The organism is Alloprevotella sp. OH1205_COT-284 (assembly GCF_003859795.1).
Classification (GTDB): domain Bacteria; phylum Bacteroidota; class Bacteroidia; order Bacteroidales; family Bacteroidaceae; genus Alloprevotella.
In genome coordinates this window covers 1-43135 of sequence record NZ_RQYI01000021.1, presented here as the reverse complement: position 1 = coordinate 43135, position 43135 = coordinate 1, and the positions used below count along the sequence as shown (strand labels likewise).

The following is a 43135-nucleotide window of genomic DNA, read 5'->3' as shown; positions in this document are numbered from 1 at the left end:
ATTACCTTTGTATTCCTCTCGTAGACACTTGTGGTGATACAATCCCCAAGCATGATATAGAAAACTGCTGTTCATAGCTGCATATTTGTTTGTGCTAATTCAAATATACAATTTGTTCAGCGGTTTTCTTCTTTTTAGAACCGCATCACTCCAAATGTCGGATGAACCACAAATCAGTATCTTTGTTCTGTGAGAAACAACTCGCCATATCGAAGAGTATCAGCCGTTCTTGTTGTGATTTGCCTACAAATCAGTATCTTTGTTCTGTGAGAAACAACTATCAAAATAAACGTTTATCTTTCATCTATGTTGTGATTTGCCTACAAATCAGTATCTTTGTTCTGTGAAAAACAACTACAGAGAAAGCGGCTATTTATCACTACACGTTGTGATTTGCCTACAAATCAGTATCTTTGTTCTGTGAAAAACAACCTGAACCTAAAGTAAAGAAAGGCCAAACTAGTTGTGATTTGCCTACAAATCAGTATCTTTGTTCTGTGAAAAACAACTCGCTACTTGGCCGAGAAAATTTGCGAAAAGTTGTGATTTGCCTACAAATCAGTATCTTTGTTCTGTGAAAAACAACATACTGACAAATTGGAAAATAAGAAACCTAGTTGTGATTTGCCTACAAATCAGTATCTTTGTTCTGAGACCTATTTGTTTTACCAAAGTAGTCTCAGTTGTGATTTGCCTACAAATCAGTATCTTTGTTCTGTGAAAAACAACCCAGTAGAGGAGGCCTATTGGCCTACCTCGGTTGTGATTTGCCTACAAATCAGTATCTTTGTTCTGTGAAAAACAACCCGCTTGCGCCCCCGCAGCCAATACGTTTGGTTGTGATTTGCCTACAAATCAGTATCTTTGTTCTGTGAAAAACAACGTCTTTTTCTTCGCCCTCGACTTCCCACGGGTTGTGATTTGCCTACAAATCAGTATCTTTGTTCTGTGAAAAACAACTTCATTGGGTGGTGGGTGAAAGCGGTTGCGGTTGTGATTTGCCTACAAATCAGTATCTTTGTTCTGTGAAAAACAACAGGGATTATGTTACCATTCAATGAAGAACTGTTGTGATTTGCCTACAAATCAGTATCTTTGTTCTGTGAAAAACAACGTCCGTCGGCTTGGTGCTTGTCTGAATCTGGTTGTGATTTGCCTACAAATCAGTATCTTTGTTCTGTGAAAAACAACCCGTAGTTGGCCTAAACTTGTAGGCTTCATGTTGTGATTTGCCTACAAATCAGTATCTTTGTTCTGTGAAAAACAACTCACCCTCACCTATTGCTATGTCAATGAGAGTTGTGATTTGCCTACAAATCAGTATCTTTGTTCTGTGAAAAACAACGGCAAGAACGCCGAAGAGTTGGCGGCTTTGGTTGTGATTTGCCTACAAATCAGTATCTTTGTTCTGTGAAAAACAACTATTTTTTGTTTATCCCTTTGGTTTTGTTAGTTGTGATTTGCCTACAAATCAGTATCTTTGTTCTGTGAAAAACAACGGAACAAAAACTCAATCATCTCTGGTAATAGTTGTGATTTGCCTACAAATCAGTATCTTTGTTCTGTGAAAAACAACCATTCAGGGCATTCAAGGATTGCAGGGGGGTTGTGATTTGCCTACAAATCAGTATCTTTGTTCTGTGAAAAACAACGACAATGAGCATCTGCGCAACCCATAACTAGTTGTGATTTGCCTACAAATCAGTATCTTTGTTCTGTGAAAAACAACCATGCAGGACACCCTCCTCGACGAATTCGAGTTGTGATTTGCCTACAAATCAGTATCTTTGTTCTGTAAAAAACAACTAACAATGAGCAAGCGTCGAGGATTGAGCTGTTGTGATTTGCCTACAAATCAGTATCTTTGTTCTGTGAAAAACAACCAACACACCCTATGGCAGTTTTAATCTTGCGTTGTGATTTGCCTACAAATCAGTATCTTTGTTCTGTGAAAAACAACGCCGTTTCGAGGCGCGAGAATTCAAGAATGGTTGTGATTTGCCTACAAATCAGTATCTTTGTTCTGTGAAAAACAACAGATTTCAGTGCTTATTTGACAGCAATTGTGTTGTGATTTGCCTACAAATCAGTATCTTTGTTCTGTGAAAAACAACTGTTGGTTTTCATAATAGTAATTTTGAGCAGTTGTGATTTGCCTACAAATCAGTATCTTTGTTCTGTGAAAAACAACTTTGTCTCTTTTCAAAAACAACACTTTTTGGTTGTGATTTGCCTACAAATCAGTATCTTTGTTCTGTGAAAAACAACGATTTGTCCTATCCATTTGAAAGCAATAGAGTTGTGATTTGCCTACAAATCAGTATCTTTGTTCTGTGAAAAACAACATCCGGAGTTCTGCCATAGATATATGGAGTGTTGTGATTTGCCTACAAATCAGTATCTTTGTTCTGTGAAAAACAACTTCGACTCCCGTCTCCTCCACCCCATAATAGTTGTGATTTGCCTACAAATCAGTATCTTTGTTCTGTGAAAAACAACTGAGAAAGTGGTTGGTGAAGTTCAAAAGCCGTTGTGATTTGCCTACAAATCAGTATCTTTGTTCTGTGAAAAACAACTCTATGGCAAGGGCAAATGGCGCACGGAGGGTTGTGATTTGCCTACAAATCAGTATCTTTGTTCTGTGAAAAACAACTGACGAGTATATCGCGTCTTACCTTCGTGAGTTGTGATTTGCCTACAAATCAGTATCTTTGTTCTGTGAAAAACAACGGGGGGCGTGCAAGACCTCACTCAGGCATTGTTGTGATTTGCCTACAAATCAGTATCTTTGTTCTGTGAAAAACAACAGTCGATTAATAAGCTCCTCCGGTAAATCTGTTGTGATTTGCCTACAAATCAGTATCTTTGTTCTGTGAAAAACAACAGAACTCAGAAAAACTTATTGGAGAATTACGTTGTGATTTGCCTACAAATCAGTATCTTTGTTCTGTGAAAAACAACAAAAATCCTTATAAAAGATAATTCAATCTGTTGTGATTTGCCTACAAATCAGTATCTTTGTTCTGTGAAAAACAACAATTAGATAGATTGACAAAACACTCTATTGTTGTGATTTGCCTACAAATCAGTATCTTTGTTCTGTGAAAAACAACCATCCGGATCTATGCCGTGAATGTTTTTCAGTTGTGATTTGCCTACAAATCAGTATCTTTGTTCTGTGAAAAACAACGTAATACTCGGTCATCAACTTCCAGATGTCGTTGTGATTTGCCTACAAATCAGTATCTTTGTTCTGTGAAAAACAACATGCGCAGACCTTGGGCGTGGATCGGGTCTGTTGTGATTTGCCTACAAATCAGTATCTTTGTTCTGTGAAAAACAACTGACACTCATGAGCTCTATAAAAGAAAGATGTTGTGATTTGCCTACAAATCAGTATCTTTGTTCTGTGAAAAACAACTCAAAAACTTAAAACGTAAGAATATGTACAGTTGTGATTTGCCTACAAATCAGTATCTTTGTTCTGTGAAAAACAACATTTTTTCGGTTAATCCGATAACGGCGTATGTTGTGATTTGCCTACAAATCAGTATCTTTGTTCTGTGAAAAACAACAGACGTTATCCAATGGCTTGTCGGCTTCATGTTGTGATTTGCCTACAAATCAGTATCTTTGTTCTGTGAAAAACAACGTAGATGAATATTAAAACGTTAGACATATGGTTGTGATTTGCCTACAAATCAGTATCTTTGTTCTGTGAAAAACAACAAGAAAAATATTTCTTACCTGCATAACTTAGTTGTGATTTGCCTACAAATCAGTATCTTTGTTCTGTGAAAAACAACTTATCATCTATTTCTTATTGATAATCTTTTATTTAGAAGTAATAGTTGAATTAAAAAAGAGCTTTATCTACTGACCCGGAAACGACCATTTAATCTAAAAAACGGCGAGAAAGCCCAGAAAACTCTTCGATGCGGCGGTCGCGTAGGAAAGGCCACCAACGACGCACGTTTTCGGATCGGCGGAGATCAATGTCTACGACTTTGACCGTTTCTTCGTCTTTCTCGGCGCGATAGAGAAGCTCGCCTTGAGGACCGGCAACGAAAGAACTGCCCCAGAAACGGATGCCGTTGGTCTGTCCGCTCGGATCGGGCTCGTGTCCAGTGCGATTGACCGCGATGACGGGCAGACCGTTGGTCACGGCATGGCCGCGTTGTACGGTGGTCCATGCTTCGCGTTGACGCTCTTGCTCTTCGACGGTGTCGCTGCTTTCGTAGCCGATGGCAGTGGGATATATGAGCAGTTCGGCACCGCGAAGTGCCATCAGACGTGCTCCTTCGGGATACCATTGATCCCAACACACTTGTACGCCGAGACGTCCCACAGAGGTATCAATGGGGTGAAAACCGAGGTCTCCGGGCGTGAAATAGAATTTTTCGTAATAGGCGGGATCGTCGGGGATGTGCATTTTGCGATATTTTCCGGCGATCGTGCCGTCTTTTTCAAATACGACGGCGGTGTTGTGGTAAAGGCCGGGGGCGCGTCGTTCGAAAAGCGAGGTGACGAGAACTACGGAGTGTTGACGGGCAATCCGACCGTAGAATTCGGAGGAAGGGCCGGGTATGGGTTCGGCAAGGTCGAAAAGATCGGTGTTTTCGGTTTGACAGAAGTAGAGCGAATTGTGCAACTCTTGCAGCACGACGAGTTCGGCTTGGTTGTTGGCGGCTTCCGCAATGCGTTCCGCGAGTTTGTTGCGGTTGTCTTCTACATCGGCCGTGCAGGCCATTTGGATGAGGGCTACTTTCATGAAAGGAGGGTTGAGGTAGGGTTAGAGAGAGAAAACGCCTCGCGGATATTGCATCGTGGCGCAGTGGAGAGAACCGTGCTGGCGAATGAGCGAAAGGCAGTCGATGAGCACGATTTCGTGTGAGGGAAATGCTTTTTGCAGGGCGAGTTTCGCGGTTTCGTCATTGTCCGGTTGGCCGTAAATCGGCATGAGTATGGCCTTGTTCATGATGAGGAAGTTGGCATAGGTGGCCGGGAGACGTTCTCCTTCTTCGTCGAAGCATGGGGCGGGCAAAGGCACGGGGATGAGGCGATAGGGATGTCCCCCCGCCGTGCGGAACACTTGCAGCTCGGCCTCCATGGCTCGGAGGGCGGTGAAGTGTTCGTCATTGGGATCTTCGCATTTGACGTAGACAATGGTGTTGTCGGGACAAAGGCGGGCGAGAGTGTCGATGTGGGAGTCGGTGTCGTCGCCGGCCAGATAGCCGTTGCGCAGCCAGAGTATTCGCTCTATGCCGAGGCGGTCTTGCAGCAACATTTCCACCTGCATGCGGTCGGGAATGGGAATGAGGTCGCCCTCTCGTCGTCGGTTGGGGTTGAGCAGGCAGGCTTCGGTGGTGAGCAGTGTGCCCATTCCGTCGCTTTCGATGGCTCCGCCTTCGAGTTCAAAACCGTTGCAGTCTTCGTAGCGGCCTTTGAAAAGGGCGGCGTCGAAAAGTCGGCGGTTGAGGGCATTGTCGAGCGAAGCTTCAAACTTTCCACCCCAACCGTTGAAACGGAAATCGAGCAGTTCGGCTCCCGCCGTGCCGACAACGGTAAGAAAGGCATGGTCACGTGTCCAAGTGTCGTTGGAGGGAGCTTGAACGAAACGGATATTTTCGATGGCCGATTGAGGCAGTTGCTGTCGGAGAAAGCTACCGATCGCTTCGGTGTCGGGATGAACGATAATCAGTGGCTGTCGCATGGCAATTTCGTAAGCCATGCGAACGTAGGTCGTCGTGACTTCGGGCAGCATGTCGCGCCAATCGGTTTGTTGGTGCGGCCAAGTGAGTTGTATGGCGCTTTGCGGTGCCCACTCGGCAGGAAGGGTGCGTTTGTACCGAAACTCCGGATGCTCGTTTTTGATTTGCTCCCGAACCGTTTCGAGGCTGATTTCGCCCGTGGTGTAAACGTTGGAATTGAGAAAATGAGAGAGAGGCATGATGTGAAGAGTTGGAAAAACGAAAAAGTTATTCTATGCGCAAAACTCCTTCGGGATGAAAACCACGTAGAAAGTCGATGACGTTCATGCGTTTTTTTCCTGCGAGTTGAAGAGTTTCCATGTGGAGATAGCCGTCGGAAAAGGCAATTTTGAACGAGCTTTTGCCATCGCACACCACTTGGCCGACGGGCTCGGAAACATGAGTTTGTTCCTGAGAGGCGGCATAGATTTTGAGAACGCTCCGTCTGCCTTTTTCATCCACTAATTCCGTCCAGGCAGCCGGATAGGGCGAGAGGCCGCGGATGAAGTCGAAGGCTTGCTTCACGTTTTTGTTTCGATCAATGCGGCAGTCCTCTTTGAAAATTTTGGGAGCGTGACGAATGGGGGCATCTGTGGCAAGTTCGCTTTGAGAGATGGGAGAAACGTTGTCGGCAATGATGTCGTCGACGGTTTGCAGCACCAGTTCTGCCCCTCTTTTCTTCAATTTGTCGTGTACGGAGCCGGCATTGTCGGTGGAGAGAATGGGAACTGTGGCGCGATGAATCACTTTTCCCGTGTCGATTTCGCGGTCAAGGAAAAATGTGGTGACCCCTGTTTCCGTTTCGCCATGAATGACTGCCCAGTTGATGGGAGCTGCTCCGCGATATTGAGGCAGGAGCGAGGCGTGGAGATTGAACGTGCCGAGGCGAGGCATGCTCCACACAGCTTCGGGCAGCATGCGAAAAGCCACCACGATTTGAAGATCGGCACGGAGCGCACGGAGCTGTTCGAGAAAATCCGGCGATTTGAGTTTCTCGGGCTGTAAGACGGGGAGGCTTTGGCTCACGGCATATTGCTTGACGGCGCTTTGCGAAAGTTCGGTTTGGTGTCTGCCCATAGGCTTGTCGGGCATGGTGACCACGGCCACAACATTATAGCCTCCTTCGACCAATGCACGAAGACTTGCTACGGCAAAGTCGGGAGTGCCCATATAAACGATTCTCAAATTTTGTTTTGTCATATAATTTTAAAAGCGGACAAAAGTAAAATGTATGATAAACATCTTCTCGCGAACGACGAACCGAACTTTCCGTGATACGGATGAGAAGAAATTTCTCATGGCGATTCCGGTAATATCTTGTTTTCCTTTTCGCAAACAAACATGGCGTGAAAAAGAGCCGGGATAGTAGAAGGGAAAATGTTGTGTATGTTCGGTCGAAGAATAATTTTTTGCGAAGATACGCTTTTTTCGCGAAAAAAGCACTATCTTTGCCTCGCTAAAATGTGGGCGCGTCACCTTCCTATTGGCTGAAAATGAGTGGACGTGCTTTTTATTTCTTTGTAAAAAAGAGAACAAAAGAAGGATCAACATAATATCAAAAATAACAAGACACACCATGAACATTACTCTCGAACAGTCCGGTGTAACTGCCCTCATTACCGTGAAAATGGAGAAGGCAGATTATCAGGATGCAGTGAAGAAGGAACTCAAAAATATCAGTGCCAAAGCAGAGATGCCCGGTTTCCGCCCCGGAAAGGTGCCTACCTCTGTGATTCAAAAGCGATTTGGTGCTCAGGTCAAAGCCGATCAAGTGAACCGTATGTTGGGTGAAAAGCTTATGGGCTACATCCAAGACAATAAAATGAACATCCTCGGCGAGCCCATGATGTCTGAAAAACAGCAACCACAAGATATTGAAAAACAGGACGACTTCGAGTTTTTGTTTGACATTGCACTTGCTCCCGAATTCAAAGTGGAACTCACGGCCGACGATATGGTGGATTTCTACGACATCGAAGTGACCGACGAACAAGTGGACGGACAGGTGAAAAACTTTGCACAGCAAGCCGGCCATCCCGAAAACGTGGAAAGCTACGAAGAACGCGACATTCTTCGCGGTGCTCTTGCCGAGCAGGATGCAGACGGCAATGTGCTCGAAGGGGGTATCAATATCGACAAAGCCAGTTTGATGCCTGCATACTTCAAAAATGATGAGCAAAAGGCAATCTTTGCCGGAGCAAAGGTGAACGATGTCATCACTTTCAATCCGTTTGAAGCACACAGCGAAAATGAATTTGCAGCTTTGATCAAAGTGAGCAAGGAAGAGGCCGGAAACCACAAAGGCAATTTTACGTTTCAAGTGGAGGAGATCAGCCGCTTCGTGCCCGCAGAGATGAACGAAGAGTTCTTTGACCGCATATTCGAACCCGGTACGGTGAAGACAGAAGAGGAATTCCGTGCCAAGGTGAAAGAGTTGATGCAAACGCAACACGTGGCCGACAGTGACTATAAGTTCCTGCTTGATGTCCGCAAATATGCGGAAGAGAAAGTAGGTGAACTCGAATTCCCTCTCGAACTTCTCAAACGCTTCATGAAAGAGCAAAATGCCGACAAGGGAGAGGAGTATGTGGAGAAAAATTTCGACAAGAGCATCGAAGAACTCAAATGGCACTTGATTAAAGAGCAACTTGTCGGCGCACAAAACATCAAAGTGGACAATGCCGACGTGAAGGCGCAAGCCATCAAAGCTACTCGTTTTCAGTTTATGCAATATGGCATGAATAATGTGCCTGAGGAATATCTCGAACAATATGCCGCAGAAATGCTCAAAAAAGGCGATCAAGTGAACGGTTTGGTAGAGCGTTGCATCGACGAGAAACTCGCTGCCGCTCTCAAAAATGTGGTGAAGCTCAACCGCAAGAGTGTAAGCGTAGAGGAGTTCCAAAAACTCTTTGAAAACTAATCACCGATCGAACCCTGCATAGCAAATGGGGCAATGGAACGACTCTTTTCCGTTTGCCCCATTTGCTTTACAGGGGAATATCAAAACTTTTCCGTCATGAATCAGGATTTCAGAAAGTATGCTACCCGCCACATGGGTATCAACTCGCTTGTGCTCGACGATGTCGTAGCCGCGCAAAATCAATATCTCAATCCCTATATCCTCGAAGAGCGGCAACTCAATGTGACTCAGATGGACGTGTTCAGTCGATTGATGATGGATCGCATCATCTTTCTCGGAACACCCATAGATGACTACACCGCCAATACGCTCCAAGCCCAATTATTGTACCTCGATTCGGCCGATCCGGGCAAGGATATTTCGATTTACATCAACTCGCCGGGCGGTAGTGTCTATGCCGGCCTGGGTATCTATGACACGATGCAATTCATTCAAAGTGATGTGACTACCATTTGTACCGGTATGGCTGCTTCTATGGCTGCCGTGCTTCTTGTGGCAGGTGCGGAAGGCAAGCGTTCGGCATTGCCCCATAGCCGTGTAATGATACACCAACCGCTGGGTGGTGCACAAGGGCAGGCTTCCGACATCGAAATCACGGCGCGCGAAATCATGAAACTCAAAAAAGAACTTTATACGATTGTGGCCAAACACAGTCATACGGAGTTCGACAAAGTGTGGGCAGATAGTGATCGCGACTACTGGATGACGGCCGAAGAGGCTCGCGAATACGGTATGATCGATCAAGTCCTCGTGCGCAAATAATGGAAACCGAGTCTTTGGGGCAAAAGGAGAAAACCAATGCCAAGTGACGAAAAAGATAAAAGAATAACCTCCGAATAGTAATGGCAAAAAAACACCAACACGAAGACCATTGTTCTTTTTGCGGGCGCAGTGCCGAAGAGGTGAGTATGCTCATCGCAGGCATAAGCGGGTTTATTTGTGACGATTGTGCCTATCAGGCCAAGCGTATCGCAGATGAGAGCCTAAGAAAAAGCCACCAAAAAGAATCGAGCGAAGATTTTGGAACATTGCCCACTCCGAGAGAGATTAAAACTTATCTCGATCAGTATATCATCGGGCAGGATGCTGCCAAGAAATATTTGTCTGTGGCTGTGTACAATCATTATAAACGTATTCGCAGCAATGGAAAAGCCGAAGACGACAGTGTGGAGATCGAAAAGAGCAACATTGTCATGGTCGGCTCGACCGGAACGGGGAAGACTCTCTTGGCACGCACGATAGCCAAACTCCTGAAAGTCCCTTTCACGATTGTCGATGCCACTGTGTTTACGGAAGCCGGATATGTGGGGGAAGATGTGGAGAGTATTCTTTCGCGTCTGCTCCAAGTGGCCGACTTTGATGTGGAAAAGGCCGAGCAGGGTATCGTTTTCATCGACGAAATAGACAAAATTGCTCGTAAAAGCGATAACCCTTCGATTACGCGTGATGTCAGTGGTGAAGGAGTACAGCAGGGAATGCTTAAACTCTTGGAAGGCAGTATCGTCAATGTTCCTCCCAAAGGTGGGCGAAAACACCCCGATCAAGACTATGTTCAAGTGGATACACGCAACATTCTCTTTATCTGTGGAGGAGCTTTCGACGGCATCGAAAAGAAAATAGCACAACGATTGAATACGCACACGGTGGGGTATAATTCTGTGCAGAATATGAAGAAAATCGATGCAAGCGATCTGATGCAATACGTAGAGCCTCAGGATCTTAAATCTTTTGGTCTGATACCCGAAATCATAGGGCGTTTGCCGGTGCTGACATATCTGAAACCCTTGGATAAAGAGGCTCTGAGGAATATATTGATAGAACCCAAAAACTCTATCGTAAAGCAATATATCAAACTCTTTGAATTAGATGGCGTGAAACTGACTTTTGCACCGGAGGTGTTGGATTATATTGTCGAACAAGCAGTGAATTATAAACTGGGGGCGCGTGGCTTACGTTCTATCGTGGAAACAATTATGATGGATGCAATGTTTGATGCTCCTTCAAATGTACATAAACAGCTAACCGTTGATTTGCCATACGCTCGTGCTCAATTTGAAAAAACGAATAGAGAGATAGAGGCTTGACAAAGAAATAATCGATTTAATCTACATAGAAGATCAAACACAATTCTTATAGGCATATACAAAACTTACTTGGTTTGGTAAATAAATAGGAAGATGAAAATCGAAATAGATCGGATTTTCATCTCAACGATATGTGAATACGGCAAAAAAGAGCTTGTCTTAGCTGCTTTGTATGAAAAAAAACTCCTCTAATGGTCGTAAATGTCGAAAGTTGTTTATAACTTTGCGAGAGCAAGTAACCTATATTCTTACTCTACGTAACTATGACAACCGACATCAATCTTCATGAACAACTCAAGAAGTTTTTTGGCTTCGATGCGTTCAAAGACAATCAGGAGGCCATCATTCGCACTTTGCTTACGGGCAAAGATGTGTTTGTTTTGATGCCTACGGGAGGTGGTAAGTCGCTTTGCTATCAGTTGCCCTCTTTGATAATGGATGGAGTTGCGATCGTTATTTCTCCACTCATTGCTTTGATGAAGAATCAGGTGGATGCCGTACGTCAAACGAGTGAAGACGACGGAATTGCTCACTTCATCAATTCTTCGCTGACAAAATCAGCGATAGATAAGGTGAAGAACGATATTATGATCGGGCGTACAAAACTTTTGTATGTCGCCCCCGAACAATTGACAAAAGAAGAGAATATTGATTTCTTGCAATCGGTGAAAATCTCTTTTTACGCCATCGATGAGGCGCATTGCATCTCGGAGTGGGGACATGATTTCAGACCCGAATATCGGAAAATACGTCCTATCATTAGTAAAATAGGAAATGCTCCTGTCATCGCTTTGACGGCAACAGCCACAGAAAAGGTGAGAGCCGACATCAAGAAAAATTTGGGAATGCAGGATGCTGCAGAATTTAAAAGTTCGTTCAATAGACCAAATCTTTTCTATGAAGTAAAACAAAAAACGCAAGCAACTGAGCGATACTTGATAAAGTTCATTAAGGCTCATCACGGAGTGAGTGGCATCATCTATTGTTTGTCTCGTAAACGTGTGGAGGAGCTGACAGAAGTATTGCGTACAAACGACATAAAAGCGGCAGCATATCATGCCGGTTTGGATTCACAAACGCGTTCTGATACACAAGATGCTTTTATAAAAGAGGATATAGATGTAATTGTGGCAACAATCGCTTTCGGAATGGGAATAGATAAACCGGACGTGCGATTTGTCATTCATTATGATATACCCAAGAGTTTGGAAGGTTACTATCAAGAAACCGGTCGTGCCGGTCGTGATGGTGGCGAAGGTCATTGTTTGGCTTTTTATTCTTACAAGGATTTGCAGAAACTCGAAAAGTTTATGGAAGGAAAGCCTGTAAGCGAACAAGATATAGGAAGACAACTTCTTAAAGAAACAGCGGCTTATGCCGAGTCTGCCGTATGCCGTCGTAAGCTCTTGCTCCACTATTTCGGAGAGACGTATGAACCTGAGAGTTGTGGGAATTGTGATAATTGTAAAAATCCCAAGAAACAAGTGGAAGGAAAAGAACATTTATGTAAAGTCATCGAAGTGATTTTGGATACAAAAGAACATTTTCGTGATGACTATATCAAAGATATATTGATGGGTAACTCAACCGAAGAGGTTATGGCACACCATCATGATGAATTAGAGAATTTCGGTTGTGCAGGAGATGATGAGGATGAACACTTATGGAATGCGGTGATTCGTCAAGCATTGATTGCAGACTATCTGCAAAAAGATGTTGATAATTACGGCGTACTTAAAGTTACTCCGGCAGGAAAGAAATTCTTGAAGAAACCGACAAGCTTCAAAATCGTGGAAGATAATGATTTTGAGGAAGATGAAGAAAATACCCCCATGCAGAATGGGGCAGCCGGCGCTCTTGATCCCATTTTGTATCAGATGATAAAAGATTTGCGGAAAAAGATGTCGAAAGAGCTTGATATTCCGCCTTATGTCATTTTCCAAGATGCTTCTCTCGAAGCCATGGCGACGATTTATCCTCAAACTGTGGACGAATTGCAGAACATACCCGGTGTCGGAGCGGGAAAAGCGAAACGTTATGGGTTGAAATTCTGCGAATTGATTCGTCGACACTGCGAAGACAACGAAATCGAACGTCCCGAAGATATTCGAATTCGAACCGTGGCCAAAAAGTCGCAAATCAAAGTCGACATCATTCAGAGCATTGACCGAAAAATGCCTCTCGACGAAATCACTAAGGCCAAAGGCATAGAGTTTGGTGATTTACTCAATGAGATAGAAGCCATCGTTTACAGCGGAACGAAAATCAATATCGACTATTTCATCGACGAGGTTATGGATGAAGATAGTGTGTTGGACATCTATGATTACTTCAGAGAATCCGATACGGATAATCTTGGCGAAGCCATTGAAGAATTGGGAAATGATTACAGCGAAGAGGAAATCCGCATGGTGCGTATCAAATTCTTCTCCGAAATGGCCAATTGAATCGATCAATGCTCCATGCGATTTGAGGTATTTAATACTCAGCAACAGTAAAGCAAAGCAATATGTGCACTACTCCCGAAGAAGTAACAGAAAAAAAAGAAACGCTCAACTTCATTGAGCAAATTGTGAAAGATGATTTGGCAGCCGGAAAGAACGGCGGCCGGTTGCAAACTCGCTTTCCGCCCGAGCCCAACGGCTACCTCCATATCGGACATGCAAAAGCCATAGCCTTGGATTTCGGCATTGCCGAAAAATTCGGAGGGGTGTGCAATCTCCGCATGGACGATACCAATCCTCAGAAAGAGGATCATGAATTTGTCGAAGCCATTGAGCGCGACATCGAATGGTTGGGCTATCATTGGGGAAAAGTACTTTATGCTTCGGACTATTTTGAAGATCTTTGGGAGTTTGCCGTGGCTTTGATCAAACAAGGTCGGGCGTATGTTGATGAGCAGACAAGCGAACAGATTGCACAACAGAAAGGAACCCCCACACGTCCCGGACAGGAAAGTCCCTATCGTAATCGTCCCATTGAGGAATCTCTCCGACTTTTCGAAGAGATGAACAGTGGTCGCATTGAGCCGGGAAAGATGGTGTTGCGTGCCAAGATAGATATGGCCAGCGACAATATGCACTTCCGCGATCCAATCATGTATCGTGTACTCAACATGCCTCACATCCGCACCGGTAATAGGTGGAATGCTTATCCGATGTACGACTTCACGCATGGGCAGTGCGACTATTTGGAAGGAGTGACACATTCTATCTGCACTTTGGAGTTTGTGCCTCATCGTCCGCTTTACGATCTTTTTGTGGACTGGTATAAAGAAACTCGTGGAGAAGATCTCTCCGACAATCGTCCGCGTCAATTTGAGTTCAACAAACTCAACCTCAACTACACGTTGATGTCGAAGCGCAATCTCCTTATTTTGACCCAAGAAGGAGTTGTAGACGGTTGGGACGACCCCCGAATGCCGACGCTTTGCGGAATTCGTCGTCGTGGTTATAGTCCCGAGAGTATCCGTAAGTTCATTGATAAAATCGGCTATACCGTTTTCGATGCTCTCAATGACATGAAACTTCTCGAAAGTGCGGCTCGTGCCGATCTCAACGAGCGAGCCACTCGTGTTTCGGCTGTGTTGAACCCCGTCAAACTCATCATCACCAATTATCCGGAAGGACAGGTTGAAGAGCTCGAAGTTGTCAACAACCCCGAACGTCCCGAAGAAGGAACACATATCATCGAATTCAGCCGCGAATTGTGGATTGAACGCGAGGATTTCAAGGAAGAAGCCGACAAGAAATTCTTTCGCATGTATCCCGGTAAGGAAACGCGTCTTAAAAGTGCGTATATCGTTAATTGCACCGGTTGTAAGAGAAACGAAGAAACAGGCGAAGTGGAAGAAATCTATTGCACTTACGATCCGACTTCGAAAGCCGGAACCGAAGGTGCCAATCGCAAGGTAAAGGGCACTATTCACTGGCTCAGTTGCGATCATTGTTTGCCGGCCGAAGTACGTAACTACGAATGTCTTTGGACTTGTGAAAATCCTCGTGATGCCATCAAAGAGTATGAGGAGGAACACGGTGTTAGGGGCATTGAGGCAATGCGTCCTTTTATCAACCCCAACAGCATCAGTATCAACAAACGTGCGTTTGTCGAAAAGTTCCTGCTCACGCGAAAGGCGTTTGACTATTTGCAGTTCACTCGCACCGGATATTATAACGTCGATCCGGATTCCACGCCCGAACATCTCATCTTCAATAGCACCGTTTCATTGAAGGAGGACAAGGGAAAGTAAATATATTGTCAACAAGTTTTTCTTGTGAGGGCGCATCGCGCGTCCTCACAATGATTTCAAAGACCACCACGCCTTTTCGTGACACAAAGCTGTATAGAGGCATTATGTGTTGTTGTCCGAAATCGTTCATTTCATTTATTTATCATGAAGCGAGAACCAAACGAAGTAAAGCATTTGGTTCGTCAATACGAACAGAAATTGTCGGAGGCTTCCGTTCCTTTATGGATGGATGCCCCCGACATTTTGGATATACTCGACCATTACGAGCAAAACAATCAGTATTTTGAAGCCGAGGAATGTATGCGCCTTGCGCTCCGTCTACATCCCGACAATCCGGAGGTGCAAATTCGTCGTGCCTATCGCCTTAAAAACGAGGGTCGCTGGCAGGAGGCCGTTCAAGTGGTCGAAAGCATATCCGAACAAGACTGCCTTGATGTTTGTTTCTTTTGGGGAGAAAAAGCATTGAGTGAGCTCGATTTTGAACGTGCCGAATCTTTTTTCAACCAAGGGCTTCGCATCGAACGCGACATAGACGCACAACTACCGCTCGACGGCGAAGAGGAGCCGATGGGTGTTTCCGACTTGTTGCTCGAAATGGGAGAGTTGTTTATCGATTACGGAAGTATTGCACGAGCACAGAAGTATTTGCAGCAAATCACTTCTTCGGAACCCGAATATAATCGTGCACAAATTCTTTTGGCCGAATGTGCGTTTCAGCTCGGCGACACCCCATCTGCCGTTTCGTTGTTGGAAAAAGTCTTGGACAACGATCCTTACGATCTTGACGCATGGATCATGTTGGCCGATGTGAGCAATGAAAGCAAGAACTTCGAAAAATGTGCCGAAGCCTCCAATTTTGCATTGGCCATCGACCCGAAAAACGAGAAAGCCCTGCGTTTCAAAGCCGTAGCAGCTCTCGGACTCGAAAAATACGACGAGGTTTTGGAAGTCTACGACAATTATCGGCTCCTATATCCCACAGATTATACCATGGCTCTTTCGGCCGGAGAAATTCTCATCAATCAACGAAAAATGCTTGAAGCCCGAAAGGTACTCTCACGCTCCAACCAAGCCTGTCCGAACGAGCACCCCGACAAAGTACGTATTCTTGGAGATATTGCCACGACTTACGCTGCCGAAGGAGATTTTCGTCGTGCTCATGACACGCTGCTCGGTTGTTGCTCTTTGGGGACGAGCTATGCCGATGTCCTTTTGCAAACCGCACAACTGTGTTTCAACTATGGCGAACAGGATTTCGGCAAGAAGGCTCTTCTTCATTACCTTTCCACCTATACGCTGACGGCTGAAACTCGGCAACGCATGGCGCAGATACTCTGCGAAGCCAACCTTTTCGAAACAATGAGCGAAATTTGGGATACCCTGTTGAAAGTCACTGAAAACGGGACAACCCTTGCAGCCCCTTATCTCGCTTTTGCCGCTCGCCGTTTGCGCCGCATTCCCGAATATATGTTTTGGTTGGCCTATTCCATCTACGAAGATCCCACTCGAACCCAGCAATTCTTTCGACAGATTTATCCCGATCGTTTGCCCTCAGAATATCTCGCCCAAGCCCGATTGGAATTTCCCGAAGAATAATCCTGTTTGCCGAGTACGCCTTTTGATGATAACCATGGCAGTGGCGATGGTTATCCTGCCGTTTGATTTCAGTTTTTCTTTATCTTCTAATTTTTCTTATGAAAAAGATTCTTACGCTTATCCTTTTCTTGTGTTCAACGCTTTTCGCCGTTGCAGAACGTGTCAATTCCAAACCTTTTGTCGTTCCCGAACTCACCTCTTGGCAAGGTGGCGAAGGAAATTTCCTGCCTTCCGGTCGAGTCGTGGTAAAGAGCAAGCAGCTTCGCGCCGTAGCCGAGAAGTTTGCAGCCGATTATCGCACACTCTTCGGCCGTTCTCTCGTATTAACTTCCGGGCAGCCCAAAGAAGGAGATTTTGTTTTTGCCTTGCAAGCGGAGAATGAAAAAGAGCCACTCGGAAAAGAGGGGTACAAACTCAGTGTCGGCACCACCGCTTCCGTATCCGCAGTGACTGAACAAGGAGCCTTTTGGGCAACGCGCACCATATTGCAAATCAGTGAGCAGACCGCTTCTCGCACGCTCCCTCGCGGAACAGCTGTCGATCTTCCGGCTTATCCTCTGCGCGGATTCATGATTGATTGCGGCCGAAAATACATTCCCATGTCCTATCTTCGCCAACTCGTCAGCGTGATGGCCTACTATAAAATGAACTGCCTCCAAGTGCATCTCAACGACAACGGATTTAAGCAGTATTTCGGCAACGATTGGAGTAAGACGCAAGCCGCTTTCCGGCTCGAAAGCGATTTCTTCCCCGGCCTCACCGCCAAAGACGGAAGCTATACCAAGAAAGAGTTCATAGACTTCCAGATTGAGGCCGAAAAACAATTTGTCGAGATCATTCCCGAAATCGACGTTCCTGCCCACTCTTTGGCTTTCAGTCACTATCGCCCCTCGCTGGGGTCTGAGGAATACGGTCTTGATCATCTCGATCTCAACAATCCTCATCTCGTGCCTTTCCTCGACAGCCTATTTACCGAATATTGCCAAGGGCCGCGCCCCGTCTTCCGCGGTAAGCGAGTACACATCGGCACCGACGAATACAGCAACAAAGACAAAGCCATTGTCGAGAAGTTTCGTGCACTCACCGACCACCTCATCCGCCACGTCGAGAAGCACGGCAAGCAGGCCGTGGCTTGGGGAGCACTCACTCACGCCAAGGGCGACACTCCCGTCAAGAGCGACAATGTCGTGATGCAGATATGGTATAACGGTTATGCCGATCCCGTCAAAATGAAGGAGTTGGGCTATCAGCTCATCAGCATTCCCGACGGCTATGTCTACATCGTGCCCGCCGCCGGCTACTATTACGATTATCTCAACTGTCGTTGGCTCTACGAAGGCTGGACTCCCGCTCAAATCGGCAAGGTCAAGTTTGAAGACGGAGACCCCTCTTTGCTCGGCGGTATGTTTGCCGTGTGGAACGATCACGTCGGCAACGGCATCACCGTCAAGGACATTCACCACCGCGTCATGCCCGCTCTTCAAACGCTCTCCGTCAAGTGCTGGACAGCGACAAAGACCTCTCTTCCTTACGAAGAGTTCAGTCACCGAGCTCTTTATTTGAGCGAAGCCCCCGGAGTAGACGAGTTGGCACGCACGCTGGGGCGCAACACCCGTACCGCCGTCGAATATCCTGCCCTCGAATTACTCCCCAACAGCACATTGGATTGGTTTGGAAAGGAAATAGGTTACGATTATTCCGTTTCTTTCGATCTCCATGCCGAAGAAGTCAACCCCGGCAACGTACTCTTCACCTCCCCCAATGCCACGGTCTATCTCGCTTCGCCCAATGGCGGCAAACTTGCTTTCGAGCGTGAGGGGTATCTCAACGAGTTCGACTATGTCGTGCCGAAAGGCAAGAAAGTACGTCTTACCATTCAAGGTACGAACAAAGAAACCCGACTGCTTGTCGATGGGCGTTTTCGTCAGGCTCTCTATCCTCTCACCATTGGTGGAGTCAGTGCCAATGCCGGTGCAGCCGGAGCTACGGCCGACCCTTACAGTGCTGCCAAAATGTATTATCAGCGCACACTCGTTTTCCCGCTCCAAAAAACCGGTAATTTCAAAGGAAAGATTTCTCGTTTGAGTGTATCCAATTATATACCATAAGCCAATGTTGTCCTAAACGATTTATAGGCACGATGAATATGAGGTTGTTATTATCTACTAACCATGTAATGCAATGTAACCATGGCAAGATTTAGAATTACAGCAAAGCGTATCAAGAACTGCAATGGCATACGAATAGAGCCAGGCATGTCAGTAGAGGTAATTACTAAGACTATGAGTAACCCTGTTTCCACCAATGGAGGTCAATGCGTTATTGATGCTTTCTACCGTATCTACGGTATCGACATCAAAAAGGCAGGATGTTTAAATAATATTGAGCTGAATGTGGAACTCATGTAATCAATACTAAAATTTAAGAACAAAATATTTATGTTACCATTTGGTTATCCAATTTACCTCCTATTTGCTGTATTAGTAACTATTATTGGAGCATGGCATAAGCTGTCAAAAGACGCAAAAGAACTGATTGTATTAGGACCTCTTGCTTCTGGTAAAACTTTATGGCTTTGTTTTTTGCGGAATGTAGAATATAAAAATGCGGGAACGTTTGATAGAGAGTCCTTTCCCCCATTCACTTTTAAAAAAAAGAATGGTGACTCCATAAAGATCAAGAGTGGATATGACTATGGTGGGCAAGAAGAAAATATAAAACTATATTACGAACAAGCAATTTGTACGAGTACCCCAAAAGCTGTGATGTTTTTTTTCAGTATTTATGATTATCTAAATAATGATTCATACAAACGAGATGTCATTGCAAGACTTGGTTTTATAGAAAACAAATTCAGAAGTCAATTGGACAATGATAATTTTTATCTTGTAATTTCATATGCTGACAAGGTTTCAGATTATAAAAACAAGGCCAAAGAAATAACTAATGAGTTGAAGCAAACTCACAAACTAACGGATCTATTATCCAAGGCAAATATAATGGTAATAAATGCCACAAATAAATCAGATTTAGAAAACCTCAAAAATAAGATGAATATATGATTAATAATATTTTATGGGTACAAGACAGCATAAATGCTGACACTAAGCTCTTTCTTAATGGGACTCTTATTTCTCATTCTGACGAAAGATTTCAAAGACTATATTCTGTTTTATGCGCAACAGATTCAGATAGAAAAATTCAGAATGGTTCAAAATGTGAAATATTCATACAAGGGAAAGGTGGACAAAAGTCATACATCATAAAAGGTAGATACAGTAACCTAGATGAAAATGGAAGAAGAATTCCTTTTATGGCTTACATCAATAATATGATGAGTTTACAACAAGCCAAAGATGAGTTGATGTCAATCAGTTCAAAACATAATTTTGAGATTGTTTCTGATGATATAAGCGTATCTGAGAAAAAAAAAATGAATCTTCTAATAACTCTTCTTATGACAATAATAATAGGAGGAGCAATAGGCTATCTCGTTTACACATGTGTGGCAAGCGCAACAAATAAAACTCGAGAAGCGACTATTGAAACTATAGATTCAATATCATTTGATTCACCTAATACAAAATAGCAAATCATCTCATTATGAATACCCAACCAAATGTGATCAGAATCGAACCACAAAAAATAGCTGGTTCTTGGAAATGGGAGAAAAATTCGGAAATGATTCCATCTTCTCTAATGATTATCGATCCCGAATTTGATAAAGACCTTCTGCCTGCATCTCTCTCTTCTGAATTGTGTGAATATGGACAAACCTATTTAAAATGTCCTTTTGATGACCGGTATGTCCTTTTGCAAGAATATGAAGATACTGTTCTGCAAGCAAAAATACGAGAAATCGTAAACATTTTAACTGATCTTGGGGCGACTTACATTAAGTGGGAAACACTACTAATTGGGCTTAAGCAGCGTGATATTGACGAGGAATTTAATGCAGTTATTCCAAAGGGTGATTTGCAAATAAAAATCAAGTCGAGTGAATCAGAAGCAAAAAGCAACAAGTTTTCAAGTGAATGGACTAATGAAGCAATAGGAGTTGATAAAGAAGGATATGAAACAGCACTTATGAGAGCTAAACAATGTGGGTTAGAGAATGATATGGTTATTTCTACTTTGCTAAACGCAAGAAATCCGCAAAAAAAAGCTCGTAATAAGACTTTTAAACAATCTACCTGCATATCATCGGAACTAAACAATGTTCTTGATGTTGCATGCAATCTTAATGCACTCAAAGGATTAGTACATCTTGACAATTCGTTTCATAAGACAACATCCATAAAAAGAGAACTCCATACTATATTTGAAGTGCATTTTGATTAATTAGTCGTTCCTTAAATGGTTATTTAATATTTGATATTCAGTGATATAAATTCCTAAATCCTTTGTCAAATCTGCAAGTTTTAGTATCTTCGAGGTGCGAAACTTGCAGATTTTTTATTATTGCTGTCCGGTAAAAAACTGAATCAACCTCAAAACTCGCTGTTATAAAGTAACTTTCTATGAAAAACGAAATAGGGGCTTGTATTTTTCCATACTATCATTTCTAACATGGTCAAGCTGCTTTTCTGTTCGTAATGCCCTTTCAGAAGGTTGTTTTTACGAAAAATGAAGGATTTCAGCTCAAAATCTCTAACCTCCTAAACTTTACTGGACACCAATAATTTTTTATGATTACAAAGTCTCATAGCACTCCATCATTATTCAGCAGTCTTTCGGGTCAGCGGATAATCTCGGTGGGCAAGCCCCTTTTGTCATCAAGAATAGAGTTTCGCCGGTCTATACATGAAAAACTTAATATCTCTCACTCCTCCGAACTGCGTTCCGAATGTTTTAATCTTTGTATTGAATGATTCGGCAGAGGCATTGGTCAATCTACCCTCGAAATGTTTCGTAAAATCGTCGAAAAACATACACTGTGCCCTGCACACCGCTGAATTTCAGTAATATGCGAGTGTATATGGCGGTTTACGATCATACACAGAAAGGAGTTAAGTCAATGATACACAGATAAGATATGAATGTAGGTAGTTTTTCCGAAAACCTACACTGCCTACACTGCCGCTGTCGAGCCTTGGCAAGCCTTCCCGATGTCGCGTGTAGGTTGTTGCGACGAATGTAGGTAATTTTCCGCTTTGTCTACATTCGCAATAATCTATATATCTGTGACTTAAAAGAGGAAGTGTAGACAATGTAGACAAAAAGAAGATAAACTCCCTGTAAGGGGGGCTGAAAGTTGCTTTTTTCACAAAGAATTGTTTCTGCTCCTCTTTGGTTTTTCCGGATATACTTTCATGCGTCGGAACGCAGCTTACCAAAGGGGTAGAATAAACGGGGTAACGAGTAGAAAATCCTAAGCAACGAGTAGAAATTCCCAAGCAACGAGTAGAATAATCTGTCATTGACCTAAATTTCACCGGTTCCTACTTGGTCGTCGCTTTTGGTGACTTAGGCTTTTGATGTTGTCTGAAAAGTCTGCACGATGGCTTTTTCTTGTGCGTCGATCACGTGGCGTTGCAGCCGCTCTCCAAGGCGTCGGTTTATCTTGTTTCTTTGCGTCTTCTTGTCGTTAATGACGTATTTGGGGCTTGATTGTTATGTTGATTGTTTGTTTTATTGTGTGTGTGGAGGAGTTCGCTGAGGCCTCATTTGCGTTCCAATTCTTGAAGGCTTTCCATGCGTTTGTGTTCCAAAAACTCATAGATGCCGCAAAGATGTTCGCGCACCCGGCAATGCCCAAATTCGTAAACTTTGGTGACAAGCCCATCCAGAAAATCACGATCGTGACTGACGACGATAAGTGTGCCGTCGAAATCTTGCAGGGCTTGTTTGAGCACATCTTTCGTGCGGAGATCAAGGTGATTGGTAGGCTCGTCGAGAATGAGGAGATTGAAGGGTTCGAGAAGCATTTTGAGAATGGCAAGACGGGTGCGCTCGCCTCCCGACAAGACTTTCACCTTTTTGGTACTTTCTTCGCCACCAAACATAAAAGCTCCGAGAAGATCGCGAATTTTAAGACGAATGTCGCCTTTGGCCACTTCGTCGATGGTTTCAAAAACGGTGCGTTCGCCGTCGAGCAAAGAGGCTTGATTTTGTGCAAAATAGCCCACCTGAACATTGTGGCCGAGCGTGAGTGTTCCTTCGTGTGCAAGCTGCCCCATGATACACTTTACAAGGGTAGACTTGCCTTCTCCGTTTCGACCGACAAAGGCGACTTTGTCGCCACGCTCGACCATGAGCGAGGCATTGCGGAAGATGACCTTGTCGCCAAACGATTTGCCCACGCCGTCCATCGTGACGGGATAGTTTCCACTACGAGGGGCAGGCGGAAATTTGAGGCGTAAACGAGAGGTGTCTTCTTCGTCTACTTCGATGAGTTCCAACTTTTCGAGCATACGCACGCGGCTCTGCACTTGATTGGTTTTGGAGTAGGTGCCTTTGAAACGCTCGATGTAGAGTTTGGTTTCGGCAATCATCTTCTGTTGATCGTCATATTGCTTTTGCTGTTGCTCCCTGCGTTCTTTGCGAAGTTGCAGATATTGTGTGTAGGAGGCTTTGTAGTCGTAGATACGCCCCATGGTGATCTCTATGGTGCGTGTGGTGATGTTGTCCACAAATTTGCGGTCGTGACTGATGACGACGACGGCCTTGCCGGAGGTCATGATAAACTCTTCGAGCCAACCGATACTCTCGATGTCGAGGTGATTGGTAGGTTCGTCGAGCAACAGTACGTCGGGATTTTGGAGCAGCAACTTGGCCAACTCGATGCGCATGCGCCAACCGCCCGAAAACTCGGAAGTGGGGCGCGAGAAATCGGTGCGTTCGAAACCGAGGCCGAGCAGCATTTTCTCGACATCTTCTTCAAAATGGGTGAGGTCGATGGCATAAAACTTTTCGCTGACCGAGGCGACTTTTTCGATAAGTGCCATGTACTCCTCGCTCTCGTAGTCGGTGCGTGTCATGAGTTCTTGATTCATGACTTCGATCTCTTGTTCCAACTCTTTGAGATGAGCAAAGGGCAAACAGGCTTCTTCAAAAACGGTGCGGCCGTCTTCGGTCATGAGGTGTTGTGGCAAATAGGCCACGACAGTGTCTTTGGGAGCAGAAACTTTGCCTCGTGTCGGCTGACGAACGCCGGCAAGGATTTTGAGGAGTGTGCTTTTTCCCGCTCCGTTTTTGCCCATTAGGGCGATGCGGTCTTTTTCGTTGATCTGAAAAGAAATATCTTTGAAAAGGGTCGTTCCGCCAAATTCGACGGTGAGGCCATCAACAGAAATCATAAAAAGGAGGTTTGAGGGTTTGGTGGTTGAATAGGGGGAATGGGGTATGAACCGAATATCGGGCGGATTGTTTTTAGAAACAAGAGGGTGGTGAGGGCAGTCTTCGCCGGCATTGTTATCGTCTATGGGCAATGGATGCCGACATCACAGGCTCTTCGCCCAATTTCGATAGAAGGTGAGAGCCGCTTCTCTCCAAGAGAAATTCACGCCGTGATCGGGTAGGTTGTTGATATAATAGTTTTCGGGAGGCAGAATGGGCAGGCCTTTCGATAAGTCGCGCCGATATTCTTTGTCGAGTGTGAAGGGTTCGTATTCAAGGTGGCCGACGGCAAAGACCTGCCGGCGTTCGTCGTCGGCAAGAAGTCCCAATCCCGTCTTTCCGCCGCCGGCAAGAATGGCCACGTCTTTCGGAAGTTCGGAAGACCGCACCTCGGTGTGACGGCTGTGGGGCATGGGAAACGTGTTCCCCAAATCTTGCATGAGCGGATGCCGGGAGAGAAAGACCGTTTGAGGAAAAATGCCGAACATCTTGTCGGCAAGAGGATGTTTCCGAACGCCGTAATGATAATAGAGAGCGGCTTGCGCAGCCCAACAAATATTGAGGGTTGAGGTGCTGTGCGTTTTGCTCCACTCCATGAGGGCACAAAGCTGCGGCCAATAATTCACGGCCTCAAAATCCATGTTTTCGAGCGGTGCACCGGTGATGATCAGGCCGTCCGTAAAGCGTTGCATCATGTTTTCGTCGAAATCCACATAGTGTGTATCGACATATTCCTGAGACGTAGTTTTATAGGTCTGTCCCGGAATTTTGATCAACGTGAGATTGATGTCAATGCCCGAAGCCGCCAACATGCGACACAAATCTTCTTCGGTGACACATTTCAGCGGCATGATGTTGAGCAACAATACGTTTTTGGCATGCGGAGCGTGTCCGACAGTGAGAGGAAGCCCCTCGGAACGTAAGGTGTCGAAAGCGGCGACGGCGGAGTTGAGATAGAGCATATTGGGAGAGAGGTTTTCGATGAGAGAAGAAGCCTCGACGGGCATATCAGCCGAGAGCCTCGACGGCTGCCGCCCAATCTTCTTCGGCGATTTCAAGCTGTTTCCGAAGTTCGCCGTGTCGCGTAAAGAGCTGTGCGTTTCCTGCCCCCTCGGGAGTCGCCATTTCGGCCTCCAAATCGGCCATTTCACTTTCGAGATGCTCCACTCGCTCTTCGGCCTTACGTACAGTCTGTTCGAGCTTTCGCCGAAGTTTGGCCTGTTCTTTTTGTTCGGCATAATTCATGGCGCCTTCCGAAAGGGTGGTTGGCGCAGACTTGGCTGGCGAGAGAGAGGCACTCGGCGAAGTTCCTCCGTTGTCGAGTGAGGTTGAAAGCGTATCGAGACTCTCAATGTCTTTTTTCTGCAAAAAATCGTAGATCCCTCCGATCCACTCACGCACTTTTCCTCCTCCGAATTCGTAGACCTTCGTGACCAATCCGTCGAGAAATTCACGATCGTGGCTCACAACGATCACCGTTCCTTCAAAGGATAGAATGGCTTCTTTCAACACGTCTTTGGTGCGAAGATCCAAATGGTTGGTCGGTTCGTCGAGAATGAGAAAATTGACCGGTTCGAGCAACAGTTTGATCATGGCCAGACGGCTGCGTTCACCGCCCGACAACACTTTCACTTTTTTCTCGGAGGCCTCTCCTCCAAACATGAAAGCACCGAGGATGTCGCGAATTTTAAGACGGATGTCCCCCTTGGCTACACGATCGATCGTGTCGAACACCGTGAGTTCGTCGTCAAGCAACTGAGCTTGGTTTTGTGCATAGTAGCCCACCTCGACATTATGACCGAGGCGAAGCGTTCCGGCGTGATCGATTTCCTGCATGATACACTTGACAAGCGTTGATTTCCCCTCACCGTTGCGTCCGACGAAAGCTACTTTTTCACCGCGTTTGATCGTCAAATCTACATCGGAAAACACATTGTGAGAGCCATAGCTCTTGCCAACGGATTCGCAAATCACGGGATAGTCGCCCGAACGGGAGCAAGGAGGGAACTTCAAATGCAGCTGCGAACGATCGATCTCATCAATGGCAATGGGAACGATCTTTTCGAGTTGTTTGATGCGGCTTTGCACCTGAACGGCTTTCGTGGGTTTGTAGCGAAAGCGTTCGATAAAGTCCTTTATCTCGGCAATTTCCTTTTGTTGATTTTCATAAGCTCGCAGCTGACTTTCGCGACGTTCGGCTCGCAGACGTACATATTCGTCATATTTCACTTTGTAGTCCACCACCTTTCCGCAAGAAATTTCGAGCGTTCGCGAAGTCACGTTGTTGATGAAAGCACGGTCGTGACTGACAAGAATCACCGCGCTGCTGCTTTTGCCTAAAAACTGCTCCAACCACCTGATGCTTTCGATGTCAAGATGATTGGTGGGCTCGTCAAGCAATAGCACATCGTGGTGCGACAAAAGAAGTTTGGCGAGTTCTATGCGCATGCGCCATCCACCCGAAAATTCACAGGTGGAACGCTCAAAGTCGGAGCGCAAAAAGCCCAAACCGCAAAGCGTGCGCTCGATTTCGGCATGATAATTTTGTGCGCCCAACATTTGCAGACGTTCGTTTTCACGACTGAAAGCCTCCACCAATTCCATATAGTCGGCAGAGTCGTAGTCGTCGCGTTCGGACAGTTCGTCGTTGAGGCGTTGCACCAAAGCACGAAGTTCGTGGATGTGGCCGAAAGCCTTTTCCACTTCGGCCATGACAGTGGTGTCGTCGCTCAGTTTCATCACTTGCGGCAAATAGCCCACACTCACATCACGCTGCCGAGCGACGCGTCCGTCTGTTGGCAACTGCAATCCTGCGAGTATTTTGAGCATGGTGCTTTTTCCGGCTCCGTTTTTGCCGACCAATGCCATACGCTCCCGACGATTGATCACAAAACTTACATCGGAAAAAAGAGGAGTCGCCGAAAACTCCACTTTAAGCTGTTCTACTGAAATCATTCTTTTTGTATATTTGCGTGCAAATTTACGAAGAAAACGCGGAAAAACGACGCGTGGGCGAAAGGCGTGCATCGAAATGCAAATAGGAACAAAGGTTTTTTATGTTTTTTATGGAAACAAGTGCTCATAAATTTGCCGTTAGTACAAAAAAATATTATTTTTGCAACCGAAAACCTACATTACCCCATGAAAGCCTTCTCTCCCAAATATATTTTATCAATTTTTCTGTTTTTAGGGTTCTCTACCGCTGTTTTCGGGCAAGATTTAATCGCACGCCAAGCCCCCATTGATCGAAGAATGAAATCGGTGGACTCGTTGGCGATCAATCGTGTCATAAAAAAAGTATTGAAGAAAAAACTCGAACTCAACGAGATTTATCCTTCGTGGAACACCTCGAAGGTGCATTGCTATAACGACGCCGAGATCCCCGAAACGTTCAACATTGACCTGAGAGGGTTCAAAATGCCTACGCCGAGCCGTTTGATCACATCAAGATTCGGCTATCGCCAATCTTTTCGCAGAATGCACAAAGGCTTGGACATTAAAGTCTATACCGGCGACACCATCGTTTCTGCTTTCGACGGAAAGGTGCGTATCGTAGACTACGAAGCTGCCGGCTACGGATACTATGTGGTGATTCGCCACCCCAACGGACTTGAAACCATTTACGGCCATTTATCCAAGCAGTTGGTGAAAGCCGGAGAGGAAGTAAAAGCCGGAGATGTGATCGGTCTGGGAGGAAACACCGGACGCTCTTTCGGTTCGCACCTTCACTTTGAAACTCGTTTTTTGGGCATCGCCATCAATCCGGAATTGATGTTCGACTTTGTCAATCAAGACGTCACCGGAGATTTCTTTGTGTTCAGAAACAGCGACTGCAATCGTGGCGTGTTGGCTCATGCCTCCACCTCTACCTCAAAACGTGACGAATTCCTACAAGGCGGACACGCTACCGCACACCAAAACGAAGATGCCACTCCGGCCGGAAAGTTCTATCAGGTGAAACGAGGCGACAATCTCAGTAACATTGCCGGAAAAATTGGAGTTTCGGTCGACAATCTTTGTCGCTTGAACGGCATTCGGAAAAACTCCAAACTAAAACCCGGACAAATTTTGCGGTATTGAACGGCTTTCCCTTTTGGGACAACCACCATTGTTTTGCGAAAGATTTATTGTGTAGAACATTAAATGTTATCTCCACTGCGCTTCAAGTACCTTATAATAAATCCGCTTCAATCACTCATATCGTGCACAGGCCATTTGCCTGCTGCACGTTTTTTGTCGCTTGAAATTGATAAAAGAGTGCTTTTCAATGATCTATTGGTATGGCAAAATGCGATGGAAGCTGTTGCCGTTTTTGTTTTAAGGATAGAAAATTTATGAAGTTCTCCTTTTATTTACTATTTTTGCAGTGATAACAAGAATATAAATAAAACATGCCGAATCAAAAGAAACTTCCCAATGTCATATTTGAAACGAGTTGGGAAGTCTGTAATAAAGTCGGAGGAATTTACACTGTTCTTTCGACACGAGCCAAAACCCTCAAAGAGCAGTTTGAAGACCAATTGATATTTATCGGCCCCGATCTGCTCGACAAAACAGACAACGAGCTTTTCACGGAAAACAAGCGATTGTATGCCAACTGGCGAAAGGCCGCTCTGCAACAAGGTTTGAAAGTCCGTATAGGACGTTGGAACATACCGGGAACCCCCGTAGCGGTATTGGTCGACTTCCAACCTTTTTTTGAAGCCAAAGACCAAATTTACGCTCAGGCTTGGGAGCTTTTCCAAGTCGATTCTCTCCACGCTTACGGAGACTACGATGAGGCCTCTATGTTTTCTTATGCTGCCGGTCGTTTTGTCGAAATCGTTGTGAGCGAATTTCTTCAACAACAAAATATCATCTATCAGGCACACGAATGGATGTCCGGTTTGGGCATGCTGTTTTTGCAACATGCCTGTCCCAACGTGCGCACGATCTTCACGACCCACGCCACAAGCATCGGCCGCTCCATTGCCGGCAACAACAAGCAACTCTACGAATATTTCGACGGCTACAACGGCGACCAAATGGCTGCCGAGTTGAACATGGAAGCCAAGCACAGCATCGAAAAACAAAGTGCTCATCGGGCAGACTGTTTTACCACCGTGTCCGATTTCACCGACCGAGAATGTCGGCAACTCCTCGATAAAGCGGCCGACGTGGTGCTCCCCAATGGTTTTGAACTCGATTTCGTACCCAAAGGTTCTGCATTCACCGCCAAACGAAAAACCGCTCGAAAACTTCTGCTAAAAGTCGCCGGAGCACTCATCGGAGAAGCCTTGAATGAAGAAACTCTCATCATCTCCACCTCCGGGCGCAACGATTTCCGATGCAAAGGTTTCGACGTCTATTTGGAATCCATGCGCCTGCTCAACGAAGAATTGCGCGGCGGCTCCCAAAAAGTGCTTTCTCTCATCGAAGTTCCCTGTTGGGTCTACGGTGCACGTCCCGATCTGCAAGAGCGTCTTCAATCTCCGGGAGCCAAAGAAAGCCGTTTCGACGGTGCTCTTCCGACGCCGATGATCAGCCATGATCTCTATAACCTCAACGAAGACAGAATTCTTTGCTTGATGAAAGATTTGGGGTTGGACAATCGCGCCGACAACAACGTGAAAGTCATACTCATTCCGTGCTATCTCGACGGTCACGACGGAATATTCGATATGCACTACTACGATCTTCTCGCCGCCAACGACCTCACCCTATATCCCTCCTACTACGAACCTTGGGGCTACACCCCTCTCGAAAGTGTAGCTTTCAAAACCCCTTGCGTCACGACCGACCTGAGCGGTTTCGGACAATGGGTGAACAGCGTGTTGGGCAAATCCGGCAATCTGACCGACGGTGTGCGTGTGTTACACCGCGATGATCGAAACTATCACGAATGTGCCGAAGAAATGTGTCACTGCGTGGTCGAATATCTGAATGCCAACAAGGCCGAACGCGACAAGATGCGTCGCAATGCAGCCAAATTTGCAGACAAAGCACAATGGAAACATTTCGTGACCTACTATTATCAAGCCTACGATTTCGCCCTCAATCAATCTCACAAAAAATAATTATCAGCATCATATCATGAACGTGAAAATCACCAATTCCAATCACCCCACTTGGAAAACCGTGACCGTTAAAAGTCACATTCCCAATGCACTGAAACCCCTTGAAGAGATAGCCCACAACCTTTGGTTCTGCTGGAACCAAGAAGCACTCGACTTGTTCAAAAGCCTCGATGCCAAATTGTGGGAAGAAGTAGACCAAAATCCCGTCGAACTGCTCAACCGCATCCCCTACGCCCGTCTCAAAGAGATGAGTGCCGACGCAGAGATTTCCGCCCGTGTCGAAAAGGTGTATAAGCTCTTCCGAGCCTATATGGACGAAAAGCCCGATCCCAAACGCGCCTCCGTGGCCTACCTCTGCATGGAGTATGGCATGAACCACAACGTCAAGATCTACTCCGGAGGTCTTGGAGTATTGGCCGGCGACTATGTCAAAGAAGCCTCCGACTCCAATGTAGACATGTGCGCCGTCGGCTTTCTCTATCGCTTCGGCTACTTCACCCAAAGCCTTTCGATGGACGGTCAGCAAATCGCCAACTATGAAGCACAAGACTTCGACCGCATGCCTATCGAGCGTGTCCTTGACGAAAAAGGCAACCAAGTCGTTGTCGACGTTCCCTTCCCGACTTTCACCGTTCATGCCCTCGTTTGGCGCGTGAATGTCGGCAGAGTACCCCTCTATCTGCTCGACACCGACAACGAGATGAACTCCGAATATGACCGCAGCATCACCCACAGCCTTTACGGAGGTGACTGGGAGAACCGCATGAAACAAGAGTATCTGCTCGGCATCGGCGGTATTCTTGCCCTCAAAAAACTCGGTATCCGCAAAGACGTATATCACTGCAACGAAGGACACGCCGCATTGGCCAATGTGCAACGCTTGGTCGATTTCGTCGAAAGTGGTCTTAATTTCGACGAAGCTCTCGAACTCGTACGCGCCAGTTCGCTCTACACCGTACACACCCCCGTGCCTGCCGGACACGACTACTTCGACGAAGGTCTTTGCGGAAAATACCTCGGTCAATATCCTGCCAAACTTGGCATCACTTGGGATGAATTTATGGGCTTGGGACGCCAAAATCCCGACGACAAGGGCGAACGCTTCTGCATGTCTACGTTCTTGTGCAAAACCTGCCAAGAGGTCAATGGCGTGAGCTGGCTTCACGGCAAGGTTTCTCAAATGATGTTCAAGCCCATTTGGCCGGGCTATCTGCCCGACGAAGCCCACCGCGAGCACCAAATCCTCTCCCACGACGAATACGAAGAAATTTACAACGTCAATCCCCACGAGAGCCACGTCGGCTACGTCACCAACGGCGTACACTATCCTTCGTGGTGCGCCAGCGAGTGGAAAGCTGTTCACAAAAAATATTTCGGCGAGCAATTCATCAAAGACCAAAGCAACCAAAGCCTTTGGGAGAACATCTACAACGTGCCCGACCAAGAAGTTTGGGCAACCCGTGTCGCGCTCAAAAACAAACTCATCGACTATATTCGCGATCGTTTCCGCGACAGCTGGTTGCGCAACCAAGGCGATCCGGCGCGCGTCATGTCGCTCCTCGACAAGATTAACCCCAATGCCCTCATCATCGGTTTTGCCCGTCGCTTCGCCACCTATAAGCGCGCCCACCTGCTCTTCTCCGATCTCGACCGCTTGGCCAAGATTGTGAACAATCCCGACTATCCTGTTCAATTCCTTTTCGCAGGAAAAGCCCACCCCGCAGACGGAGCCGGACAAGGACTCATCAAAAAGATACACGACATTTCGATGCGTCCCGAATTTATCGGAAAAATCATCTTCCTTGACAACTACGACATGGAGTTGGCACGTCGCCTCGTCAGCGGTGTCGATATTTGGATGAACACCCCCACACGTCCGCTCGAAGCCTCCGGCACTTCGGGAGAGAAAGCCCTGATGAATGGTGTTGTCAATCTCTCCGTTCTCGACGGTTGGTGGTACGAAGGCTATCGCCCCGGAGCCGGTTGGGCACTCACCGACAAGCGCACCTACACCAATCAGGAACAACAAGACAAACTTGATGCGGCTACGATCTACGGACTTCTCGAAAGCGAAATCATTCCTCTCTATTACAGCCGAGGAGCAAAAGGTTATAGCGAAGGTTGGGTGAAAACGGTCAAAAACTCCATCGCCCAAATCGCACCGCACTACACGATGAAACGACAACTCGACGATTACTACACACGTTTCTACAATCCTCTCCGCGATCGCTTTTCGATCATCTCGGCCGAAAACAACCGCATCGCTCGCGAAATTGCCTCTTGGAAAGAAGCTGTGGCTTGTCGTTGGGACAGCATCAAAGTTGTAGAAAGCAATTTTGGTGAAGGCTTCTATGGCGGAACACTCGTCAGCGACAAAGAGTTTGTTGTCACTCACGTTGTCGATGAGCAAGGGCTCGACGACGCCATCGGCATCGATCTCGTCGTTCTCCGACAAGATCCCGAAACCGGGCACGATGTGATCTACAAAACTTTCCCCATGCAGGTCATCAAGAACGAAGGCAATCTCTACACCTTCGAGTTGAAAACCGCAATCGAAATGGCCGGTTCTTTCCGTACCGCCTTCCGCATGTACCCCAAGAACAAGCACCTCACCTCTCGTCAGGATTTGTGCTACGTTCGTTGGTTCGGCTAAACAGCAAAACCCAATGAAGTTTCGGGCTGTGTCAGACCTCACGTTTGACACAGCCTTGTTTTTTCTCTTTGTCTATTTTGCCAACGTCCGCCTTTCCCAACCCAAAAGCAAATCAATGAGAAGTTGAGAATTTAGATCAGAGATAGAATTTTCTACTCGTTGCTTGGAAATTTCTACTCGTTACCCCGTTTGCGCTACGCCTTAGGTAAGATGCGCCCCGCCGCATTGCAATATCTGGGGACAAGGCGAAGAGGAAGTGAAGCCATTCTTCGTAAGAAAGAAGTAACTTTCTACCCCCTTACAGGGAGTTTTTCTTCTTTTTGTCTACATTGTCTACATTTCCTTTGTAAGTTGCAGATATATAATCTGTTGTGAATGTAGACAATACAAACGAAATACTACATTCGTCATTACAACCTACACAACCGTATCGGGAAGTCGTGCGGATGCCCGAAGTAGCTCGTGTAGGCTGTGTAGGTTTGGGGAAAATTTGTCTACATTCCTTTTTATCTGTGCTTCAAGGACTTAACTTCTTTCAGTGTATGATCGTATATTGTCTGTCTACACTTTCATCTTGCTGAAATTCAGGGGTATGTAAGGCGTAGTGTAGGTTTTCGACGTTTTTACGAAAAAACATCGGATACGCCCCCATAATGGGCAATCCCCCCCCTTAAAAAACACTATTGATGCGCCCAAAGGTGCGTTCGGCCGCATCACGGAGAAATAGGGGAACGGAGGCTTTTTGAAACTTACGGCAAAAGATGCTTTTGCAAAAATATAAAGTCATCGCCAAACTCTTCGTCAAAGAGCTTGGCGATGACACGATGATGAAATCGGAGAAACGATTGGAGGGTTGCCTTTCGAGAGAAACGAGGGGGAGAGGCAAGAGGGAAGAGGGAAAACACAGAGTGTGATCAGCAGTTTTTTTGATCGGGCTATTTGAATAGAATTTCCGCATCTCGTTCCGAAGCATTTGCCGCCCAACCTTCCGGTATGAAACGCCAATGGAAAAGAGGGAGAGCATTCAGTTTCTTATGTTGGGAGATGTCCTCCATGATGTAGTGGCGAATATCATGAGGAAGCGTGCGGATGATGCGTTGTTTGAGTTCACTTTGCGGAATGTGTGCACCATGCGTCAGTAAATCGCCTCCTCCGGCAGCCCGATAAGAGTTGATGGCGACACTATATGTCTTGTTGGGGTAAAACTGCTTGCCGTCGGCCATTGATTTCACCTGTATTTTTTGCCCTTTCGGTTTCCGCAGATCGACGGTGTATTTGATGCCGGCCGCGGATGAGAAATTATAGGCCGAACTCTTCAAACGCTGCCAACGTTGTGGCAAATGCTCGGCATCGCTTCGCAAGGGCAGCATGTGATCGGTGGGGGAGTTCATCTGCCGAGTCCAGCGAGCATAGCTTTCTTCGAGGTAATTGACGATTTCGTACCCTTTCAGTTTCATGACGCAAAGTTTGTTCTCGTATTTGTACAGTTTGAACATATCGGCCACTTTGATGTCGCCGATCGGTATGACGGCGTCAAAAGACAGAGGGGCGGCAAAAGAGATTTCGGCACCGGTGAGAGATAATTGCAGTTGGTGTATGTAATCGACAATGGCAGAAGAGCCGAACAACGCAGTGCGGGCGTCGATGAGGTTGGAGTTGTTCCCGATGACGCGTTCGGTGTAGTTTTTCACTTCTTCAAACTCTTTGCGGAAGGTTTCGGTGAATGCAGTGTCCGGTGTCAAAGAGCGAACGTCTATGATGCTGCCTTTCACTTGTTTCTTGGCAATCTTTTTGTTTTCATCCAGCAATAAGGTGAAGTCCGCTTGTGCGACGTGGAAAGCGTTGTCGGCAGGATTGAGTAGAACCACCTTTTTCCCCGAAAGTTTATTGACAACCGTGCGAGAGGCTATTCTATGGTCGTGTCCGCAGAACACGACATCGATGTCGGGCACCAATTCTGCCACTTGAACGGAGGCGTTTTCGAGCATCTTTTCTTGGCTGTTTTCGGGGCCGACTCCGCTATGTATCAGTGCAATGATGATGTCTGCCTTTCCGGCTCTGCGAATGATGGGCACGATGCGTTGGGCGGTCGAAACGAGGTCGCGAAACTCCAAGCCTTTACAGATGTTTTCGGGAAGCCAACGAGGAGTGCCGGGCGTAGTGAGTCCGATGACGCCGATGCGTATATCTCCCACTTTTTCTATGATGTAGGAGGTGAGGTAGTTTTTGCTTTTTTCCGTGTCAAAGACATTCGCTCCCAATACGACAAACGCGCAATCGTTCATCCAGCGATCGTAGTGAGGCCGCCCGATTTCGATGTCGTGATTTCCCATTGTGGCGCAGAGATAGTCCAAATGATTGAGCATCCGTGCGGCAAGATGAGGAGTTTGGGTATTGACGTAATTATAATAGTAGGCCGAAGGCTGTCCTTGCAAGAGATCTCCGTTGTCGAGCATCACGACGTTGAATCTGCCTTGTTTTTCTCGAAGCATTTTTACATAGGTCGCCACACGACTCAGTCCGCCCTCCGCGGGCTTTTGTTCGATGAAATCGTACGGAAAAAAGTTGCCATGTACGTCGGAGGTGGCAAGAACGGAGAAACGCAGTTCACGAGCGTTTGAATTGGAAACAGCAGGCACGACGGAATTTAGAAAGAGGAAAAAAGAGAGTAGGCAGTTGATTTTTTTCATTTTCGGAGATAATCGGCAAAGGTAAAAGCGTGTTCGTTCAGAGCGTCTGCAAGATGTTTTTCTTTGAAAACGCACTCCCATTCTTTGAAATCGATCGGTGGAAAAAAAGTATCGGCTTCCGCCGGCGTGGCGTGAATGTGGGTGAGGCAAAGCCGATCGGCGAGGGGAAGAGCTTCGGCATAAACCTTTGCTCCTCCGATGACGAAAATCTCTTGTTCTTCCCTGCATGCTTCGAGGGCGGCAGATAGAGAAGGGTAGATTTCGGTGTTGTCCCATGGGTCGGACACCGTTTGGGAAATCACGATGTTGCGCCGATTGGGCAATGCTCCTTTGGGGAGAGATTCAAATGTGCGCCGCCCCATGATAATGGTATTTCCCGTGGTCAAACGCTTGAAGCGCAGCAGGTCTTCGCGTAGCGGATAAAGCAACCGATTGCGAAAACCGATTCCTCCATTTTCTGCCAAGGCACAAATTATAGTAAGCATGCGGAATAAAAGAAAGGGTAAAACGGAAAAAAGAGGCAACTACACAGATACTTTTGCCGGAATATGAGGGTGGGCGATGTAGTTGTCTATGCGGAAATCTTCGTAACGAAAATCAAAGATGTTGTCGATTTTCGGATTGATGAACATCGTGGGGAGTGCAAAGGGCGTGCGTTCAAGTTGAGTGTGTGCCTGTTGCAGGTGGTCGTTGTAGAGGTGTGTGTCGCCGGTGGTGTAGACGAACTCTCCGGGGCGAAGCCCGCAGACTTGTGCCATCATCATGGTGAGCAGGGCATAAGAGGCAATGTTGAAAGGCACTCCCAAAAACAAGTCGGCGGAACGCTGATAGAGCTGACAAGACAAACGCCCCTCGGCCACGTAGAACTGAAACAGCAGGTGGCAGGGCGGAAGAGCCATTTGGTCGAGTGCTGCCACGTTCCACGCGCTGACAATGAGGCGACGACTGTCGGGAGTTTCGCGAATTTGCCGCACGACTTCCGTGATTTGGTCGATATGCCCGCCGTTGTAGTCCGGCCACGATCTCCATTGACTGCCGTAAACGGGGCCTAAATTGCCGTTTTCGTCTGCCCATTCGTTCCAAATGCGTACTCCGTTGTCTTGAAGATATTTCACATTGGTGTCGCCTTTCAAAAACCAAAGCAATTCGTGGATGATGCTTTTTAAGTGGAGCTTTTTGGTTGTGAGCAGCGGAAAACCGGCTTCGAGATCAAATCTCATCTGATGGCCGAAAATCGAGATTGTGCCGGTGCCGGTGCGGTCGCCTTTGGCGGTTCCTTCGTTCAGAACACGTTGTAGTAATTGCAGGTATTGTTTCATATAGTTCGGCCTTGAATATTTTCGTTTGCGGCTTCGTTTCTTTGTACGTCAAGAGGAGGACGTGTGAAGACGATCGTGAAACGGAAGTCTGTTCAGCGTCGGGGAAACGCAGAGGCAAAGGTAGTGTTTTTTTTCATATATCGAAATCGCGCGGACGAATACTTGCTCTCCTTGTTGCGAAAAGAGCAGGAAACCGCATGTCGTGTTTTTGTGCAAAAGGCCGATGTCTTTTCAAACGACGATCTCAATAGAGTTTCAAATCGTTGATCAGCTGCGATTTCACCGTTTCGTTCAGCTTGCGAACAATTTGCTGCCGTTGCATGTGTAGATGCGCTCTCAGCGTTGCAGAGTCTACTTTCACCCATAGGGTTTGTTGGTAAATTCGCTCGGCACGGGTTTGAGAGGCCGCCTCTTTTCCGACGACCGTCGGCCAAGCCTGTATCAACCGATGTTGTAATAAAGGCGTTTCAAGTCCGCTGCTGCGTAGAAACAGTTGCAAGGCGTCTTGAATGGATTGTTCTTTCGTTCTTTTCATGACGATGTGTTTTTTGCGTCCGGCTCACCTCGGCGATGCCCGAAGGGTCGGCAAAAAGCGTTTCGGCCTTGCCCTACGTTTGGGAGGAAATCATCAATTCGCTGACTTTTCCCTTGTCTACTTGAAAGAGCTTGTAGCTGCGTGTCGTGGCTGCCAAAATCCGATCTAAATGTTCTCGGTTGGTGTCGGTGATGAAGATCTGTCCGAAGGTGTCCCCGCTGACATAGTCCACGATTCGTCCCACTCTCCCTGCGTCCAATTTGTCGAAAATGTCGTCGAGCAGAAGAATGGGCAATTTCTGTTTGCCTTGCATCTTTAAGTATAAGAATTGCGACAATTTCATGGCAATGAAAAACGTCTTGGTCTGCCCTTGCGAGCCTTCCTTGCGAATGCTGTATCCGTTCATGAGCAGATTTAGGTCGTCTTTATGAGGGCCATACAGCGTGTAGCCCAAAATCTTTTCTTTCTCTCTGCCTTTTTGCAGGAGCGATAATAAGTCGCCGCGTTCTCCGTGGCTTTCATAAATAATATCGACCTTTTCATCCGTGCGATTACACAGACGGGCATACATCTCTTTGAAAATGGGCAAGAAGTCGCGTATGGTGTTTTGACGCTCTGCGTATATTATTTCTGCGTCGGCCGCCATCATCTCTTCCAACACTCCACACACACACCAGTCCGTTTCGTTTTCTTGTTTTAAGAGGGCATTTCGTTGCTGCAATGTTTTGTTGTAGCGAATCAAGGCTTCCGTGTAGCGTGTCGATGTCTGCGTGATGACGATGTCCAGAAATTTTCTTCTTTCCTCGCTTCCTCCTGCAATCAACATACTGTCGGAGGGCGAAATCATGACCAGCGGGATCAGGCCGAGATGTTCGCTCAGACGTTTATATTCCTTGTCGTTGCGTTTCATTCTTTTGCGCTGTCCGCGTTTGATGCCGCAAGAAATGATTTCTTCCTCTCCCGAATGATTTCGATAGCGTCCTTGCAGCATCGAGAAGTCCGCTTCGTGTCGTATGCATTGGCTGTCGGTTTGGGTAGATGCGCTCTTGCCGAAAGAGAGAAAATACACGGCATCCAAAACATTGGTTTTTCCCATGCCGTTGGCACCAATCAGGCAATTCACATTTGGAGACAAACTCAAATCGGCTTGTTCGAGGTTTTTATAGTTCAGAATGGAAAGCTCTTCTAAAATCATGCGGTAAAGTTCATTTCTGTTCAGTAGGCGTTGAGCATGAATTGATATTGGATTTGCTCTTGTTTTTCGTCAGTCTGCCGGCGAGCAGAAGGAGCGGCGGGCTACACGACTGGTCGCCAATGGCGGAATGGTGAAAACGAAAGGCAAAGATGAGGTCAAAGAAAAACAACGGTCTACGAAGAAGTGTCGTTTTATTTTCAATACCTGCTTGATATGCAAAATTAGCGGTGTGAAATTAAAAATCGAAGAAAAAGCCCTTATTTTTCTGCCGTGGGTTAAAAAAAAAGGTTTTTCCTTCGTCAATCTCCTATAATATAGTAATTTTGCGCCACATTGTGTGATAATCGTCTGCATATATAAATAAAACATATCATGAGCCAACAGAATCAAATCCTCGACGTAAACGAAACCATCGCCAAGTCAGAAGCATTCATTGCTAAGTACAAGAAAATTCTCATCCTTTCGGCCGTAGCCATTGCTGCCGTTGTGGCATTGGGAGTGGGGGCTGTTTATTATCTTAATGCCCAAAACGAAAAAGCCCAAGCTGAAATTGCGCTCGGTCAGAAGTATTTCGTTACCGGTGAGTGGGACAAAGCCCTCAAAGGCGATGGCGCAACTTTCAAAGGTTATGAGAAAATCGCATCTGACTATGCTTTTACCGATGCGGCCAACATCGCCCATCTTTACGTAGGTCTTTCTTATTTCAACAAAGGAGAATACAAAAAGGCCATTGAGCATTTGGAGGCTTTCTCTCCCAAAGGAGATGCCAGCATTTCGCCCAACGCTCTTGCTGCATTGGCAAATGCTTATGTTGCCGAAAAGCAGTTGGATAAGGCTGTTTCTTACTTCAAAAAGGCTGCTGACAAAGCCGACAATCCCGCTCTATCGCCGCTGTATCTCATACAAGCCGGAGAAATCCTTGAAAGCCAAAACAAAAAGGAGGAAGCCAACAAAATTTACACCAAAATCAAAACAGATTATCCCACCAGCCAATATTCCATGGTGAACGACCAAAACGGAGCCGTGGTCGGTGCTGAAATCGACAAATATATTCAACGTACGCAGTAAGCCGACGTGATCGTTTGTTTTTAGACGAAATATAAATCAACAACTATAAAACGAGGAATTAGGACAGAGCCATCTTTGGAAGAGCTTGTGCTGCCTAATTCCTCTTTTTTCTTTTTTCTTTTTTCGACATGTCCGATTTTAATTTTCTTGACAACACCTCAAACAGTATTCCCGATGCTTCTTTTATGCGTTTCGGGATCATTACGACCGAATGGAACAGCCACATCACAGAGGAAATGCTCAACAATGCCATCAAGACGCTTCTTCAACACGGGGTGGCCGAAACCAACATTACCGTACGGCGTGTGCCGGGAAGTTTTGAATTGATTTACGGTTGTTCTCAATTTGCCCAACATGGTTATATCGACGCCATTATCGCCATAGGCTGCGTGATCAAGGGCGATACGCCCCATTTCGACTATATTTGCGAAGGCACGACCCAAGGACTTGTAAAACTCAATGCCACCGGAAAAATTCCTATCATCAACGGCGTCCTCACGGTCAATACCGAAGCGCAAGCCTTGGAACGTTCGGGAACGAAGATGAACAAAGGAAAGGAGTTTGCCATAACGGCCATCAAGATGGTGGACTTTATGAAGTCTTTTGAATAAGCCTTTTCCGTTTTTCGCTGCAAACGATTGCCCGCCAAAGAGAATTGCTCCGTGACCCGAAGGGAGGGAGAAATGACTTTGGGAGGGCAATCTGTTCGGACAACAGGCAGAATGGCATCCTTTGCCTTTCATCGTGAGTTGTCTGCCTCATTTTTCTGTTCTTACCGTAAGGGCACGGTGTGCGAAAGAGCCGTTGCTTTTTCTTGTTTTTCCAAATCGTTCGTTTATCTGTTTCGACGAAGTCGGGCAGTACCTTTTCCTCAAAAAATACCATGAAAAAAGCCTTCTTCTTGCTGTGTGTGTTGTGTTTGTTTTTTTTGAACGATGTTTCAGCAAACAAACAAGTGAATGCATATAACAGATTGTCTTTTAGAACTGTTGCTCCGTTGGAAGTAAGTTCCGGTCAAGGTGTGTCGGGTGCTTTTTCGGGAGTGCTTTCGGATAAAATCGTGTTGGCCGGCGGATGCAATTTTCCGCATGCCTCTGCGGCCGAAGGAGGAGAAAAAGTGTTTTATGACCAAATCTTCGTGCTCGACGGAAACACTTGGAAAAACGCTGGCCGTCTGCCTCGCCCTTTGGCCTATGGTGCTTGTGTGACCACTCGATCCGGAGTGCTTTGCCTCGGAGGGTTTGACGGCCGAAAGGCATACGCCGATGTGGGCTTGTTGCAGTGGGAGGAAAAAGAAAGGCGTTGCGTTTATCGGCAACTTCCGCCGATGCCCGAAGAGCGTTACAACGGAACGGCCGCTTGGGGCAACGACGGATACGTTTATGTGGCCGGCGGAACCGACGGCAGCGGGAAACTCTTGCGCACCTGCCACCGCATGAACCTGTCGGCGAAAAATCCTACTTGGGAGGCACTGCCGCCTCTGCCTGTCGAAGGACTGATTCAGCCCACTTCCGTCGTGCAGAATGGTGCAACGGGGGCATTGTTTCTTGTCTTGGGCGGTTTTGAGGATGCTGCCCTCGGCACGAGTCGAATGGGCTTTGTGTTGGATATCAGGCAGATGTGCTGGCGGAAAACCTCTCCTATGGTCTCATCGGCAAAAGAGATCGCTTTGGTGGGAGCGTCTGCCGTGGCTTCCGGCAGCCAGTTCGTTATTTGTTTCGGCGGAGTCGATAAAGAGATCTTCGAGAAGGCGTTGCGCCGAGAGTGGGGAGAGGATTATTTGAAACACCCCGAAGATTGGTATCGTTTCAGAAAGCATGTTTTGGTCTACAACACCATTACCGATGCTTGGACGGAAGGGGAAGCCTCTCCTTTGTTGGCGCGTGCCGGGGCTTCCGTTGTGCCTTTCAACGGAGAGTGGGTTGTTGTCAATGGCGAATCCAAGCCCGGCATTCGCTCGACGGCGGTGACTGCCGTCAAGATGTCGTCGAGTGCCGAATTTGGTTGGCTCAATCAAGTCGTTTTGGTGGCTTATCTGTTGGGTATGGTGGCACTTGGCTACTACTTCATGAAACGCGAAAACGGAGCCGACGACTTTTTCAAAGGAGGCGGCCGCATTCCTTGGTGGGCGGCCGGAATCAGCATCTATGCGACGATGCTCTCGGCCATTACCTACATGGCCTATCCGGCCAAGGCATTTGCCACCGATTGGACTTACTATCCCATGTTGGTGACGATCTTGTTGGTTTCTTTCCCCGTGATCCACTACTATCTTCCATTCTTTCGCCGGCTGCAAGTCACGTCGGCCTATGAGTATCTCGAACAGCGTTTCAACACCACCATTCGCCTGATGGCTTCTGCTCTTTTTATTGTTTTCATGGTGGCACGCATGGCACTCGTGCTCTATTTGCCTTCATTGGCGTTGACGGCCGTGACGGGCATCGACATCTATATTTGCATCGTCCTCATGGCTGTCATTACCATTCTTTATTGCACAATGGGAGGTGTTGAAGCTGTGGTGTGGGGCGATGTCGTTCAGGGTTTTATCTTGGTCGGAGGTGCGGTGCTCGCCGTGATCTATCTCGTTGTCGGCACCGAAGGCGGCGTGAGCGGATTTTGGACGATCGCCACGGCCGACGATAAGTTTCGTTTGTTTGATTGGAGTTTGTCTTATAAAAGTGCGACATTTTGGGTAATCATCATCGGTGGAATGGCCAACAATCTGATTTCCTATACCTCGGATCAAACAGTGATTCAACGTTATCTCACGACAAAAGACGAGAAAGCAGCTCGGCGTTCTATTTTGATGAATGGTGTGATGAGCGTGTTTGTCAGCATCGTGTTTTTTGTGATTGGTGCAGGATTGTACACCTATTTCAAAACGCATCCGGCGGAGATGGATTTCACCATGACAAAAAACGACATTATCTTTCCTTTCTACATCATGAGTAAGCTCCCGGCCGGTGTGGCTGGGTTGCTCATTGCAGCCATTTTCTCGGCCACAATGAGCACGATTTCGAGCAACATCAACTCTGTGGCCACGGCTTTTTCCATTGATTTTTATAAGCGTTATCGTCCCTCGGCCGACAGCCGAAAACTGTTGTTTTGCGCCCGAACTTCCAGCCTCGTTGCCGGTTTTGTCGGTATGCTGATAGCCTTGCTTATGGCCACTTGGGACATCATCTCGCTGCTCGATTTCTTCCAAGAAATCCTCGGTTTGCTCTCTTCCGGATTGGGCGGTTTGTTTCTGATGGGTATTTTCTTCCCCCGCATCGGCGGCAAAGCGGCGTTGTGGGGTTTCCTGAGCGGTGTGTGTGCCGTTTTTCTTACGAAATATTTCACGGAGGCTTCATTCCTGCTTTACGGTGCCATTGGGTTGGTGGTCAGTGTAATGGTGGCTTTGCTGATTTCTTTTGTGCTCAAAGAAGCACGTCCTGCTGACGGTCTGACTTGGAAAACCTTGCGCACGGACGCATAAGGAGAACTTGAAATCGGAGCAATGTTTTTTTCGACGGCATGTCGGAAAAAGATGTGTTCTACTTTTTGAGCGAAAAGAGCCGGAGAAAACCGAAGGCCTGCGAGAGGAGTGGAAAATTCTACTCGTTACTTAGAATTTTCTACTCGTTACTTAGAATTTTCTACTCGTTACTTAGAATTTTCTACTCGTTACTTAGAATTT

The 43135-nt window shown here is 46.4% G+C and carries 29 protein-coding genes and 1 CRISPR repeat array; of the genes, 17 read left to right on the top strand and 12 right to left on the bottom strand.

Translation table 11 applies throughout. The annotated features are described in order from the left end of the window. Positions 1-154 precede the first annotated feature (154 nt). A CRISPR array of direct repeats spans positions 155-3806; the repeat unit is 36 nt; unit sequence GTTGTGATTTGCCTACAAATCAGTATCTTTGTTCTG. Positions 3807-3895: 89 nt separating this feature from the next. From EII14_RS06425 to fmt, 3 genes are read right to left on the bottom strand one after another with little or no spacing between them, the layout of a single operon-like run. Next, positions 3896-4771 carry a carbon-nitrogen hydrolase gene (locus EII14_RS06425; protein WP_124931726.1) on the bottom strand — a complete coding sequence of 292 codons (876 nt, stop codon included), beginning with the start codon at positions 4769-4771 and terminating at the stop codon, positions 3896-3898. Positions 4772-4792: 21 nt separating this feature from the next. Beyond that, positions 4793-5950, bottom strand: coding sequence for an agmatine deiminase family protein (locus EII14_RS06420; RefSeq protein ID WP_124931725.1), 1158 nt, complete (start codon positions 5948-5950; stop codon positions 4793-4795). 28 nt (positions 5951-5978) lie between these two features. Beyond that, positions 5979-6950: a methionyl-tRNA formyltransferase gene (gene fmt, locus EII14_RS06415; protein WP_124931724.1), complete on the bottom strand. Its 972-nt coding sequence runs from the start codon at positions 6948-6950 to the stop codon at positions 5979-5981. Positions 6951-7326: 376 nt separating this feature from the next. On the opposite strand from fmt, the gene tig reads away from it, so the two are divergent. The 11 genes from tig (at position 7327) to EII14_RS06360 (ending at position 20943) form a co-directional block, all read left to right on the top strand. After that, complete coding sequence (gene tig / locus EII14_RS06410; RefSeq protein ID WP_124931723.1) at positions 7327-8673, top strand: trigger factor; 1347 nt, start codon at positions 7327-7329, stop codon at positions 8671-8673. A gap of 96 nt (positions 8674-8769) precedes the next feature. Continuing rightward, positions 8770-9435, top strand: a complete 666-nt coding sequence (gene clpP, locus EII14_RS06405; RefSeq protein ID WP_124931722.1) for an ATP-dependent Clp endopeptidase proteolytic subunit ClpP — start codon at positions 8770-8772, stop codon at positions 9433-9435. 80 nt (positions 9436-9515) lie between these two features. Beyond that, the gene (gene clpX / locus EII14_RS06400; RefSeq protein ID WP_124931721.1) at positions 9516-10757 is read left to right on the top strand and encodes an ATP-dependent Clp protease ATP-binding subunit ClpX; all 1242 of its coding nucleotides are present in this window, start codon (positions 9516-9518) and stop codon (positions 10755-10757) included. A 263-nt stretch (positions 10758-11020) separates the two neighbouring features. Further along, complete coding sequence (gene recQ, locus EII14_RS06395; protein WP_124931720.1) at positions 11021-13204, top strand: DNA helicase RecQ; 2184 nt, start codon at positions 11021-11023, stop codon at positions 13202-13204. A gap of 62 nt (positions 13205-13266) precedes the next feature. After that, the gene (locus tag EII14_RS06390) at positions 13267-15006 is read left to right on the top strand and encodes a glutamine--tRNA ligase/YqeY domain fusion protein (protein WP_124931719.1); all 1740 of its coding nucleotides are present in this window, start codon (positions 13267-13269) and stop codon (positions 15004-15006) included. Between the two features lie 144 nt (positions 15007-15150). Further along, positions 15151-16602: a tetratricopeptide repeat protein gene (locus EII14_RS06385; protein WP_124931718.1), complete on the top strand. Its 1452-nt coding sequence runs from the start codon at positions 15151-15153 to the stop codon at positions 16600-16602. Positions 16603-16700: 98 nt separating this feature from the next. After that, positions 16701-18710, top strand: coding sequence for a family 20 glycosylhydrolase (locus EII14_RS06380; RefSeq protein ID WP_124931717.1), 2010 nt, complete (start codon positions 16701-16703; stop codon positions 18708-18710). A gap of 81 nt (positions 18711-18791) precedes the next feature. Continuing rightward, complete coding sequence (locus tag EII14_RS06375) at positions 18792-19010, top strand: DUF6140 family protein (RefSeq protein ID WP_124931716.1); 219 nt, start codon at positions 18792-18794, stop codon at positions 19008-19010. Positions 19011-19040: 30 nt separating this feature from the next. Beyond that, positions 19041-19664, top strand: a complete 624-nt coding sequence (locus EII14_RS06370) for a hypothetical protein (protein ID WP_124931715.1) — start codon at positions 19041-19043, stop codon at positions 19662-19664. Then, positions 19661-20191 carry a hypothetical protein gene (locus EII14_RS06365; protein WP_124931714.1) on the top strand — a complete coding sequence of 177 codons (531 nt, stop codon included), beginning with the start codon at positions 19661-19663 and terminating at the stop codon, positions 20189-20191. Before EII14_RS06370 ends, EII14_RS06365 begins: the two co-directional genes overlap by 4 nt. Positions 20192-20205: 14 nt before the next feature. Further along, on the top strand, positions 20206-20943 hold the full coding sequence (locus EII14_RS06360) for a hypothetical protein (protein ID WP_124931713.1): 738 nt from the start codon (positions 20206-20208) through the stop codon (positions 20941-20943). A 434-nt stretch (positions 20944-21377) separates the two neighbouring features. Here EII14_RS06360 and EII14_RS06355 read toward each other — a convergent pair whose 3' ends face one another. The 4 genes from EII14_RS06355 to EII14_RS06340 form a co-directional block, all read right to left on the bottom strand. Beyond that, complete coding sequence (locus EII14_RS06355) at positions 21378-21551, bottom strand: transposase (protein WP_370242068.1); 174 nt, start codon at positions 21549-21551, stop codon at positions 21378-21380. A 714-nt stretch (positions 21552-22265) separates the two neighbouring features. Beyond that, entirely contained in the window at positions 22266-23900 is a 1635-nt protein-coding gene (locus EII14_RS06350; protein WP_124931711.1) for an ABC-F family ATP-binding cassette domain-containing protein, read from the bottom strand. A 144-nt stretch (positions 23901-24044) separates the two neighbouring features. Next, positions 24045-24998, bottom strand: a complete 954-nt coding sequence (locus EII14_RS06345) for a homoserine O-succinyltransferase (RefSeq protein ID WP_124931710.1) — start codon at positions 24996-24998, stop codon at positions 24045-24047. Beyond that, positions 24949-26895, bottom strand: coding sequence for an ABC-F family ATP-binding cassette domain-containing protein (locus EII14_RS06340; protein ID WP_124931709.1), 1947 nt, complete (start codon positions 26893-26895; stop codon positions 24949-24951). Before EII14_RS06340 ends, EII14_RS06345 begins: the two co-directional genes overlap by 50 nt. 186 nt (positions 26896-27081) lie before the next feature. Between EII14_RS06340 and EII14_RS06335 the strand changes: the two genes are divergently transcribed. The 3 genes from EII14_RS06335 to glgP all read left to right on the top strand — a co-directional run bounded on the left by EII14_RS06335 (position 27082) and on the right by glgP (position 32649). Continuing rightward, entirely contained in the window at positions 27082-28020 is a 939-nt protein-coding gene (locus EII14_RS06335; RefSeq protein ID WP_124931708.1) for a M23 family metallopeptidase, read from the top strand. Between the two features lie 311 nt (positions 28021-28331). Then, positions 28332-29996 (top strand): glycosyltransferase, encoded by a 1665-nt coding sequence (locus EII14_RS06330; RefSeq protein WP_124931707.1) that lies wholly within the window; start codon positions 28332-28334, stop codon positions 29994-29996. 16 nt (positions 29997-30012) lie between these two features. Continuing rightward, the gene (gene glgP / locus EII14_RS06325) at positions 30013-32649 is read left to right on the top strand and encodes an alpha-glucan family phosphorylase (RefSeq protein WP_124931706.1); all 2637 of its coding nucleotides are present in this window, start codon (positions 30013-30015) and stop codon (positions 32647-32649) included. A 935-nt stretch (positions 32650-33584) separates the two neighbouring features. Here the strand turns inward: glgP and EII14_RS06320 are convergent. The 5 genes from EII14_RS06320 to EII14_RS06300 all read right to left on the bottom strand — a co-directional run bounded on the left by EII14_RS06320 (position 33585) and on the right by EII14_RS06300 (position 38388). Beyond that, the gene (locus EII14_RS06320; RefSeq protein WP_124931705.1) at positions 33585-35339 is read right to left on the bottom strand and encodes a bifunctional UDP-sugar hydrolase/5'-nucleotidase; all 1755 of its coding nucleotides are present in this window, start codon (positions 35337-35339) and stop codon (positions 33585-33587) included. Next, positions 35336-35824, bottom strand: a complete 489-nt coding sequence (locus EII14_RS06315; RefSeq protein WP_124931704.1) for a dihydrofolate reductase — start codon at positions 35822-35824, stop codon at positions 35336-35338. Before EII14_RS06315 ends, EII14_RS06320 begins: the two co-directional genes overlap by 4 nt. A gap of 39 nt (positions 35825-35863) precedes the next feature. Further along, positions 35864-36658, bottom strand: a complete 795-nt coding sequence (locus tag EII14_RS06310; RefSeq protein WP_124931703.1) for a thymidylate synthase — start codon at positions 36656-36658, stop codon at positions 35864-35866. Positions 36659-36902: 244 nt separating this feature from the next. After that, positions 36903-37193: a DciA family protein gene (locus tag EII14_RS06305; RefSeq protein ID WP_124931702.1), complete on the bottom strand. Its 291-nt coding sequence runs from the start codon at positions 37191-37193 to the stop codon at positions 36903-36905. 73 nt (positions 37194-37266) lie between these two features. After that, complete coding sequence (locus EII14_RS06300) at positions 37267-38388, bottom strand: DNA replication/repair protein RecF (RefSeq protein WP_124931701.1); 1122 nt, start codon at positions 38386-38388, stop codon at positions 37267-37269. Between the two features lie 372 nt (positions 38389-38760). On the opposite strand from EII14_RS06300, the gene EII14_RS06295 reads away from it, so the two are divergent. The 3 genes from EII14_RS06295 to EII14_RS06285 all read left to right on the top strand — a co-directional run bounded on the left by EII14_RS06295 (position 38761) and on the right by EII14_RS06285 (position 42934). Then, entirely contained in the window at positions 38761-39456 is a 696-nt protein-coding gene (locus EII14_RS06295; protein ID WP_124931700.1) for a tetratricopeptide repeat protein, read from the top strand. Between the two features lie 128 nt (positions 39457-39584). After that, positions 39585-40067, top strand: coding sequence for a 6,7-dimethyl-8-ribityllumazine synthase (gene ribH / locus EII14_RS06290; RefSeq protein WP_124931699.1), 483 nt, complete (start codon positions 39585-39587; stop codon positions 40065-40067). A gap of 362 nt (positions 40068-40429) precedes the next feature. Further along, positions 40430-42934, top strand: a complete 2505-nt coding sequence (locus EII14_RS06285) for a sodium/solute symporter (RefSeq protein WP_233569395.1) — start codon at positions 40430-40432, stop codon at positions 42932-42934. The last annotated feature ends 201 nt before the right edge of the window (positions 42935-43135 follow it).

Bases quoted from the DNA above. Each gene is read 5' to 3' on its own strand.
- EII14_RS06425 (WP_124931726.1), bottom strand. From the start codon at position 4,771: ATGAAAGTAGCCCTCATCCAAATGGCCTGCACGGCCGATGTAGAAGAC.
- EII14_RS06420 (WP_124931725.1), bottom strand. From the start codon at position 5,950: ATGCCTCTCTCTCATTTTCTCAATTCCAACGTTTACACCACGGGCGAA.
- fmt (WP_124931724.1), bottom strand. From the start codon at position 6,950: ATGACAAAACAAAATTTGAGAATCGTTTATATGGGCACTCCCGACTTT.
- tig (WP_124931723.1), top strand. From the start codon at position 7,327: ATGAACATTACTCTCGAACAGTCCGGTGTAACTGCCCTCATTACCGTG.
- clpP (WP_124931722.1), top strand. From the start codon at position 8,770: ATGAATCAGGATTTCAGAAAGTATGCTACCCGCCACATGGGTATCAAC.
- clpX (WP_124931721.1), top strand. From the start codon at position 9,516: ATGGCAAAAAAACACCAACACGAAGACCATTGTTCTTTTTGCGGGCGC.
- recQ (WP_124931720.1), top strand. From the start codon at position 11,021: ATGACAACCGACATCAATCTTCATGAACAACTCAAGAAGTTTTTTGGC.
- EII14_RS06390 (WP_124931719.1), top strand. From the start codon at position 13,267: ATGTGCACTACTCCCGAAGAAGTAACAGAAAAAAAAGAAACGCTCAAC.
- EII14_RS06385 (WP_124931718.1), top strand. From the start codon at position 15,151: ATGAAGCGAGAACCAAACGAAGTAAAGCATTTGGTTCGTCAATACGAA.
- EII14_RS06380 (WP_124931717.1), top strand. From the start codon at position 16,701: ATGAAAAAGATTCTTACGCTTATCCTTTTCTTGTGTTCAACGCTTTTC.
- EII14_RS06375 (WP_124931716.1), top strand. From the start codon at position 18,792: ATGGCAAGATTTAGAATTACAGCAAAGCGTATCAAGAACTGCAATGGC.
- EII14_RS06370 (WP_124931715.1), top strand. From the start codon at position 19,041: ATGTTACCATTTGGTTATCCAATTTACCTCCTATTTGCTGTATTAGTA.
- EII14_RS06365 (WP_124931714.1), top strand. From the start codon at position 19,661: ATGATTAATAATATTTTATGGGTACAAGACAGCATAAATGCTGACACT.
- EII14_RS06360 (WP_124931713.1), top strand. From the start codon at position 20,206: ATGAATACCCAACCAAATGTGATCAGAATCGAACCACAAAAAATAGCT.
- EII14_RS06350 (WP_124931711.1), bottom strand. From the start codon at position 23,900: ATGATTTCTGTTGATGGCCTCACCGTCGAATTTGGCGGAACGACCCTT.
- EII14_RS06340 (WP_124931709.1), bottom strand. From the start codon at position 26,895: ATGATTTCAGTAGAACAGCTTAAAGTGGAGTTTTCGGCGACTCCTCTT.
- EII14_RS06335 (WP_124931708.1), top strand. From the start codon at position 27,082: ATGAAAGCCTTCTCTCCCAAATATATTTTATCAATTTTTCTGTTTTTA.
- EII14_RS06330 (WP_124931707.1), top strand. From the start codon at position 28,332: ATGCCGAATCAAAAGAAACTTCCCAATGTCATATTTGAAACGAGTTGG.
- glgP (WP_124931706.1), top strand. From the start codon at position 30,013: ATGAACGTGAAAATCACCAATTCCAATCACCCCACTTGGAAAACCGTG.
- EII14_RS06320 (WP_124931705.1), bottom strand. From the start codon at position 35,339: ATGAAAAAAATCAACTGCCTACTCTCTTTTTTCCTCTTTCTAAATTCC.
- EII14_RS06315 (WP_124931704.1), bottom strand. From the start codon at position 35,824: ATGCTTACTATAATTTGTGCCTTGGCAGAAAATGGAGGAATCGGTTTT.
- EII14_RS06310 (WP_124931703.1), bottom strand. From the start codon at position 36,658: ATGAAACAATACCTGCAATTACTACAACGTGTTCTGAACGAAGGAACC.
- EII14_RS06305 (WP_124931702.1), bottom strand. From the start codon at position 37,193: ATGAAAAGAACGAAAGAACAATCCATTCAAGACGCCTTGCAACTGTTT.
- EII14_RS06300 (WP_124931701.1), bottom strand. From the start codon at position 38,388: ATGATTTTAGAAGAGCTTTCCATTCTGAACTATAAAAACCTCGAACAA.
- EII14_RS06295 (WP_124931700.1), top strand. From the start codon at position 38,761: ATGAGCCAACAGAATCAAATCCTCGACGTAAACGAAACCATCGCCAAG.
- ribH (WP_124931699.1), top strand. From the start codon at position 39,585: ATGTCCGATTTTAATTTTCTTGACAACACCTCAAACAGTATTCCCGAT.